General features: G+C 70.8%; 22 protein-coding genes (1 of these 22 running past the window's edge). 10 read left to right on the top strand and 12 right to left on the bottom strand.

The window, feature by feature from the left end; all coding sequences use genetic code 11:
* The 7 genes from J2Z30_RS52105 to J2Z30_RS08015 form a co-directional block, all read left to right on the top strand.
* Positions 1-8,014: type I polyketide synthase (locus J2Z30_RS52105; RefSeq protein WP_209468603.1), on the top strand; the 8,014-nt coding region annotated here is incomplete at its 5' end.
* The gene (locus tag J2Z30_RS08040) at positions 8,011-26,475 is read left to right on the top strand and encodes a type I polyketide synthase (RefSeq protein ID WP_044580005.1); all 18,465 of its coding nucleotides are present in this window, start codon (positions 8,011-8,013) and stop codon (positions 26,473-26,475) included. The genes J2Z30_RS52105 and J2Z30_RS08040, both read left to right, overlap by 4 nt.
* Before the next feature lie 87 nt (positions 26,476-26,562).
* Entirely contained in the window at positions 26,563-27,816 is a 1,254-nt protein-coding gene (locus J2Z30_RS08035) for a cytochrome P450 family protein (protein ID WP_044580004.1), read from the top strand.
* A 38-nt stretch (positions 27,817-27,854) separates the two neighbouring features.
* Positions 27,855-28,214, top strand: a complete 360-nt coding sequence (locus tag J2Z30_RS08030) for a nuclear transport factor 2 family protein (RefSeq protein WP_078957140.1) — start codon at positions 27,855-27,857, stop codon at positions 28,212-28,214.
* 28 nt (positions 28,215-28,242) lie between these two features.
* Complete coding sequence (locus J2Z30_RS08025; protein ID WP_078957139.1) at positions 28,243-28,665, top strand: allene oxide cyclase barrel-like domain-containing protein; 423 nt, start codon at positions 28,243-28,245, stop codon at positions 28,663-28,665.
* A 149-nt stretch (positions 28,666-28,814) separates the two neighbouring features.
* Positions 28,815-29,648 carry a mycofactocin-coupled SDR family oxidoreductase gene (locus J2Z30_RS08020; RefSeq protein ID WP_078957138.1) on the top strand — a complete coding sequence of 278 codons (834 nt, stop codon included), beginning with the start codon at positions 28,815-28,817 and terminating at the stop codon, positions 29,646-29,648.
* 102 nt (positions 29,649-29,750) lie between these two features.
* Positions 29,751-30,239, top strand: coding sequence for a nuclear transport factor 2 family protein (locus tag J2Z30_RS08015; RefSeq protein ID WP_245387704.1), 489 nt, complete (start codon positions 29,751-29,753; stop codon positions 30,237-30,239).
* A 296-nt stretch (positions 30,240-30,535) separates the two neighbouring features.
* Here the strand turns inward: J2Z30_RS08015 and J2Z30_RS50810 are convergent, their stop codons facing one another.
* From J2Z30_RS50810 to J2Z30_RS07995, 4 genes are all read right to left on the bottom strand, one after another.
* Positions 30,536-33,220 carry a discoidin domain-containing protein gene (locus tag J2Z30_RS50810; RefSeq protein WP_044580002.1) on the bottom strand — a complete coding sequence of 895 codons (2,685 nt, stop codon included), beginning with the start codon at positions 33,218-33,220 and terminating at the stop codon, positions 30,536-30,538.
* Positions 33,221-33,351: 131 nt separating this feature from the next.
* Positions 33,352-34,713 carry an NAD(P)/FAD-dependent oxidoreductase gene (locus J2Z30_RS08005; protein WP_044580001.1) on the bottom strand — a complete coding sequence of 454 codons (1,362 nt, stop codon included), beginning with the start codon at positions 34,711-34,713 and terminating at the stop codon, positions 33,352-33,354.
* Between the two features lie 71 nt (positions 34,714-34,784).
* Positions 34,785-36,734 (bottom strand): glycoside hydrolase family 84 protein, encoded by a 1,950-nt coding sequence (locus tag J2Z30_RS08000; RefSeq protein WP_044580000.1) that lies wholly within the window; start codon positions 36,732-36,734, stop codon positions 34,785-34,787.
* 608 nt (positions 36,735-37,342) lie between these two features.
* Positions 37,343-37,777, bottom strand: coding sequence for a hypothetical protein (locus tag J2Z30_RS07995; RefSeq protein ID WP_044579999.1), 435 nt, complete (start codon positions 37,775-37,777; stop codon positions 37,343-37,345).
* A gap of 223 nt (positions 37,778-38,000) precedes the next feature.
* Between J2Z30_RS07995 and J2Z30_RS07990 the strand changes: the two genes are divergently transcribed.
* Positions 38,001-39,518: a glycoside hydrolase family 28 protein gene (locus tag J2Z30_RS07990; RefSeq protein ID WP_107073431.1), complete on the top strand. Its 1,518-nt coding sequence runs from the start codon at positions 38,001-38,003 to the stop codon at positions 39,516-39,518.
* A gap of 28 nt (positions 39,519-39,546) precedes the next feature.
* Here the strand turns inward: J2Z30_RS07990 and J2Z30_RS07985 are convergent, their stop codons facing one another.
* Positions 39,547-41,859 carry a HelD family protein gene (locus J2Z30_RS07985; protein WP_078957136.1) on the bottom strand — a complete coding sequence of 771 codons (2,313 nt, stop codon included), beginning with the start codon at positions 41,857-41,859 and terminating at the stop codon, positions 39,547-39,549.
* 136 nt (positions 41,860-41,995) lie between these two features.
* Positions 41,996-42,955, bottom strand: coding sequence for an NAD(P)-dependent alcohol dehydrogenase (locus J2Z30_RS07980; RefSeq protein ID WP_044579998.1), 960 nt, complete (start codon positions 42,953-42,955; stop codon positions 41,996-41,998).
* Between the two features lie 90 nt (positions 42,956-43,045).
* Here J2Z30_RS07980 and J2Z30_RS07975 point away from each other — a divergent pair, with 90 nt between their 5' ends.
* Positions 43,046-43,729, top strand: a complete 684-nt coding sequence (locus tag J2Z30_RS07975; RefSeq protein ID WP_044579997.1) for a TetR/AcrR family transcriptional regulator — start codon at positions 43,046-43,048, stop codon at positions 43,727-43,729.
* Position 43,730: 1 nt separating this feature from the next.
* Here J2Z30_RS07975 and J2Z30_RS07970 read toward each other — a convergent pair whose 3' ends face one another.
* The 3 genes from J2Z30_RS07970 to J2Z30_RS07960 all read right to left on the bottom strand — a co-directional run bounded on the left by J2Z30_RS07970 (position 43,731) and on the right by J2Z30_RS07960 (position 46,955).
* Positions 43,731-44,252 (bottom strand): CAP domain-containing protein, encoded by a 522-nt coding sequence (locus J2Z30_RS07970; protein WP_044579996.1) that lies wholly within the window; start codon positions 44,250-44,252, stop codon positions 43,731-43,733.
* Positions 44,253-44,601: 349 nt separating this feature from the next.
* Positions 44,602-46,164 (bottom strand): phospholipid carrier-dependent glycosyltransferase, encoded by a 1,563-nt coding sequence (locus tag J2Z30_RS07965; RefSeq protein WP_245387760.1) that lies wholly within the window; start codon positions 46,162-46,164, stop codon positions 44,602-44,604.
* A gap of 221 nt (positions 46,165-46,385) precedes the next feature.
* A complete protein-coding gene (locus J2Z30_RS07960) occupies positions 46,386-46,955 on the bottom strand; it encodes a TetR/AcrR family transcriptional regulator (RefSeq protein ID WP_044579994.1) in 570 nt (189 codons plus the stop codon).
* A 167-nt stretch (positions 46,956-47,122) separates the two neighbouring features.
* Between J2Z30_RS07960 and J2Z30_RS07955 the strand changes: the two genes are divergently transcribed.
* Positions 47,123-48,706, top strand: coding sequence for an MDR family MFS transporter (locus tag J2Z30_RS07955; protein ID WP_044579993.1), 1,584 nt, complete (start codon positions 47,123-47,125; stop codon positions 48,704-48,706).
* 147 nt (positions 48,707-48,853) lie between these two features.
* Here J2Z30_RS07955 and J2Z30_RS07950 read toward each other — a convergent pair whose 3' ends face one another.
* The 3 genes in view from J2Z30_RS07950 to J2Z30_RS07940 are tightly spaced (at most 1 nt apart) and all read right to left on the bottom strand, a layout consistent with a single transcriptional unit that may run on beyond the window.
* Entirely contained in the window at positions 48,854-51,724 is a 2,871-nt protein-coding gene (locus J2Z30_RS07950; protein WP_044579992.1) for an NHLP bacteriocin export ABC transporter permease/ATPase subunit, read from the bottom strand.
* 1 nt (position 51,725) lies between these two features.
* Entirely contained in the window at positions 51,726-54,008 is a 2,283-nt protein-coding gene (locus J2Z30_RS07945; RefSeq protein ID WP_078957135.1) for an NHLP family bacteriocin export ABC transporter peptidase/permease/ATPase subunit, read from the bottom strand.
* Positions 54,005-54,233, bottom strand: partial view of an HlyD family efflux transporter periplasmic adaptor subunit gene (locus tag J2Z30_RS07940; RefSeq protein WP_044579991.1) — the 3' end only. The gene runs 578 nt beyond the window's last position; only the last 229 of its 807 coding nucleotides appear in the window; its start codon lies beyond the right edge, outside the window; it ends in the stop codon at positions 54,005-54,007. The genes J2Z30_RS07945 and J2Z30_RS07940 overlap by 4 nt, the downstream gene beginning before the upstream one ends.

Raw genomic sequence — 54,233 nt, 5'->3', positions numbered from 1 at the left:
CAGCCCGACCTCGGTCGTGGTGTCCGGGGCCGAGTCCGCGGTTGAGCGGGTCGTGCGACGGCTGACTGAGCTCGGTTGTCGGACGAAGCGGCTCGTGGTGAGTCACGCGTTTCATTCACCGTTGATGGAGCCGATGCTGGACGACTTCCGGGCGGTGGTGGCCGGGTTGACGTTCCAGCCTCCGCGTATTGCGACCGTGAACGAGGCGATAGCAGATCCGCAGTATTGGGTGCGGCACGTGCGCGACACGGTTCGATTCGCCGACACGATTGCCCAGATACATGATCGCGGTGCGACCTGGTTTGTCGAGTTGGGTCCGGACGCGGCCCTGACCGGATCGGTGCGGGAATGCCTGGACGGCCGCGACATCACGGCGGTGCCCAGCCTGCGGCATGACCACGACGAGGTCGAGTCGGTGTTGACGGGGCTCGGCGCGCTGTTCGCCGCCGGAGTGGCCGTCAACTGGCCGGAGCTGTCTGCCGGAACCGGCGCCCGACGCACCGAACTTCCTACCTACGCCTTCCAACGCCGGCACTACTGGCTGGACACGTCCTCCCTCCCGGAGACCGATCTCGCCGCCGTCGGCCTGACGCCGGTCGATCACCCCTTCCTGCGCGCTGAGATGCCGGTGGACGATGCCGGCGCGCTCGTACTGACTGGCCGACTGTCCGTGGACCAGCAACCATGGCTGGCCGACCACGTGGTGTTGGGCACTGCGATCCTGCCCGGAACCGGATTTCTGGCCTTGGCCTTGCACGCCGCGCGGCGAACCGGCGCCGACCTGGTGGAAGAGCTCGTCGTGCACGCCCCTCTGGTCGTGCCGGAGCACAGCGACACCCAGCTCCGGCTGGTGATCGATGCGCCGGACGACACCGGTCGCCGTGCGCTGCGCGTGCTGTCCCGAGTGGGAAACACCGCCGGGGATGGCACCTGGATCCGGCACGCTGAAGGCGCCGTTGCCCCATCTGTCGGGCTCTCGCCGGTCGGATCGGCGTCAGAAACCGGCTGGAACGGCGAGGCCGGTCCCGACGCGCGGCCGATCGCGATCACCACCGCATACGCGGAGCTCACCCGCCGGGGGTATGACTACGGACCGGCGTTCCGAGGACTGCGAGCTATCCGACACGGCGACGGCGAGGTGTTCGCCGATATCGTGCTGGGCGTGGCGCCAGGTACGGCGGCGGGACACGGCCGCCCAGCGTTCGACCTGCATCCCATCCTCCTGGACGCTGCCATCCAGGCCGCGCTGGTGGGCCTGTTCGAGACCGCGGACGAGACATTGGTGCCGTTCGCGTGGAGTGGTGTCACGGTGCACACCGTGGCACCGCCGGCCTTGCGGGCCCGCGTCTCGAGAACCGGTGCCGATTCGGTGGCCATGATGCTCACCGACCGCGAAGGCAACCTGGTCGCGTCGATCGACTCGCTGGTGTTGAGGCCTGCGTCCGACGCTCCACACACTCCGTCGACAGATCACAGCGAGGCGGCGCTGTTCCAGTTGTCGTGGCTGCCGAAGGAGGTCGGCGCCCACCCCGGCACCGGTCACTGGGCCATGTTGGGGGAAGACCCGCACAACCTCGGTGCTGAGGTGGTCGGCGAAGGCTCACCGCTCGACCGGTACGCGGATCTCTCCGCGCTGCGGGTCGCGGTGGCGGCGGGGGCCCCGACGCCGTCCGCGGTGATCACCGTGCTCCCCCCGACCGGCGTTACGGACTCCGGCGGCGTGCACCGCGTGCTGCGACTGGTACAGGACTGGCTGACCGATGAGACGGTGGCCGACGCTCTACTGGTCGTCGTCACCACCGGTGTCGTCGACACAGGGGGCAACGGGCGCGTTGATCTCGACAACGCGCCGGTCTGGGGTCTACTGCGTGCCGCGCAGTCCGAGCACCCCGGCCGCATCGTGCTCGTTGACATAGCGCCGGGCGGTGAGGGGGCCCGACGGCTCGCCGCCGCGGTAGCCACGAAGGAGCCGCAGCTTGCTCTGTCCGTCGAGGGCGTTCGTGTCCCGCGCCTCACTCGCCTGCACGTGGATTCCGGCTCACACCACGCCGCCGAGAAGTCGATACCTGAGCGCGGAACCGTGCTGCTGACCGGGGCGTTCGGCCGACTCGGTCGGATACTCGCGCGGCACCTGGCCACCGAGCATGGAGTGACGAGCATGCTGCTGGTGAGCAGGAGCGGCCCCGTCACGCCCGAGGCGCGCGCCTTGGTGGCCGAGCTGACCGCGCTCGGTCTGGAAGTGCGAGCCGAAGCTTGCGATGTCGCTGACCGCGCCGAGCTCGCCGCGTTGCTTCGCGGGCTGCCTGCCGATCGGCCCCTCACGGCTGTGGTCCACACGGCCGGCGTGCTCGACGATGGCGTGTTCACTGAGCTGAGTCCGCAACGCCTTGACGCGGTCATGGGACCCAAGGCGGTGGCTGCCAAGAACCTCCACGAGCTCACCGTCGACATGCCGCTGTCGGCGTTCGTACTGTATTCCTCCGTTTCGGGCCTGATCGGCGCAGCGGGCCAGGCCAACTACGCTGCCGCCAACACCTACCTCGACGCGCTCGCCCACCATCGCGCCCAGCACGGACTCCCGGCGACGTCGCTGGCCTGGGGACTGTGGGATCAGCGGGGCGGCATGGCGGCGGGGCTGCGCGCGGGCGACCTCAGCCGGATGGCCGGCTCCGGGGTGGCGCCGTTGTCCGAAGCCGAGGGGCTCTCACTCTTCGACGCCGCCATTCGGCGGAGCGAGCCACTGCTCGTGCCGCTGCGGCTGGACATGGCCTCCGCCGCGGAGCGCGGGTACGTGCACCCGCTGCTCCGCGAACTCATCGCGCCGCGGCGAGCCGGCCTGGCGGCCGTACCGGGTCGCCCGGACGGGCCGCGCCTCACTGGCGAGGACGTGACGGCCCAGCCCGCGCGACTGCTGGATTTGGTGCGCGCGGAGGCGGGGCGAGTACTCGGCTACCACGGGCAGGCCTCGGTCGGTATCGACCGCACCTTCAAGGAACTCGGACTCGACTCGCTCACCGCCGTCGAGCTGCGCAACCGGCTCAACGCCATCACTGGATTGCGTTTGGCCACCACGGCCGTGTTCGATTACCCGACCCCACAGGCCCTCGCCGACCACTTGTCCGGCGAACTCACCACAACCGGTGAGGCGCCGGACACGACCAGCGCGCCGGCGAGCGATGCCGATGATCCTGTGGTGATTGTGGGGATGGCATGCCGTTATCCGGGTGGGGTGGGTTCTCCGGAGGATCTGTGGGCGTTGGTTGTCGAGGGTGGGGAGGGGATCACTGGCTTTCCGGAGTCGCGTGGTTGGGATGTGGCGGGTTTGTATCACGCGGATCCGGACCATCCGGGGACGACGTATGCCCGTGGTGGCGGGTTCTTGCATGACGCGGGTGAGTTCGACGCCGGGTTCTTCGGGATCTCGCCCCGTGAGGCGACGGCGATGGATCCGCAGCAGCGGTTGTTGTTGGAGGTTGCCTGGGAGGCTTTCGAGCGCGCGGGCATCGATGCGGACTCACTGCGCGGCACCCGGACCGGGGTGTTCTCCGGTGTCATGTACCACGACTACGCGCCGGCGCTGGACCTGATTCCGGACCAGCTCAGCGGGGCGGTTCTGACCGGTAGCGCGGGCAGCGTGCTCTCGGGGCGGGTGGCGTACCAGTTCGGCCTGGAGGGGCCTGCCGTCTCGGTCGACACCGCATGCTCGTCGTCACTGGTGGCACTCCACCTGGCCGCACAAGCTCTGCGGGCGGGCGAGTGTTCGCTGGCTCTGGCCGGCGGAGTGACGGTGATGTCCACCCCGATGACGTTCGTCGACCTGGGTCACCAGCGAGCCTTGTCCCCGGATGGCCGGTGCCGCGCGTTCGGCGCGGGCGCGGACGGCACCGGCTGGGCCGAGGGTGTCGGCCTCGTGGTGCTCGAGCGACTGTCGGACGCGCGCCGAGGCGGCCACGAGGTACTCGCGGTACTCAAGGGCTCCTCGGTGAACTCCGACGGCGCGTCGAACGGGCTGACCGCGCCGAACGGGCCTTCCCAACAGCGAGTGATTCGCCAGGCGCTGGTGAACGCCGCGCTGACGGCGGCTGACGTCGATGCGGTGGAGGGGCACGGCACCGGTACCCGGCTGGGGGACCCGATCGAGGCGCAAGCGTTGTTGGCCACCTACGGGCGAGCGCACACGGCCGAATCGCCGCTGTGGCTGGGGTCGTTGAAGTCGAACGTCGGGCACACCCAGGCCGCCGCCGGGGTCGGTGGCGTCATCAAGATGGTCATGGCGCTGCGTCACGGCGTCCTGCCCAAGACGTTGCACGCCGAGCAGCCCTCGCCATTGATCGACTGGTCGCAGGGAGCCGTCGTTCTGCTCGACCGCAACCAGGACTGGCCGAGTACCGGTCGGCCCCGCCGGGCCGGTGTTTCGTCCTTCGGTATCAGTGGCACGAACGCGCACGTCATCCTCGAGCAGGCGCCGGAGCAGCCGGCGGCCCGGCAGTCGGACGCCGTGACGCGGCTCGGAGTCTCCGCCTTCCCGGTGTCAGGCCGGGGATCGGCGGCATTGGCCGGCCAGGCAACCCGGCTGCGGGCCGCGCTGGCCGACTCACCGGACACCGACGTGGCCAGGTTCGGCGCGGCACTGGCCAACGGCGCGGCCCCGCATTCGCACCGAGCGGTGATCATCGCCGAGAATCGCGATGAGCTACTGGCCGGCCTCGACGCGATCGCGGCCGGCCAACCGGAGAACTCGGCCCTGGTGGTGGCGGGAGCCGGTGAAGCCGACCACGACGGCCCGGTCTTCGTATTCCCCGGGCAGGGCGGTCAGTGGCTCGGCATGGGCATCGAGCTGTGGAAGATCAGTCCAACGTTCGCGGAGCTGATGGAGACCTGCGACGAGGCGTTGGCGCCATACGTCGACTGGGATGGTTTCTCGCTGCGGGACGTGCTCGCCGGGGCGCCGGGTGCGCCGAGCCTCGACCGGGACGACGTCGTCCAGCCGGCGCTGTTCGCGGTCGGGGTCTCGCTGTCACGGCTGTGGACATCACTCGGCGTTCGGCCCTCGGCTGTCGTCGGGCATTCCCAGGGTGAGTTCGCCGCCGCCGTGGCGGCGGAGGCGTTGTCGCTGGCGGAGGGCGCGCGCGTCGTGTCCCTGCGGTCCCGGGTGCTGCGGCGTCTGGCCACTCACGGCGGCATGGGCTGGGTGAACCGATCGGCCGACGAGGTGCGCGAACGCCTGGCCGGTCATCCTCAGCTCGGCGTCGCCGCGGTGAACGGACCGATGTCCACGGTTGTCTCCGGGGCCACCGCCGAGCTGGACCGATTCCTTGCGGTCTGGGAGTCCGAAGGAGCCCGGGTCCGGCGGGTGGCGATCGACTACGCGTCGCATTCGGCGACTGTAGAGAGCATTCGGGCCGAGCTGGCCGACACGCTGGGTGTGGTCGAGTGCTCCGACGGTGCCGTTCCGTTCTACTCGACGGTGACCGGCTCGTTGCTGCGCGGCCGGGAGTTGGACGCCGACTACTGGTACCGGAATTTGCGCGAGATGGTGCGTTTCGAGGACGTGGTCGATCAGCTGCTCAGCAGCGGGCACCGATCGTTCCATGAAGTGGGCGCGCACCCGGTACTCGTCAATTCGATACAGGAGCTCGCCGAGGCCAAGGGGACGTCGGTCACGACGGTCGGCTCGCTGCGTCGCGGCCACGGTGGCGCGCGGGAATTCCTGCGCAACACGGCTGAGGCATTCGTGGGTGGCGTCGACGTGCGGTGGTCCGGCCTGTTCCCCTCGGGTCAGCGGCCCGTGCGGCTGCCCACCTACGCCTTCCAGCACACCCACTACTGGATCGAGACGCTGCCCCACCGCTCGACCCGGGGCACCGACGTCGACACCCGGTTCTGGAACCTGGTCGACGAGGGCGACCTCGAAGGATTGACCACGGCGCTGGACATCTCCGACGACGCCGGCCGTTCCTCGCTGGGCACCGTGCTTCCGGCCCTGTCCTCGTGGCGGGAGCGCAGCCGGCAGCAGGAGACGCTGGCCGGCTGGCAATACCGCGTCACCTGGCGCCGCACCGAGGGATCGGAGCGACCGCTCACCGGCCGATGGTTGGTCGTGGTGCCGGCCGACATCGCCGAGCCGACGTGGCTCGAGCAGGCCATCGCGGCGCTGACGGCCCGAGGGGCCCAGGTCAGCCGGGTCACGGTCCCCGTAGACGCGGATGTCGAGGCGCTCTGCCACGAGCTGGTCACGGCGTTGGACGGCCAACGGGCCGGAAGCGTGGTGTCGTTGCTGCCCTTGGACACAGCGGGGGACACCGACGCCGTATCCGTGTCGGTCGGCCTGCGCGGCACGCTCGCGTTGGTGCGGGCGGTGAGCACGCTGGGCCTGTCGACCCCGATCTGGTGCGTGACCCAGGATGCGGTCGCTGTCCGGCCGGGAGACTCCGTCACCCAGCCACGGCAGGCCGCGCTGTGGGGGTTCGCCCGGCACGCGGGGTTGGAGCAACCCGTGCCGTGGGGTGGCGTCGTCGACCTACCACGCGAGGTCGGCCAAGCGGACCTCGCGGCGCTGGCCGGGGCGCTCGGAGATGGCGAGAGTGAGCTGGCGGTGCGGGGCGGCACGGTGTTCTGCCGCCGGCTGACCCGGGTCACCGCACCCGCGCATCGGACGCCTCAGCCGCTCGAGCGCAGCGCTCTGGTCACCGGCGGCACCGGCGCACTCGGGGCGGAGGTGGCGCGCTGGCTCGTGGCGCGCGGCGCGCGGCACCTGGTGTTGGCCAGCCGTCGTGGCCCGGCCGCACCTGGCGCGGCCGAGCTGGCCGCCGAGCTGGCCGAACAGGGTGTCTCGGTGTCGGTAGTCGCCTGCGACGTGGCCGAGCGGGCGCAGCTCGCCGAGCTGCTGGACACCTGGCCGGCGGAGCATCCGCTGACCACGGTCGTGCACACCGCGGGTGTGCTCGATGACGGCATCATCGACCGGCTCACCCCGGAACGCTTCGAGCGAGTGTTCCGCCCGAAGGTGGCCGCTGCCTGGCACCTGCACGAGCTGACGAGAGACCACGACCTCGTCGACTTCGTCCTGTTCTCGTCGTTCGTCGGCACGGTCGGCCCGGCCGGCCAGGCCAACTACGCCGCCGCGAACAGCTCGTTGGACGCACTGGCCGCGCACCGCAGGGCTCTCGGTCTGACCGGGACGTCCATCGCCTGGGGACTCTGGCAAGGCCCGGGGCTCGCCGACCGCGACGGAGTGGAGCGACAGCTGGCGGCCCGCGGCCTGCGCGCGATGGACCCCCGCGGCGCCATTCAGGCCATGGACCAGGTGATCGACCGCGATGAGACGGCCGTGGTCGTGGCGGATGTCGAGTGGTCCTCGTTCGCCACCGAGCTCGTCGGCACCCGCTCGGTGTCGCTGCTTGCAGAGCTGCTCCCGGCGAGTGGAGCCGAGCCCGGAGGGCCCGCGGAAGGAGCGGACGCCACCGGTGTGCGTGAGCGGCTCGCCGGGCTGCCCGCCACCGAGCGGGCGTATACGATCACCGAGCTTGTTCGGACCACGGTGGCGGCCGTGCTCGGACACACCGACATCAGCTCGGTCGAGTCAGGGCGCAGTTTCCAGGAGATCGGTTTCGACTCGCTCACCGCATTGCGACTTCGAAACCGGCTCGGCGCGGCGACCGGCCTGCAGCTACCCGCCACGCTGGTCTTCGATTACCCGACGCCCGCCTCGGTAGCCGAGCTGGTGGGCTCCGAGCTGTTCGGCGAGGACACCGGGACCCACGAGGGCGAGACCGGTGAGGGCGTCGACGACGCCGGATTGAAGCAGATCATCGACCGCATTCCGCTCGCCTCGTTGAGGCAGGCCGGGCTCGTGGGCGCTCTGCTCCGGTTGGCTGAGACCGCTCCCGGGGTCGAGCCGGTCGACAGTGTCGAGTCCACGACCGCGATCGACTCGATGGACATGGCTGATCTCATTCGCGCCGCGTACGGCCGAACCGATGCGAGCGACCAGTCGGAGGGACCGACCTCATGACCACCACGTCCATGAACGAGCTCGTCGACGCACTGCGCAACGCACTCAAGGAGAACGAGCGAATCCGACACCGGCTCGGCGAGGTCGAGGCGCGGAACCGGGAGCCGATCGCCATCGTCGGCATGGCCTGCCGCTACCCGGGCGACGCCGACAGTCCCGAAGCCCTGTGGCAGCTCGTGGCCGACGGTACCGACGCGGTGTCCGGCCTCCCGGCCGACCGCGACTGGAACCTGGGCGAGCTCTACGACCCCGACCCCGCAAAGGTGGGCCGGACATACTCCCGGGGCGGCGGTTTCCTGCGGTCGCCGTACCTGTTCGACCATGATTTCTTCGCCATTCCCCCGCGCGAAGCGACCGTGATGGACCCGCATCAACGGCTGCTCCTGGAGACCTCGTGGGAGGCTCTGGAACGAGCGGGGATCAGCGCCGACGCGGTACGGGGAAGCCAGACCGGCGTGTACGTCGGCGTCAGCTACCAGGACTACATCTCGCTGCGCACCGTGCCGTCGGCCTACGAGGGCTACGTGCTCACCGGCAACATCGCCAGCGTCGTCTCCGGACGGCTGTCCTATGCGTTCGGTCTGCAAGGGCCCGCGGTCACCGTGGACACGGCGTGCTCCTCCTCGCTGGTCGCGTTGCACCTGGCTACCCAGGCGCTGCGCTCGCGGGAGTGCTCGCTCGCCCTGGTCGGCGGGGCGACGATCATGTCGGGTCCGGCTTCGCTGATCGAGTTCGCCCGGCAGCGCGGGATTGCCCCGGACGGCCGGTGCAAGGCCTTCGGCGACGAGGCCGACGGCATGGGCTGGGGGGAAGGCGTCGGCGTGCTCGTGGTCGAGCGGCTGTCCGACGCCCAGCGCCACGGCCACCAGGTGCTGGCCCTCGTGACCGGATCCGCCCTCAACCAGGACGGCGCCTCCAACGGCCTCACCGCGCCGAACGGCGCGGCCCAGCGCCAGGTGATCCAGGCCGCGCTGGCCAACGCCGGTGTGTCCTCGACCGACATCGACGCGGTCGAGGCGCACGGCACCGGCACCAGGTTGGGCGACCCGATCGAGGCCCGAGCCCTGCTGGCCACCTATGGCCGGGAGCGGACGGCGGACACGCCGTTGTGGATCGGATCGCTGAAGTCGAACATCGGACACCCGCAGGCGGCGGCCGGCGTCGGCGGCGTGATCAAGATGGTTATGGCCATGCGCCACGGGGAGTTGCCCAGGACGCTGCACGCCCAGCGGCCGACATCCCACGTGGATTGGTCGGCGGGGACGGTCCGGCTCCTCACCGACCCGCGGCGGTGGCCCGACCGGGGCCGTCCCCGGCGCGCCGCGGTGTCGTCGTTCGGGATCAGCGGCACCAACGCCCACGTCGTCCTGGAGCAGGCCCCCGATGACCCGGTCGCGGCCACCTCCGTGCCGATGCGGCGGGCCAGCACCGGTCCGTGGCCGTTCGTGGTGACAGGTCGGGGCGCCGCCGGGCTGCGCGGCCAGGGCGAGGAGCTGCGCTCCTTCGTCGAGCGTCACCCGGAGCTGGAGCCGGCCGACATCGGACGAAGCCTGGTCACTTCCCGCGCCGTGCTGGCCGACCGTGCGGTGGTGGTCGCCGAGGACAGGGCGGCCCTGCTGGCCGGTCTGTCCGCACTGGCCGCCGGCACGGACAGTGCCGCGGTGCACGTCGGTCGGGCGGTGGAAGGCCGCCTGGCGATCGTCTTCACCGGTCAGGGCGGTCAGCGCGCCGGAATGGGGCGAGAGCTGGCGGCGCGGTACCCGGTGTTCGACGCGGCGCTGGACGAGGTCTGCGGAGTGATCGACGAGCTGCTGGGCCGGTCGCTGCGTGAGCTGATGTGGGAGGGTGGCCCGCCGCTGGATCGCACCGAATTCGCCCAGCCGGCGCTGTTCGCCTTCGAGGTTGCCCTGTTCCGGCTCGTCCAGTCGTGGGGCATCCGGCCCGACTTCGTCGCCGGTCACTCGATCGGCGAGATCAGCGCCGCGCACGTGGCCGGCGTGCTGTCCCTCGCCGACGCCGGTCGCATGGTCGTGGCGCGCGGCCGGTTGATGCAGGCGCTACCGGAGGGCGGCGCCATGGTCGCGGTCAACGCCGCCCCGGATGTGGCGGCCCCGCTGGTCGCGGCCACGGATGGGGTGTCCGTGGCCGCAGTGAACAGCCCCCACTCGGTCGTGGTGTCCGGGGCGGAGGAACCGGTGGCCGAGGTCGTGGCCCGGCTGGCCGCCGCCGGCTACCGGACCCGTCGGCTCACGACCAGCCACGCGTTCCACTCGGAACTGATGGACCCGATGCTCGAGGACTTCCGGGCCGTCGTCGCCGGACTCCCCTTCGGCGCGCCCGACATCCCGGTGGTGTCCACCCTGACCGGTGCCCTGGCCGATGCGGCCACGCTCGGCGAGCCCGAGTACTGGGTTCGGCAGGCACGCGAGCAGGTGCGCTTCGCCGACGGTGTGGCCACCCTGCACGAGCGAGGGGTCACCCAGTTCCTGGAGCTGGGACCGGACGCGGTGCTCTCGGCCATGATCCCGGAATGCCTGCCCGCTGATCGGCGGGTGACGGCGGTGGCAGCCTCCCGCCGTGACCGACCCGAGGTGGTCGCCCTGCTCGCCGCGGCCGGTCGCATCTTCACCGGCGGCGGCGAGGTGAGCTGGGCGGCGCTGTTCCCCGACGGGAGCCGGCGGGTCGACCTGCCGACCTACGCCTTCCAACGGCATCGGCACTGGCTGCCGCGCGACGGCTCCGTCGCCCCGGCTCCCTCGGACCCGCCGCCAGCCGCCGCGCCCGAGCCGAACACCGGCGCTCGGGCCACCGACGTGTTGGCCGTCGTGGACCAGCGTCGGGTCATGAGTGATCTGGTGCGGACCTCGATCGCCTTGGTGTTGGGCCACGACTCGCCGGCCACGGTCGACGTCGAGCGCACTTTCCAGGACCTGGGCTTCAGCTCGCTCGCGGCGGTGGAGCTGCGGGACCGGCTGAACGCGGCGCTCGATCTCCGGCTGCCCGGCACCCTGGCCTTCGACTACCCCACGCCCGCCGCCCTGGCGTCGTACCTGGTCGGACTGGTGACCAACACGGCCGATGAGGAACCCGGCGCGACCGTCCCCCTCGCCACGTCCGCCGCCGACCCGATCGTCGTGGTCGGCATGGCCTGCCGCTACCCCGGTGGCGTCGGCTCGCCGGAGCAGCTCTGGGAGCTGGTGGACGGCGGGCGCGACGCGGTGTCGGGGCTGCCGACCGACCGAGGCTGGGACCTCGACACCCTGCTGCACCCGGATTCGACGCGGCAGGGCGCCACCCACGTGCGTGGCGGTGGTTACCTCGACGATGTGGCGTGGTTCGACGCAGGGTTCTTCGGTATCTCGCCGCGTGAGGCGGCCTCGATGGACCCGCAGCAGCGGCTGTTGCTGGAACTGACCTGGGAGGCGCTGGAGCGGGCCGGGATCGACCCGAAGTCGTTGCGGGGCAGCCAGACCGGTGTGTTCGCCGGCACCAGTGACCAGGACTATGCGGACTTGCTCCTCGGCAGCGCCGAGCTGGCCGACGGCTACCTGCTCACCGGGACCTCCGCCTCGGTGCTCGCCGGGCGGGTCTCCTACCAGTTCGGCCTGGAGGGGCCCGCGCTGACGGTCGACACGGCTTGCTCGTCATCGCTGGTGGCGATGCACCTGGCCGCGCAGGCGCTGCGGTCCGGAGAGTGCGCGCTGGCACTGGCCGGCGGGGCCACCGTCATGGCCACCCCGATCGACCTGCAGGAGTTCGACAAGCAAGGGCTGTCCGCCGACGGCCGTTGCAAGGCGTTCGGCGCGGGCGCCGACGGGACCGGTTTCGCCGAGGGCGCCGGCCTGTTGGTGCTGGAGCGGCTCTCCGATGCCCGCCGACACGGCCACTCCGTGCTGGCCGTGCTCCGTGGCACGGCGATCAACCAGGACGGCGCCTCCAACGGCCTTACCGCGCCCAACGGCCCTTCCCAACAGCGGGTCGTGCGACAGGCACTGGCCAACGCCGGCGTGCGCCCCGACGAGGTGGACGCCGTGGACGGGCACGGCACCGGCACGGTGCTCGGCGACCCGATCGAGATCAAGGCGCTGCAGGCCGTGTACGGCCGGGACCGACGGGAGAGCGACCCGCTCTGGTTGGGCTCGCTCAAGTCCAACATCGGCCATACCCAGGCAGCGGCCGGGGTCGGCAGCGTCATCAAGATGATTATGGCGATCCGGCACGGTCTGCTGCCCAAGACCCTGCATGTGGACCGACCCTCGGAGCACGTCGACTGGGAGAGCGGAACGGTCCGGCTGCTCGGCGACGCCCGGCCGTGGCCGACGACCGGGCGTCCCCGGCGGGCGGCGGTGTCGTCGTTCGGGGCGAGCGGGACCAACGCGCACGTCATCGTGGAGCAGGCTCCGGCCCCGGAACCCGCGGATGAACCGGCGGACCGGTCCCACGCGCCGCGGATGCTGCCGCTGCCGCTCAGCGGCCGCGGCGAAGCCGCGCTGCGCGGTCAGGCGGAGCGGTTGCGCGAGCACCTCCTGGCGCTCGGGGCCACCGGCCCGGCGGAGCTGGCCGACGTGGCGTTCTCCCTGGCCAGCACCCGCTCCTCGCTGGATCACCGGGCCGTGGTGCTCGGCGCCGACGTCGCCGAACTACTGTCCGGGCTGGATGACCTGATGGCCGGCACCACCCCGGTAACCGCACCCATGAGCTCCGGCGGCGCCGATCCGGTGTTCGTGTTCCCGGGGCAGGGCGGGCAGTACGTGGGGATGGCCCTGCGGCTGTGGGACTCCTCGCCGGTCTTCGCCGCATCCATGGCGGAGTGCGAGGCGGCGCTGGCGCCGTACGTGGATTGGCACGGCCACACCCTGCGCGATCTTCTGGCCGGCGCGGACGGCGTGGCCGTCCCGGATCACGCCGAGCAGGTCCAGTCGATGCTGTTCGCGGTCATGGTCTCGCTCGCCCGGTTGTGGATCTCCCGTGGGGTGGTGCCCGCCGCGGTGATCGCGCACTCGGTGGGGGAGGTCGCGGCCGCGCACATCGCCGGCATCCTCACCCTCGCCGACGCGGCCCGGGTCCTGGCCGCGCGGGCGCGCGTGTCCGGCCGGGTGAGCGGGTACGCCACGCTCTGGCTCGGGTTGCCGGTCGAGCAGGTCCGCGACCAGGTCGGACGGCTGACCGACGTACACATCAGCGCGATCAACGGGCCGCGATCGGTCGTGCTGACCGGCCCGGCCGACCGAGTGGCCGCGTTGCGGGCCGAGTACGAGGCCGCCGGTGTCCGCGCGCGTCCCATCCCGATGGACTACCCGACGCACTCCCCGCACATGGCGGTGGTCGAGGACGAGCTCCTCGCGCTGCTGACCGACATCCGCCCGGCCACCGCCTCGGTGCCGTACTACTCCACGACGCTCGCCCGCCGGGTGGAGGGCACCGAGCTCGACGGCCGGTACTGGTTGACCAACCTCGTACAGCCGGTGCGGTTCCACGACACCGCCGCCGTGCTGCTGGCTGACGAGTATCGCGTGCTGCTGGAGGTGGCCCCGCACCCGCTGCTGGCTCCCTCGATCCAGGAGACCGCCGAGGAGCGCGGCGTCGAGGTGACCGTATTGGCGACCCTCCGCCGCGGCGAGAGCGACCCGGACATGTTCCTGCGATCGGTGGCTGCCGCGTGGCAGGCCGGGCTCACCGTGGACTGGTACGAGGCCTTCGCCGGCACCGGGGCGCGGCAGGTCGAACTGCCGACCTACGCCTTCCAACGGCAGCGCTACTGGCCAACGGCGGCGGCGTCCGCGCCGGGCGACCTGGCCGCTAGCGGCCTCGAACGGGTCGATCACCCCCTGCTCGGTGCCAAGGTGGCTCTGGCGGGGGACGCCGGCTTCCTGTTCACCAGCCGGATCACGCTGCACGCTCACCCGTGGCTTGTCGACCACGCGCTCTTCGATCGGCCGCTGCTGCCCGGTACGGCGTTCCTCGAGCTGGCGATCCGCGCGGCCGACGAGGCGGGCCTCGGCCGGCTGGAGGAGCTGACCATCGAGGCGCCGCTGATGCTGTCGAGCCGGCACAGCGTGCAAATCCAGGTGGTCGTCGGCGCTCCCGACGGCGACGGCCGCCGCACTCTGGAGATCTACTCCCGGTCGGCGGACCCCGGAGAGGCTGTGGAGGCCGCGTGGACGCGGCACGCACGGGCGAGCGCGGTGCCCGTCGACGATCTGGAGCCGGCGCCGTGGCCGACGGACCTGACCTGGCCGCCGACCGGGGCGACTGAACTGGACGTCGCCGGATCGTACGAGCGGCTCGGCGCGCTCGGTTACGCCTACGGCCCCGCCTTCACCGGGCTGCGCCGGGCTTGGCGGATGGGTGATCAGGTCGTCGCCGAGGCGGAGCTGCCCGAGGGGCTCGCGGCCGACGCGGTGCGTTTCGGCCTGCACCCGGCCCTGCTGGACACCGGCCAGCACAGCCTCGCCGTGGACCAGCTCGACTCGCGGCGGGACGACCCGGCCGACCCCGGCGTGCGGGCGCCCTTCCTGTGGTCCGGGGTGCGGCTGTTCGCCTCGGGTGCCGCGGCACTGCGGCTCGTGTTCTCCCCGACCGGGCCGTCCTCGTGGTCGGTGGACGGGTTCGACACCACCGGTCGGCCGGTGCTGAGGGTGGACTCACTGGTCGCCCGCGAGGTGTCCGCCGAGCGGCTGCGCGACGTCGACACCGCGCACGGCGACGCGCTGTTCGAGCTGGGCTGGGTGGAGTGCGGACCGGCCGAGGCCGGTTCGGGGGCGAGCGCCGAAGGACCGATCGGCTGGGTGACGCCGTCCGACCACGCGCGGACCGCGCGGACTGTGCAGCCGGAGGAGACTGTGCAGTCGGAGGAGACTGTGCACACGGCCGACGCGCGGTCGGGCCCCGACCTGGCCGCGCTCGGCCGCACGGTGGACGGTGGCGCGCCGCTGCCCGAGGTGGTGGTGCTGCCCGTTCCCGACCGCCCGACCAGCGAGTCGATGGTGGAATCGGTGCACACCGCGGTGAACAGCACGTTGCGGACGCTGCAGGACTGGCTCGCCGATGCCCGGTGGGAGCGGTCGCGGCTGGTCGTGGTGACCGGCGGCGGGCTCGTGGGTGCGGCGGTGGGTGGTCTGGTGCGCTCCGCGCAGTCGGAGAACCCGGATCGGGTGGTTCTCGTCGACCAGGCGTTCGCCGATTCGGAGTCGGTCGGGGCGCCGTCCGTGGAGGCGCTCGTCCGGGCCGCGATCGAGTCGGGTGAGCCGGAGGTGTCGGTTCGGGACGGACGGCTGTGGTCACCCCGGCTGACCAAAGCCGCCGCCGAGGAGCTCCCGGATCCCGCCGGGCCCGCGCGCAACGAGCAGTCGTCGGTGTGGGGCACGGGAACCGTGCTGCTGACGGGGGCGTCCGGAGTGTTGGCCGGGTTGGTGGCCGAGCACCTCGTGGCCGAGTGCGGGGTGCGACGGCTGCTGCTGGTGTCGCGGCGGGGTTCTGCCGCTCCCGGTGCCGGTGAGCTGGTCGAGCGGCTGACCGGGGCGGGTGCCTCGGTGCGGATGGTCGCGTGTGACCTGGCCGTTCGCGACGAGGTGATGGACCTCGTCGGCTCGGTGCCGCCGGAGTTCCCGCTGAGCGCCGTGGTGCACTGCGCGGGGGTGCTCGACGACGCGACCGTGGGTTCACTGACCCCCGACCGGGTGGATGCGGTGCTGCGGCCCAAGGTGGACGGTGCCTGGCATCTGCACGAGGCCACCCAGGACGCCGAGCTGTCGGCGTTCGTGCTGTTCTCCTCGGCCGCCTCGGCGTTCGGCGCCGCCGGCCAGGCGAACTACGCGGCGGCCAACGCGTTCTCCGACGAGCTGGCCGATCATCGGCGGGGGCTGGGCCTGCCGGCGGTGTCGATCGCCTGGGGGTGGTGGGCCGAGGCCAGTGGGATGGGCAGCCACCTCGGAACCCAGGACCGGGCCCGGATGGCCCGCACCGGTATCCGCCCGTTGGACAACGACTTCGGTCTCACCCTGTTCGACGCGGCCGTCCGCCGACAGGGCCGCATCATCGCCGCCCCGTTCGACCTCGCCGGTCTGTCCGCCGGGGCCACGGTCCCGGGACTGCTGCGCGGGCTGGTGCGCCGTCCGGCGCGGCGGGTCGTCGAACCCCACCTGGCCGGTGGGGCCGGATCCCGCGAGGGCCTGGCCGCACTGCGGCCGGCCGAGCGCGACCAGGTCGTCGCCGAGCTGGTGCACACCCATGTCGCGGCCGTGCTCGGGCACTCCCCGGGCACCGCCATCGACGACCGGCAGCCCTTCACCGCACTGGGTTTCGACTCACTGACCGCGGTGGAGCTGCGCAACCGGCTCGCCGCGGTGACCGGGCTGCGGTTGCCGGCCACGCTGATCTTCGATTACCCCTCCCCGGACGCCCTGATCGAGTTCGTGCGGAGTGAGCTCGGCGGCGAGGCGGCCGCCCCGGCCCGGCCGGCCATCAGCCCGACCGCGGCCCGGACCGCAGAAGACCCGATCGCGATCGTGGGCATGGGCTGCCGCTTCCCGGGTGGGGTGAGTTCGCCCGACGAGCTCTGGGACGTGGTTGCACGGGGGCGGGATGTGATCGGCGCCTTCCCCACCGACCGAGGCTGGAACCTGGCCGAGCTCTACCACCCGGACCCCGAGCACTTCGGGACCACCTACACCCGCGAGGGTGGCTTCCTGCACGACGCCGACCAGTTCGACCCCGAGTTCTTCGGCATCTCGCCGCGCGAGGCGATCACGATCGACCCGCAGCAGCGGCTGTTGCTGGAAACGGCCTGGGAGTCCCTGGAGAACGCGGGCATCGATCCCACCTCGCTGCGGGGCGGCCCGACCGGCGTGTTCGTCGGGCTGATGTACCACGACTACAACTCGCGGCTGCACACCAAGCCCGAGGAATTCGAGGGCTACCTGGGCAACGGCAGCGCCGGCAGCATCGCGTCGGGGCGGGTGGCCTACGAGTTCGGCTTCGAGGGCCCCGCGGTGACGGTGGACACGGCGTGCTCGTCATCGCTGGTCTGCCTGCATCTCGCGGCGCAGGCGCTGCGGTCGGGCGAGTGCTCGCTCGCGCTGGCCGGCGGTGTGGCGGTGATGGCGTCGCCCGAGCTGTACGTCGAGTACAGCCGGCTGCGCGCGAACGCCCCGGATGGTCGGTGCCGGGCGTACGGCGCGGACGCGGACGGCACCGGCTGGTCGGAAGGCGCGGGCCTGGTGGTGCTGGAGCGGCTGTCCGACGCGCGGCGCAACGGACACCAGGTGCTGGCGCTGGTGGCCGGCTCGGCGCTGAACCAGGACGGCGCGTCGAACGGGCTGACCGCCCCCAACGGTCCATCCCAGCAGCGCGTGATCCGCCAGGCCCTGGCCAACGCCGGGTTGTCCGCCTCCGACGTGGACGTAGTCGAGGGACACGGCACGGGGACCCGACTGGGCGATCCGATCGAGGCCCAGGCGTTGTTGGCCACCTACGGCAGCGAGCACACCCAGGACGCGCCGCTGTGGTTGGGGTCGATCAAATCGAACATCGGCCACACCCAGGCGGCGGCAGGCATCGCCGGCACGATCAAGATGGTCCTGGCGATGCGGCACGGGATCATGCCCGAGACCCTGTACGTGGAGACCCCGTCGCCGCGGGTGGACTGGTCGTCGGGCGCGGTCGCGCTGCTCGACCGGGCTCGGGAATGGCCGGATCGTGGCCGGCCCCGCCGGGTGGGGGTGTCCTCCTTCGGCGTCAGCGGGACCAACGCGCACATCATCCTGGAACAGCCCCCGGCCGAGCCCACCGCCCCGACCTCCGACAACGCCCCGCCCCCCGCGGCGACCCTGCCGGCATGGCCGCTCGTGCTGTCGGCCCGCGGGCCGGCGGCCCTGCGGGGTCAGGCCGATCGGCTGGGCTCCCACCTGCGCGACCGGCCCGATGTGGCGCTGGCGGATGTGGCCCACTCCCTGGTGGCCGACCGGGCCGGCCACGATCACCGGGTGGTCCTCCTCGCCCGCGACCGTGAGCAGGCCCTGGAGCGGTTGGCGGCGTTCGCGCACGGGGGCGAGGGAGCCGGGGCCGTCGCCGGTGTGGCCCGGCGGGGCTCACTGGCGATGGTGTTCACCGGTCAGGGCGCGCAACACCCCGGCATGGGCTCGCAGCTGCACCGGCAGTTCGCGGTCTTCGCGGCCGCGTTCGACCAGGCGTGCGAGCAGCTGGATCCCGCCGTCCGGGAGGCCGTCCTCGGCGACGGGGAGAACCGACTCGACGCCACGGAGATCGCCCAGCCCGCGCTGTTCGCGGTCGAGGTCGCGCTGTTCCGGCTGTTCGAGTCCTGGGGTGTCCGGCCGGACTTCCTCACCGGTCATTCGGTGGGCGAGATCGCGGCCGCGCACGTCGCCGGCGTGCTGTCACTGCCGGATGCGTGCCGACTGGTGTCCGAGCGGGGCCGGCTGATGGCGCGGCTCGAGCCGGGCGGTGTGATGGTCTCGGTGACCGCCGGCGAGCAGGTGGTCGCCCCGCTGGTCGCCGAGTACGCCGAATCGGTGTCGATCGCGGCGGTCAACACCCCCGGTTCGGTGGTGCTCTCCGGGCTTGAGTCGGCCGTCACCCAGATCGTGCGGCGCCTGACCGAGGACGGGCACCGTACGAAACAGCTCGTCGTCAGCCATGCGTTCCATTCACCGCTGATGGACCCGATGCTCGACGAATTCCGCGCCCTGGTCCGTGGCCTGGCGTTCCAGCCGCCCCGCATTCCGATGGTGGGCGGCGACGAGGTGACGGACCCGGAGTACTGGGTGCGGCACGTGCGGGACACGGTGCGGTTCGCCGACAGGGTGTCCGAACTGCGCGGCGCCGGCGTCACCCGGTTCCTCGAGATCGGTCCCGACGCGCCCTTGACCGGCGCGATCCGCCAGTGTCTCGACGAGCCGGACATCATCGCCGTCCCCAGCCTGCGTCGGGACCGCGACGAAGCCGACACGGCGCTCACCGGACTCGGCACGCTGTTCGCCGCCGGAGTGGAGGTCGACTGGCCGGCCCTGTTCGACGGCACCGGAGCTCGACACACCTCACTTCCCACGTACGCGTTCCAGCACCAGCGGTACTGGCTCGACGCCCCCGAGCCGCCGGCCGATCTCACCGCGGTCGGCCTCGATCCGCTCGACCATCCACTGCTGTTGGCCGGTGTGGAGGTGGCCGGCGGGGAAGCCATGCTGCTGACCGGCCGGCTGGCGCCGCGGACCCAGCCGTGGCTGCGGGAGCACGTGCTGTTCGAGCAGGCCCTGCTGCCCGGCACCGCCTTCGTGGACATGGCGCTGCGGGCCGCCGAGCAGGTCGGCTGCGGCCTGCTGGACGAGCTGACGATCGAGTCTCCCCTGCTGATCGCCGCGGCGGGCGCGGTCGCGCTGCAAATCCTGGTGGAAGCCCCCGACGAGGGGGGCCGCCGGAAGATGACGATCTCCGCCCGCCCGGACGGCGACGCCGACGACACCCCCTGGACACGGCACGCCACCGGAACGGTGTCCGCCGCGGAGAGCGTGCCGAACTCCGATCCGCTCACCGAATGGCCGCCACGGGGAGCCGAGGTCGTCGACGTCGCCGACGCGTACGACCTGTTCGCCGGGGCGGGCCACGACTACGGGCCGACGTTCCAGGGGCTGGTGGCCTGCTGGCGGCGCGATGCGGAGCTCTACACCGAGGTGGAGTTGCCGAGCGGCGGGACCGACGTCGAGCGCTTCGGCGTGCACCCGGCGTTGCTGGACGCCGGTCTGCACGGCGGCGTGCTGCGGGCCCTCACCTCCGAAACTCCCCAGGGTCTGGTGCCGTTCTCCTGGGCGGGAGCGCGGCTGTTCGCCTCGGGCGCGACCGCGCTGCGCGTCCGGGTCCGACCGGTGGCCACCGACACGGTCGCCCTGGACGCCTTCGACGACACTGGCGCCCCGGTCTTCAGCGTGGCGGCGCTGTCCTCACGCTCGGTCTCCGCTGACCGGCTCCGCGCCGCCGCCGCTTCCCGCGACGACTCGCTGTTCGAGATCAGTTGGGTCGAGTGTGGCCGGGTCGACGACACCGCGCCCTGCTCCGAGGCCCCGCCCCGCTCCGAGGCCACCGTGCTGGACGGCCCGCTGACCCTCGCCGAGCTGGTCTCCGGGCGGGACGAGGGAGCCGAGGTTCCGCCCCTCGTGGCGGTGTCGGTACCTGGGGAGGGGCTCGCCGTCCCCGCCGACGTCCACGCGGCGGTGAACGGCGTGCTGCGCTCGGTGCAGATGTGGCTGGCCGATCCCGGCTGGGAGTCCTCCCGGCTGGCGGTCATCACGACCGACAGCCTGACCGGCGCGGCGGTGCGGGGCCTGCTGCGCTCGGCACAGTCGGAGAACCCCGACCGCATCGTCCTCGTCGAGGGTGGCGCCGACACGATCACCACCGCAGCGCTGCACGCGGCCGTGGAGTCGGGTGAGCCGGAGGTCTCGGTGCGCGACGGCGTGCTCTGGGCCCCGCGGCTGGCCCGTCTGGGAACCACCGACACCGCGCACGCCACCTCGTGGTCGGCCGGAACCGTACTGATCACCGGTGCCTCGGGGGTGCTCGCCGGGCACGTGGCTCGATATCTCGTCACCGAGCACCACGCGCGACACCTGGTGCTGACCTCCCGGCAGGGCCTCGACTCGCCCCGGACCGTCCGGCTCGCCGCCGAACTGGCCGAACTCGGCGCCGCGGTACGCGTCCTCGCCTGCGATGTCGCTGACCGCGAGCAGGCCGCGGCCATGGTGCGTTCGGTGGAGCCCGAGTTCCCGCTCACTGCGGTGGTGCACTGCGCCGGAGTGCTGGACGACGGCGTGTTCGACGCCCTGACCAGCGACCGGGTCGACGCGGTACTGGCGCCCAAGGTCGACGGTGCGTGGCATCTGCACGAACTGACCCGGGAGCTGGACCTCTCCGCGTTCGTGCTGTTCTCCTCCTCCGCCGCGCCCTTCGGTGCACCGGGCCAGGCCAACTACGCCGCCGCCAACGCCTTCCTCGACGCGCTGGCCGTCGAGCGACACCGCCACGGCCTCCCCGCGGTCTCGATCAGCTGGGGCTGGTGGGGCGAGGACAGCGGTATGACCGAAAACCTCAGCGAGACCGACATGGCTCGCATGGGGCGGGGCGGGATGTTGCCGATGGCGACCGCCAAGGGCCTTGAACTGCTGGCCGCGGCGGCCGACCTGGCTCGCCCGAATGTGATGGCCGCTCGCCTCGATCTGGCCGCTGTGCGGTCGGCCGGCACGGTGCCCGCTCTGCTGCGCGGCCTGGTGCGGCGTCCGGCCCGGCGCGCGGCACGATCGTCGGTCGCGGGACTGGAGGCGGCGCGACTGGCCGGTTCCTCCGTCGCCGACCAGGTCAAGGCCATCGGCGAACTGGTGCGCGCGCAGGTCGCCGCCGTGCTCGGCTACCCGAGCGGCGCCTCGGTCGACATGACCCGCGCCTTCCACGAGGTCGGGTTCGACTCGCTCACCGCGGTCGAACTGCGCAACCGGCTCAACACGGCCACCGGGCTGCGGCTGCCGGCCACGCTGGTGTTCGACTACCCCACCCCTGAGACGCTGGCCGCGTCTCTCCGGTCCGCGCTGGTGGGCGACGAGGTCGACACCGTCGAGGCCACTCCGGCTGGGCGCGTCACCGCGATCGGCGACGACCCGATCGTGATCGTCGGCATGGCCTGTCGGTACCCGGGCGGGGTGGATTCGCCGGACGAACTGTGGCGGCTGGTGGTCGAGGGCCGCGACGCGATCACCGGCTTCCCGGTCGACCGCGGCTGGGATGTGGCCCACCTCTACGACCCGGATCCCGAACACCTCGGCACGACGTACGCCCAGGGCGGCGGGTTCCTTGACCACCTGGCCGAGTTCGACTCCGATTTCTTCGGCATCTCGCCGCGCGAGGCCATCGCCATCGACCCACAACAGCGGTTGCTGCTGGAGACGGCCTGGGAATCGTTCGAGAACGCCGGCATCGTCCCCTCCGCCCTGCGCGGCGGCCCGATCGGGGTGTTCGTGGGTGCGAACGGGAGCGACTACCCAGCCCTGCTGGCCCAGGACTCCCATGACTTCGGCGGCCGGGTGCTGACCGGCAACGCGGCCAGCATCATCTCCGGGCGGCTGTCCTACGAGTTCGGATTCGAGGGGCCGTCCGTCTCCATCGACACGGCGTGTTCGTCCTCGCTCGTGGCCATGCACCTAGCGGCCCAGGCGCTGCGCTCGGGCGAGTGCTCGCTGGCGCTGGCCGGCGGTGTCGCCACGATGGCCACCCCCAGCATGTTCGTGGAGATGGCGCGGCAGCGGGGCTTGTCCCCGGACGGTCGGTGCCGGGCCTTCGGCGCCGGAGCGGACGGCACCGGTTGGGCTGAGGGCGTGGGCCTGCTCGTGCTGGAGCGACTCTCCGACGCCCGCCGCAACCACCATCACGTGCTGGCTGTCCTGGCCGGCTCGGCGGTCAACCAGGACGGCGCCTCGAACGGCCTCACCGCGCCCAGCGGCCCGTCGCAGCAACGGGTCATCCGCGGCGCGCTGGCCAATGCCGGCCTGTCGGCGAGCGAGGTCGACGTGGTGGAGGGACACGGCACCGGAACCCGACTCGGCGATCCGATCGAGGCGCAGGCCCTGTTGGCCACCTACGGACGCGAACGCGAGTCCGACACCCCCCTGTGGCTGGGTTCGATCAAATCGAACATCGGGCACTCGCAGGCCGCCGCCGGTGCCGCCGGCACCATCAAAATGATCATGGCGATGCAGCACGGTCTGTTGCCCCGGACCCTCCACGCCGAGACCCCGTCACCTGAGGTCGATTGGTCCTCCGGTGGGGTGGCATTGCTGGACCGGGCCCGCGACTGGCCCGAACAGGGCCATCCGCGCCGGGCGGGCGTTTCCGCGTTCAGCCTCAGCGGAACCAACGCACACATAATCCTGGAACAACCGCCCATCGACCTCCCCACGCCGCCGACGGCGCCGGCCCCGGACGAGGGCTCCGTGACCAGGCCGGTGCAGCCATGGGTGCTGACGGCCCGAGGGCCGGCAGCTCTGCGCGCCCAGGCGGCGCGCCTGCACGCCCACTTGACCGAACGGCCCGAACTGGCGTTGGCCGATGTCGCGCGATCGATGGTGACCGACCGCGCCATTCATGATCACAGGGCGGTGGTGCTCGCCGCCGACCGCGAGCAACTACGCGAGCGGCTTGCCGCGTTCGCCGACGACGCCCCCGCACCTGGCGCGGACGCCACCGGCGTGGCCGCCAGCGGTGGCCTGGCCGTCGTATTCACCGGTCAGGGGTCACAACGAGCTGGGATGGGCCGCGAACTCCACCGCCACTTCCCAGTCTTTGCCGCCGCGTTCGACGACGTGTGCGCGGCACTGGACCCTTCGCTCCGGGACATCATCTTCGATGAGGACGATGCCCGGCTGAACACCACGGAGTTCGCCCAACCCGCACTGTTCGCGATCGAAGTGGCCCTCTTCCGACTGTTCGAGTCCTGGGGCATCCGGCCCGACTTCGTCACCGGCCATTCCGTCGGCGAGATCACCGCCGCCCACGTGTCGGGCGTGCTGTCGCTGGCCGACGCCTGCGTGTTGGTGACCACGCGGGCCCGGCTCATGCAGGGGCTCGCACCGGGCGGGGCCATGATGTCCGTGAACGCTGGTGAGGACGTTGTGGCTGCACTGCTCGCGAAGGGCGCGGGGTCCGTCTCGATCGCCGCGGTCAATACCCCGGAGTCGGTGGTCATCTCCGGCACCGAGCTCGCCGTCAGCGATGTCGGACAACGCCTCGCCGACGCCGGATACCGCACGAAGCGGCTGGCCGTCAGCCACGCGTTCCACTCCCCACTCATGGACCCCATGCTCGGGGAGTTCCGGGACGCGCTCGACGGTCTGGAATTCTGGCCACCGCGGATACCGATGACCAGCAGCGACGTGGCCACCCCCGAGTACTGGGTCCAGCACGTCCGAGGCGCAGTGCGGTTCGCCGACACGGTCTCCGAACTCCGGGCCGGCGGGGTAACCCGCTTCCTGGAGCTGGGGCCGGACGCGACCCTGACCGGCCTGGTCCGCGAATGCGTGACCGGTGAGGGCGTCGTCGCCGTGCCCAGCCTCCGGCGAGGCCGTTCCGAGACCGAATCCGTGCTCGCCGGACTGAGCACCCTGTTCGCCGTCGGGGTCGAGGTCGACTGGCCGGCCCTGTTCCCCGCGGCCGGCGCGGGGCAGACCCCGCTGCCGACCTACGCGTTCCAACACAGGCGCTACTGGCCGGACACGCCGGAAACACCGGCCACGACAACAGTCGACCCGGACGCTGTGGACAGCCGGTTCTGGGGGTTGGTGGAACAGGGCGACGTCGACGCGCTGAGCGTCGAGCTGTCCACCGAGGAACGGGACGGCCTCGGCGCCGTGCTGCCCGCACTGGCTCGGTGGCGCCTCGACCGGCGTGAGAAGACGATGGTGGACAGCTGGCGGTACCGATTGAGCTGGCGGCCCGTGCCGACCCGCCCCGAGTCCACGCTCACCGGCACCTGGTTGCTGGTGGTGCCCGCCGGCCACCGCGACGATGTCTGGGTCGCGCCGATCGAAGCGGCGATGACCGCCGCCGGGGCCGAGGTCCGTGGCCTGGAGGTCGGCGAGCAACAGCTGGATCGGGCCGCGCTGGCGACCCGACTCGATGTGCCGCCGCTCGCCGGGGTGGTCTCGTTGCTGGCGGTGGAGCAGTCCCGCGTCCCGGGACACCCAGGCGTGCCGGTCGGTCTGGCCGCCACGGTGAGCCTGGTCCAGGCGTTGGAGGACCGCGAGATCGACGCGCCCCTGTGGTGTCTCACCCAGGGCGCGGTGAACGTCGTCCCCGGCGACGGCCTCGACCATCCCGACCAAGCCCTGCTATGGGGTCTCGGACGGACTCTCGCACTGGAACGCCCCGACCGCTGGGGTGGTCTGGTCGACCTGCCGGTCACCCCCGACGACGCCTCGGCGGCCGGGCTGATCCGCCTGCTGGGTGACGGCGGCACCGGGGAGCAAGCAGCGCTGCGGGACGGCGCCGTTCTGGGCGGCCGGCTGGTCCGCGCCGACCCGGATGAGCCGCCGCGTCGGAACTGGCGACCGTCGGGCAGCGTGTTGGTCACCGGCGGCCTCACCGGCCTGGGCGCCCGCACCGCGCGCTGGCTGGCCGAGCAGGGCGCGCCTCACCTCGTGCTCACTTCCCGCCGGGGCCGTGAAGCGCCGGGCGCCATCGAGCTCGAAGCCGATCTCACCGCCCTGGGGTCCGCGGTGACCATCGCCGCATGCGACGTCGCCGATCGGGGCGAGGTGAGGGCCTTGCTCGCCGATCTTCCCCACGACCTGCCGTTGACGGCCGTGTTCCACAGCGCGGGGGTGGCCAACGACGGCGTCATCACCGAGCTGACCCTCGACAGGCTGAACAACGTGCTACGGCCCAAGGTGGACGGAGCGTGGAACCTCCATGAGCTGACTCAGGACCTGGACCTCTCGGCCTTCGTGTTGTTCTCCTCGGCCGCCGGCCTCATCGGCTCGCCCGGCCAGTCGCACTACGCGGCGGGGAACGCCTTCCTCAACGCCCTGGCCTACCACCGGCGGGCGCGCGGTCTGCCGGCCACGACGATCGGCTGGGGCCTACTGGCCGGCGGAGGCATGGCCGACGACACCGGCGCGACCGACCGGGCGAGCCGTCGGGGCCTGCACCCGATGGATCCCGGTCAGTCGCTGGCCGGACTGCGGCGAGCACTGGACCACGACGAGACCTACATCGCCATGACGCACGTCGACTGGACCCGATTCATCAGGGCGACCGCAGGCACCGTCAAGTGCGCGGTGATCAGTGACCTGCCCGAGTATCGGGCGGCGTTCCCGGTGGCCGCCGCGGTGGATCGGCTCGCCGAGCCGAACGGCGGGTCCGGGTCCTGGGCGCGGCTGGGCGCTCTGGACGGGGACGAACGTGACGCCGTGCTGCTGGAGTTGGTGCGGGCGCAGGTGGCCGAGGCGCTCGGTCACAGCTCAACCGAGGCCCTGTCGCCGACCAAGGCGTTCGTTGAACTGGGTTTCGACTCCCTCGCTGCGGTCGAGCTGCGCAACCGGCTCGTCGCGGCGACTGGGCTGACGCTGCCGGCGACGCTCACCTATGACCACCCGACCTTGCCGGCGCTGCGTGACTACCTGCGGACGGCGATGTTCGGCGCGGACGCCGACCAGGCCGAGTCCGCGCTGGCCGAGCTCGACCGGCTGGAGGAGACGCTCTCGGCGGTGACGGCGGACAACCGCATCGACGAAGCGGCCAAGAACCAGGTGCTGCGGCGAGTCCAGAAGATGGCCGCCGCGCTCGCCGATCAAGGCGGCCATTCCGAGCAGAGCCGGCTCATCACGAACGCCGACGACAATGAACTGTTCGACTTCATCAATCGAGAATTCGACTTCACCAATCGAGAATTGGGCGGTCCCAGCCAGTGAACCGAGACCAGTGCGCTGAGGCTCAACATGACTTGCCAGATCAGTTGATTCCTTCGCTTCGACACCTGAGGACAAAGGACACCCCCCATGACTGACTCCACAGGGGCCGACACGTCCGGCACCGGTACATCCGCCGAGGCCGACCTATTGAGCTGGGATTTCATCCAGGACCCGTACCTGACCTACCGTGAGATGCGGGCCGGGACGGGCCCTCGGCGGCTCGTCATCAAGACGTTGAGCACAGGCCTGCATGCGTGGCTGGTCACCGAGTACAGCGATGTGCGTCGGCTACTGGCCGATCCCAGACTCTCGAAAGCAGCCGGGGGTGCCGCACCGATCATTGCCAAACACAGTACGGAGGACGTCTCGGGCGAGTCGATCACATCAGAGAGCATGCTGTTCAGCGATCCGCCGCAGCATTCGCGGTTACGCCGGATGTTCAGCAGGGCGTTCACGATGCGCCGGACACAGAATCTGCGCACGCGGATCGAGGAACTTACCGATCAGCTGCTTGGTTCGATCCCCACTGGAACCGAGATCGACCTGGTGGAGTCGGTGGCGATGGCCATTCCCATTGCGGTGATCGGCGAACTACTCGGCGTACCTCGCGCCGCCCACCACGATCTTCGTCGGTGGAATCGCACGCTGACCAGTGTCGATTCGGAGCCGTCGGAAAAATATCGGGCATACATGGCGTCGCTCGAGTACTTCCGGAACTTGATTACCGAGAAGATGAGAAGTCATGACACCGCGGACGACCTGATCAACGCAATGATCAATCCGGACAACGAGGAGCGATTCGACGAGTCCGAGCTACTTTCCACTATCTTCCTGATGATGAACGCGGGGTACGAGACCACCGCGAACTTGATCAGCAGCTCGGTGTACGCTCTGCTGACCCATCCTGAACAGCTAGAGCTGTTGCGCGGGGATGCCACCCTGATACCGAACGCGGTGGAAGAGTTTCTGCGTTACGAAAGTCCGTTGAACCTTTCCACATTGCGCTACACCACCGAACCCGTGGAGATCGGCGATACTGTTGTCCCCGCCGGCGAGGTGGTATTTCTGGCGCTGTGCTCGGCGAATCGGGATCCGGATCGGTTCGCGGAACCGGACCGGCTGGACATACGCCGTAATGCTGCTACCCACCTGGCCTTTGGTCATGGTATCCATCATTGTGTCGGCGCGCCGTTGGCACGACTGGAGGGTGAGATCGTGCTGGCTCGGCTATTGGATAAGTTTCCGCATTGGGAAGCGGCCGAGCCGCTGGATCGACTAAGCTGGCGTTACACCTTGCAATTCCGTGGCTTGGAGCGGCTACCGGTGAAGTTGCACGCATGACCCATGAACACCTTCCACGACGAGAATGGAGCGGATCTATGTCAGCAGAAGTGATCGACCGATTCTTCGAGAGTTCGGGGGCCGGCGACATCGAGACTGCCGTCGAATGTTTCGCCGATGACGGACAGTGGATCACGCCCGACGGAGACGGACTCGGGACGGTCCACACCAAGGATCAGATCGGCGATCTGATCAACAGTATGAACGCGATGCGTAAAGAAATGATCGCCTCTGGGGTCGACGGGAAGTTCGAATCGCCGATCATGCTCGGCGAGAACCTGGGGCTGGTTCGGTGGACCGTGGAGACCAAGGACGGAAAGGTGGTTAATCGTGGGGTTGACCTCTTCATCCTGAGCGACGGCAAAATCGTGCTCAAAGACGTCTATCGCAAGATCTGAAACACTCAATCAAGAAAGGGCCAAAGTTATGCTCAACAGCTACGAGGATCTGGTCGAGACAACAATCAGCGCCACCACTGACATCGAGGACCTTCAAAATATCCAAGTTGGCCAGAGTGGCAGCTACCAGCACGCCCTGTTCACCAAGTCCGGTGAAAAAGTGGCCACCACCTCAGGTGGATACAAGGTTCTCTATCAGCGAGAATCCGACAACCAGTTCATGGCTTATCTGACCAACGAAGTCGTCTTCGAGGACGGGTCCGGAACGATCCGGGTTGCCGGTTGGATCGATCTGGGATCCCTTCTGTCAGGAGGCTGGGCTTATTATCCGAGTGTAGGTGTTAGTGGCCGTTACCTCGGCCAAACAGGTTTCATGGCTTGGCGTCCTTACGATCTCGGTAAGCAAGAAGGAGCCGAAGTCAAACTGATCATGTTTGCAACTGCTGAGTGAATGATACGCGGTGCGAGCCCGACAACAGGCGCCAATGTAGTGCGGGTGAGGTCACGACATCATGAGGGGTACTCGAGCTCATGATGTCGTGCATTCCGCCGCGAATCGAGGTTTCCTTTTTCTGACGTGGAGGTCTGGAATTGAGTCGGATGGCCGGAAAAGTCGCACTGATCACTGGAGCCGCGCGCGGAATGGGACGTTCGCATGCGGTGCGACTCGCCGAAGAAGGGGCAGATATCGTAGCCGTCGACCTGTGCGCAGACCTTGAAACTGCGCCGCATCCGGGAGCGGACAGTCAAGATCTTGCTTCAACGAAGCAACTCGTTGAACAGCTGGGCCAACGGGTCATTGCACGCCAGGCGGATACGCGCAACCTCAAGGAGTTGCAGAGCGTAGTCGATGAGGCGATAGCTGAGTTCGGCCACATAGACGTCGTATGCGCAAATGCTGGAATATCCGGCTTTGGGTTCGCATGGGAGCTCGCTGAAGAGGCCTGGCAAGAAATGATCGACGTCAATCTAACGGGATCGTGGAAAACCGTTAAAGCAGTGATTCCCCACATGATCGAACGGAATGAAGGTGGATCAATAGTCTTCATCAGCTCCGTATCAGGGTTGATCGGCGTGCCGACCATGGCGCACTACACCGCATCCAAGCATGGCGTGGTCGGGTTGATGCGTGCCCTGGCAGTAGAGCTGGCACAATACAACATACGCGTGAATTCGGTAAATCCGGGAAATGTCGACACGCCGATGGTCAACAATGCCACGATGCGGAAAATCTACCTACCCGAAGTCTCCGATCCGACGCCCGAGGCCGCAAACAATGTAATGAAAGAAATGAGCGCGTTGCCCACTGGCTGGATAGACCCGCGAGAAATCAGCGACGCAGTGCTGTATCTGGCATCGGATGAGGCACGGAACATTACCGGGATCACCCTTCCCGTGGACGCCGGAATGATGATTCCCAACAAATTGCAATAGGATTTGGTGATGGTCCACGGATAGAACCCCGAAGCATCCCAAAGAATCACAGATCTGTCATGCATTTCAGTGCACGAACAAGTCATCGGAGGCTGTTTCATCATGACGGAGAGCACACTCTCGTCGATAGTCAATCGACTCGAAATTATTGAGCTGACGGCCAAATATGCTCATCGGCTCGATACTCGCCAACTCGATCTTCTGATGGAGCTGTGGAGCGACACGAGTCCGGTTTTTGATGAAGAAGACTTCGGGCTGGGAAAAGCCACTGGGAAAGACGAAATTCGGCAGCACTTCGAGACTGAGATTTACGGACAGATGGAGAATCTTTGCCATCTGACGACCAATCACGTCATCAACGAGATTTTTGAATCCAGGGCTTCCGGTACCTGCACTGTCTTCGCCCAGGGCGATGTGCGGGCCGGCGGGTCCTCTCGGGCTACCGCATATTACCAGGATCAATACGTTCACGAGAATGGGATGTGGAAGTTCTCCAGTCGCAAAGTGATCCCGTTGACCAAGCCGGAAGTTGGCAACTTCCAATTTCCGACAGACAACGCTGAATCAGAAGTTCGGACAGCTACGCCATGACGCCGACGTTCGGATCGATCGCGTTGGTAACGGACATATCAGGCGCGGGTCCTGTTCTTGAGATAGCTGCCGCCCAATCCAATCTTTGGCCTCCCCCTGGGCGGGCAATCGGGTAGCCGTGGTCCTGCCCCGGTCGGTCGACTTGATGGCGGCTCTCTTGGCGGCCGCCCAACCCGACATCGCACCCGCCCCAGGCGCCGAGGTCCAGGCCCACCGCGCCGCAGCGCTCAGCCGGTGAGGGCCAAGTCGGAGGAGGTGCAGGTCGAAAGGAGGGCCGGGCCGTAAGAGGTCAGGCGCTACTCGCGGAACTCCCCGCGGGGCGTGGTGACGACGCGACGGGCCCGCGCCGGGGTGACCACCTCACGGAAGGCCGGATCGGTGAGCAGCACGACCGGGGCGATGCGGTGCGGGGAGTCACAGTGCCAGTGCGGCAGGGCGGCCTCGATCACGGCCCAGGACTGATCGGTGGCGCCGCGGTCGGCCAGCGCCCTGGCCAGGTCCAGGGCCTGCTGGAAGGTGCGGGACTCGGGCAGGGCGGGCGGGGCGAAGGCGGCGACCCTGGCCATCCAGGCGGCGGTGTCGTGGCCCTCGGTGGCGGCGCCGCTCGCGGCCACACCGCCCGCGCCCACGACACCGTCCACGCCGTCGGGGAGCCGTGGCAGGATGTCGCCGAGGGCCGAGAGATAGCCACCGGGGGCGCCGGTCCACTCCTCGGCCGCGCAGCGCAGATAGAGCGGGGCGGCCTCGGCCCGTAACTGCTCCATGCCGATCGCCTCGAGGACGCGCGGGTCCCCGAGGATGCCGGTGCGTATCCAGTGGTGGGCGGCGCTGATGTCGAGGAACGCGCCCAGGATGATGCCCAGATACGCACCGGCGCCCGAGCCCTTGACCGCGGCCTGCTCGAAGGTGGCCATCGCCTTGCGCACCTCGCCCCGCAGTGCCTGCGCCCTGCCCTCGGCCAGCAGATCCTCGGCGGTCCCGGGACGCCCCATGCGCGCCTCATGGGCCGCCTGGTCCTCGAAACCGGTGCGCTCCTCGGCGACCAGCTCGGCGAACGAGGCGTGCCGGTCCCCCAGCGCCGGATACCAGCTCGCCCAGATGTACGCGGCCCACTCTCCGTCCTCGGACACATCGGCGGGGTCCAGCAGCCAGTGCTGGGCGTCGCCCTCCTCGGAGACCAGCAGCGCCCGGTCCATGAACGCGGTGTCGTCCCAGTCCTCGCCCTCGCCGCCCCGGATGACGCTCCAGGTCTCGGGGTCGGCCTCGCGCAGCCAGCCGACGGTCTTGGCCGGGCGCATCCGCCACATGAACGGGCTGATGTTCAGCCAGCCGTCGGAGGCACCCAGGAAGGCGCGGTAGCTCGGCGGGAGCCGGGTGCCGAGCCGCTCCTCCAGGGCGAGGACGCTCTCCTCGTCCGCGCCCTCGAACCCGAGCCATCCGGCGGCCCGTCGCTCGTCGTCGACCTCGCTCAGCTCCTCCTCGTCGGCCACCCGCAGGATGGTCGCGCTGTACTCGGCCAGATAGGACCGCCACTGTTCGACGGTCCGCGGCGGCGCCGTCATGGCCCCGGGCTCCGGGACGGCCGACACCGATGTGCCGCGGTATCCGGTGGGCGCCTCGCCCACCCGCTGGTAGTGGCCGATGAAACCCTTCGGCTGGGGGGCGGAGGTGAAGAGGCGGACCTGGGAGAGCTGGATCTGGTCCGCTCCCGCGTTCCGGGTGATCTCCAGGCGGAAGTGGCGGTAGGCCGTGGCGGCGGCGAAGGTGAACCCCCGGGGCTGATGGCGGTGCGCGAAGCTCTCCTCGATCCGGGAGTCCAGATCCACCCAGTGCTCCCCGTCGTTCGAACCCTTGAGGGTCCAGTCCTTCGGGTCGCGGCCCGGGACGTCGTTGGCCGAGGTCAGGACGTAGTGGCCGACGGCCACCGGCCGCCGCAGGGTGAACTCCAGCCAGGCGCGGTCGCCATGGCCCAGCCACTTGTGCCATGAGTCGTGCAGCAGGTTCTCCGCGACCTCGCCCACCTCGGCGAACTCGCTGTGCGCCCGGACCTTGGTCACCAGGTCGGTCACCTCGGCCTCCGGACCGGGCTCGGCGGCCAGCAGCGACACCGTGCCCGAGTGGCCCGACGGATCGCCCCAGATGACCCGCTCGACGGGCGGCCCCCCGTCCTCGATCAGCAGGCGCAGCTCCTGACGGAGGCCCGGCCCCCCGGACCCACAGCCCTCCACCGTACGGAAGCGGTGCATCACCTCTTCCAGCGCGCTGTCCCGCAGCGGCGAGCGACCCTCCAGCACCCCCCGGTACTCGGTGAGCGTGCCGTCGGCGGCCCTGCGGTGTCCGTAGAACTCCGTCATCGCCGGCTGGAATCCGATCGACGCCTCCGCGCCGTCCTGCCCGCGCCAGGCGAGCCGGACCGGCAGCGAGCCCTCGCCCCGGTCGAGATGGACCAGCAGCCGTGGGGCGGGCCGCCATTCGGCGGAGCCCGGGGCACGCCACTCGGTGCGGTAGGCGCACACCGCCGCCTCGGCGGGCCGCTCCTCCGCCATGAGGTGCATCCGGGCGCAGATGCGGGACGGCTCGACGCTGATCCGGTACAGCCAGAGCAGGCCGCGCGCCTCGGCGCAGCCCCGGACGCACAGCGTGTTCAGGCCCGCCACCAGCGCCTCACCGGGGACCGCGAAGGCCGCCTCCCGGGGGCGGGCACCACCGGGCACGGTGAACCGTGAGATCACCGCATGCCCGTTGACGGTGATGTCGATGGGCGCCCATCCCAGGGACTCCCCCAGCGGTGAGACCCGAGCGACCAGGGTCAGCGTCAGCTGCTCCGGCAGTTCGCCGCCGTCCAGCGCGAAGTCGAGCTCGACATGTCCGCCCGCGCCGATCGCGAGACGGTCCCGGTCGGGATGGCACCGTATGTACCGGGCCGTGCCATTGCCGAATCGAGGCGGATCGATGGTGAAATCCGCAAAAGTCGCTCGCACGCTGTGCTCCTGGTAGGGCCGTCTGGTCCATTGACATGTCGTCGGGGCATGGGTGCGGGTGGCCTCACAACACCCGGATGCTGCCGATGCTAGGGCGGCCGACCGGTACCGTCCGTGATCCGCGACGATCACTAGGGGGATGCGGGTCGGCCGCTCCCTCCCCCGCGCAGCACGGCCCCGAGGACGGCGGGGCGCATCAGCGCGGTGGGCGCGGCGACCATCGACATCACCTCGTGCAGGGCCTTGCAGACCCCCGGGTCGACGGTGGCACGCCGGATGACCCGGTCCAGATAGCGGTGCTGGGCGCGCACCCCCACTCCGGCGGGGCCGCCCGTGGTGGTGGGGAAGCGCACGTCCTCACTGGAGGACAGCATCCACGCGGTGTCCGCGGCGGCCGCGATGCCCTTACGGGCGGTGTGCGCCGTACGGTGGCCGATGCCGCCGTGGTGCTCGGCGGCGGCCCGCAGGGCTCGGGCGCCGAGCGCGGACACGGTGATGCCCTGGCCGTAGACCGGGTTGAAGGTGCATACGGCGTCGCCGATGACGACCAGCCCCCGCGGCGCCCGGCGCTCGTAGTGCCGCCGCACGCCGGGGCCGGGCCAGAAGCCGCGGACCGCACCGGCGGGCTCGGTGCCGGCCAGCAGCTCGTACAGGCTCGGATCCCGCAGCAGACGCAACTGCCGGTCGAAACCGGACGCACCCGGCTCGGCCTGCGCTCCCCGCATACTGCCGACGCTGGCGATCCACCGGCCGTCCTCCACGGGCAGCACCACGCCGAGCCTGGGCGCGTCGGGAGCCTTGGTCTGCAGATAGAGCACGTCGAAGCCCGGATCCGCCCCGGCGGGGCGGTGGTACATCCGGCTGGCGTACGACACCCCCGCGTCGACGCGCTCCTCGGGCGTGGGCCGACAGCCCAGCCGGGCCAGCCAGGACGGGACCGAGGAGGTGCGCCCGGAGGCGTCGACCACCATCTCCGCGCGCAGTTCGCGCACCCGGGCGCGGGCGTCGCCCCGCGCCCGGATCTGGACGCCCGTCAGCTCGCCCGGGGTGCCGAGGAGTCCGACGACGTCGGTGTTCTCCAGCCATCGCACCGAGGGCTCGGCGCGCACCCGGCGCAGCACCGTATGGTCGAGCAGCGGTCTGCTGCAGGAGAGGAACGCGACCTCGCTCTCGTACTTCGCGAGCCACCCGGCCGCGCTGAGCCAGCGCACGCCCGACATCGGCACCCGCACCGCGCCGGCGGCCAGCAACTCCTCGCGCGCACCGGGCATCAGCTCGTCCAGCGCCCGATGCCCGGCCTCGAGCAGCAGATGTGCGTGGCGCGCCTGCGGAACGCCCGAGCGGAACGCGGGCCCCTCGGGATAGCGGTCACGCTCGACTATCACAATGCGCTCGGCATATCCCCGCAGCGCCCATGCGGCCAGCAGCCCGGCGAGACCTCCGCCGATCACCACCGCGGTCCCTCGCTCCGTACCTTCCCCCGGCACCCCCATGCTACGGAGCGTAGTGCATAATCACCCGAGCGTCACCACCCCCAAGGGTGGCAATACAACCGCTTCGAGACTCAGGCGCCTTCGGCGGCCTCGGTGATGAAGGTGTCGAGGACTCCGTCGGCGATGCGCACCGGGCCCTCGGGGCGGGTCTCACCCGGGATGGTGCGGATCTCCCCGGCCCGCCGCGCGTCGGCCGCCGCCTCGGCGAACCACTGTGCCGCCTGGGCGTCATGGCCGTCGAGACGGGCGCCCAGCGCGTCCAGGGTGCGCTCGAAGGCGCGCCCCCACAGCGACAGCGCGTCCAGCCAGGGCGCGCAGTCCGCCACGAATCCCCGGTCCGCGACACCGGTCCTGACGCGCTCGGGCGCGGCGGCCAGCAGCCGGGCGTACGGGCGCAGCTCCCGCAGGGCCGCTCGCTCGTGCCCCGCCTCCCAGGCGGTGTGGAACCGGTCGAGCCGGGCGGCGAGTTCGGGCGCCTGCGGCTGCCAGGGCTCGGCGCCGAAGGTGGGTGCGAGGTGCTGGGTGTCGAAGAAGGCCAGCAGCGAGCGAACGGTCCCGTCCGTACGGCCCGGGTGCGCGCCGGGGCCGTCCCCGGCGAGGTAGCGGGCGGCCGCCTCCCAGGTGCGGGTGGCGTCGTAGCCGGTGTCGTTCCAGGCGAAGTCCGCTCCGCCGAAGAGGGCGACCTTGCTGGCGGCGGCCTGGTTCATCGGGTTGAGGACCAGACCGGAGAGCTGCCGGTGCAGTCCGGACTCACGGGCGTCGTAGGGCGCGAGCAGCAGCCGTCCCTCGGCCTGGCCGTAGTCGTTGACCGGGTAGTTGTCCCAGACGAAGACCTTGCGCCCCCACACGGTGGCGGCCCGCTCCGCGTCGGCCACGGTGATCCGCGGCGGCACCACATCGGTTCCGGTCCACATCACCTCGACCCGCGAGTCCAGCCGCTCGCGCAGGACGCGCTTGTACGGGGTCTCGGTGACGTCCCCGTACTCGGTCGGCACCATCTGGAGCGGCCTGGTGTCCGCCCGCTCGTCCAGGAAGGTCTTCTGCACCGTGTTGAGCAGGTCGGACTGGGCCTTGGCGGCGGCCTCCGACGAGGGGTCTCCGTAGCCGGCGCGATCGGATTCGCAGTTCCAGCGGGTGTAGCTGATGTCGTCCAACGGCATGGAGAAGCTGCGCACCCCGAGGTCGTAGACCGCGTCCAGCTTGGCCTCCAGCGCGGCGAGGTCGGCGGGGTCGCTGTAGCAGATGGAGTTGCCCGGGGAGACGGCGAAGGTGAACCGCACATGGTGGTCGGTCGCCTGCCGGACGAGCTCGCCCAACTCGGCGAGCTTGGCGGCCGGATACGGCTCGCGCCACTTCTCGCGGTGGTACGGGTCGTCCTTCGGCGCGTAGATGTAGGTGTTCATCCTGACGTCCCCGTAGAACGCCAGCTGGTCCATGCGCTCGACGTGGGTCCAGGGGCTTCCGTAGAACCCCTCGATCACCCCGCGCAGCGGCATCAGCGGATGGTCGGTGACCGAGACGGACGCGATCGTGCGGTGGACGGACACGAGCTGACGCAGCGTCTGCGCCGCGTAGTACGTCCCGTCCGAGTCGGCGCCCGCGAGCGCCACCGAGCCGCGTCCCGCGGCGAGTGCGTAGCCCTCGGCGGGCAGCGTGCCGGGCACCCGGCCCCCGGCGGCCCGAAGCGCCCTCGCGACCCGGGGATCGGCGATCCGGCCGACGGTCACGGTCAGCTTCGGCCCGGGGCCGTCCTGGATCCGCGAAGCTCCCGCACGGCGCAGCACGGAGGTGACGAGATCGCGGGTCGGACGGTCCACACCGTCCGATATGACGAGGCGGACGCGGGAGGGGACGTGGACGTCCGCTCCGATGCGGGACATCTCCTGCGGGCGCGGGGTGACGACCGGCAGTGTCCCGGGGGCGGTGGCGGCCGCGGTGGCGGCCGCGCCGGTGGGCAGCAGCAGGGCGAGGAGGGTGAACAACACCGTGACGGGTGCCAGGGTTCTGGAACGACTGCGCATAGGACATCTCCTCCGTGGCGTGCGAGGGCCGGGCCTTCGGGGGCGGTGCGGTGCCGTGCGGTGAGCCGGGGTGGTGTTCGGTACGCGGAGCGAGCCCGCGGCGGGCCCGGCGTATCCCTACCCAGCGACGAGCCCCGATGATCGGCCCCGCCATCGGTCGTCAAACGCCGTACCCGTCGGGCCACTTACGGCGTGTCCGGCGGACCACGCGGCGGAACCGCACACCGATGCTTTCCCCCTCCCCGCCCCTTCCCGCAGCGTCAATTTGCGGCTCCGCCGCGCGGCTGGGGCTTCGCCCCTGGACTCCGGGGCCCAGGGGCGAGGCCCCGCCATGCGGCGGAGCCGCACACCGATGCCGTGCGAAGGGGCGAAGCCCGGTTTCGGGGTCTGGGGCGAAGCCCCGGCATCGGGGTCTGGGACGAAGCCCCGCCACGCGGCGGAACCGCACACCGATGCCGTGCGAAGGGGCGAAGCCCGGTCTCGGGGTCTGGGGCGAAGCCCCGGCATCGGGGTCTGGGGCGAAGCCCCGGCATCGGGAAGGGGCGGGGAGGGGAACAGCCCGCCGCAGGCGTCACGAACCGTCCGACACCGGCGAAACCGAGGCGCCGTCACCCCTTCAGCAACGCGTCGACCACCCGGCCGAAGAGCAGGCGGCCGGACCAGACCGTCGGCGGGTCGAACAGGCGGGGCAGTCCCCGGATCCGGGCCTCCTCGCGCCATACCACCTCGGATCCGCCGTCCCGGGGGCGCACCTCGATCTCGGCCCATCCGAGGACCACCGAGCCGCGCTTCTCCAGCCTGCAGCTGCCGGGAGCGTCCCCGGTGGGCGGGCCCCAGCGCACGACCTCCATGGGGTCGTCGAATCCGGCGCGGCCGACACCCGTGCGCACCACGACCACGGTGCCCACCCGGGTCGGCCCCGCCGGGCGGACGGTGACACCGCTCAGCGGCACATGGGCGCCGTGGCGCGGCCAGTCGGTGAGCCGTCGCCAGGTCTCGTCGACGGGCAGTGGGGAGCGCCGCTCGATACGGAAGGGGGCCACAGCGGGATCGTAGGCGATCGACGGCCGGGGAGGCGGTCGTGGCGGCTGAGGCCATTGACAGCCCGGATCCGCCTGTTACCTTCCACAGAAGGCGAGAGATCCTACCTTTCTGATCCGGCGCAGACGGAATTCGCCCCGCCAGAGAGGTCCTCGCAGTTCAAGCAGGTTCAGACCTTCCAACACGTCGGATCTCCACGGCTCCACTGGAGAAGGAGAACGAGAGATGAAGAGACTCGCCGCAGGCGCGGCGCTCGCCCTCGCCGCCGTCTTCGGGTTATCGCAAGTGCCCCAGGCGACCGCCGCCCCCGCTCAGGACACGGCCACCACCGCGGCACCGGTGTTCAGCGTGATGGACTACGGCGCGAAGGCCGACGGTTCGTCCAATGACTCCGCCGCCATCGAGAAGGCCATCACGGCGGCCAACAGCGCCGGGGGCGGGATCGTCCGCTTCCCGTCCGGACAGTACAAGTCCAAGAACACCGTCCACCTCAAGAGCGAGGTGACCCTCCAGCTGGATTCCGGGGCCACGATCCTCGGTTCGAGCGCGGACACCTATGACAAGCCCGAGTCCAATCCGAACGACGACTACCAGGACTACGGCCACAGCCACTTCCACAACGCGATGTTCTACGGCGACAGGCTCACCGACATCGGGTTCACCGGTTCGGGAACCATCGACGGCGCGGGCAACCTCATCACCGGCACCCCCGACTCCGGCGAGGCGGACAAGATCATTTCGCTGACCCGCTGTGACGGGCTGACCCTCGACGGGATCACCCTGCGGCGCGGCGGCCACTTCGCGGCCCTCATCAACGGCTGCGAGAACGTGACCTCGGACCACCTCACCATCGACACGGCGAGCGACCGCGACGGCTGGAACATCATCAGCACCACCAATGTGACCATCACCCATGCCGACATCGCCGCCAACGACGACGCGCTCGCCTTCAAGAGCGACTACGCCCTGGGCGCCAAGCTGTCCAACGGCCATGTGAAGGTGACCGATTCACATCTCTCCGCGAAGTGCTGCAACGCCCTGATGTTCGGCTCCGAGACCTGTGGTGACTTCTCCGACTACGACTTCCAGCGCATCACCATCACCGGTGCGGACAAGTCCGGGCTCGGCATGGTCTCGATGGACGGTGCCAACATCTCCGATGTGCACTACCGCGACATCACCATGACCAATGTGCACTCCCCCATCATGCAGAAGATCGGAACGAGAAAACGGTGTGGTGGCAGTCCGGGAGTCGGCCACATCAGCGACATCACCTACGACAACATCACCGGGACCGGGAACAGCCCCTCCTTCAGCCCGACGCTGTGGGGCGAGTCCGGTGGCAATCACATCAGCGGCGTGACCTTCAACCAGGTGAATCTCACCGTGCCCGGCGGCAACGGCACGATGTCCACCGGTGTTCCCGGCAATGACGCCGACGACTACAACCCGAAGAGCATCGGCACCCGCCCCGCCTTCGGCTGGTATCTGCACAACACGGATCACATCACCTTCAACGACAGCTCGGTGCGGTTCGCCGAGGACGACGGCCGTCCGGCGGTCATCGCCAACTCCGGGAGCGCGCTGCGCTTCAACCACTTCACCGCACAGCGCGGCGGCGACAGCCCGGCGGACGCCATCGTCCAGAACGTGTCCGGCTACTGCCTCGCCGACAGCGCCAACACCTCCGGCGGAGCGCTGCGGGTGAGCGCCAGCGGATCCAGCGAGAACTGCTCCTCTTGACCGGCAGCGGCTGACCGCACCTCCCGGGTCACCCCCGCTGCCGGCGGCGCGGCATCTGCTCGGCGGAACCGGCCGCGGCGGGCAGGCCGGCGGGGTCGGCCGGATCCGCCACGTCGGCCAGGTCGCGCAGGCCCGCCGGGAGCGGCCCGGTGTGCACCACGCCCAGCCGCTGGGTGGCCCGGGTGAGCGCCACATAGAGGTCGCTGGTGCCGAACTCCGCGGGCTCGGCCACGATCACGGTGTCGAACTCGAGACCCTTGGCCTGCCGGGGGTCGAGCAGCACCACCGCGCTGGTCAGGTCCGGGGACCGACCGGTGGACGCCTGCGGGAGGACGGCCGACAGCGCGTCATGGCGGTCCCTCGGGGCGATCACCGCGAGACGGCCCTCGGCGCGGGTCTCCCGCGCCACGGCCGCGGCCACCGCGCCGGGCAGATCGCCGGTGTGCTCCGCCCAGGGCCGTACCCCGGTGGCGCGGACCGAGCGCGGCGGCTGGAAGGCGGGGTCGACGGTACGGGCCACCCGCGCCGCGACGTCCATGATCTCGGTCGGGGTGCGGTAGTTGACGCCGAGCCGGGTGTGCTCCCAGCGGTCGCCGACGTACGGCTCCAGGATCGAGGACCAGGAGCCGCAGCCGCCCGGCTCCGCGGTCTGCGCGGGGTCGCCGACCAGGGTCATCGAACGGGTCGGGCTGCGCCGCATCAGCAGCCGCCACGCCATCGCGGACAGCTCCTGGGCCTCGTCCACGATGATGTGGCCGAAGGCCCAGGTGCGGTCGGCGGCGGCGCGTTCGGCGGCGCTGCGGTGGTCGCGCTCCTCGGCGCGGTCGGCCAGCCGTTCGGCGTCGATGAGGTCGTGGGCGGCCAGCACCTCCGACTCCTCGTCCTCGCGGTCCTCGAACTCCAGGGTGCGGGAGCCGTAGGAGAGGTCGAGCACACCCTGTGCGTACTCGATGCGCTCCTGGCGCTCGGCCTCCGCGGCGGCGCGGGCCGCCGCGTCGTCGTGGCCGAGCAGTTCGGCCGCCTCGTCCAGCAACGGGACGTCGGCGGGGGTCCATTCGCCGTCGGTGCGGCGGATCGCGGCGGCGTCGGCGTCGGAGAGGTGGACGGGGTCGCCGAGGAAGTCGGCCACGAGCTGCCGCGGGGTGAGGGCCGGCCACAGCTCCGCGATGGCCGCGTGCACCTCGGGGTTGACCGCGATCGCCTTGCCGAGCTGGGCGACGTCGTCCGCGCCGAGGAGGTTGGGCCCGCCGAAGGGGTCCGCGCCGATCCGGTCCACGAGCTGGTCGGTGAGGGCGTCGATGACACGGAAGGCGAAGTGCGGACGGGCGAGGTTGTGCGGCAGCCCGGTCTCCCGTGCCTTGTGGCCCGCCTCGGACGCGATGTCCTTGTCCAGTACCAGATCGCCGTCGTCGTGCTCGATGACGATCGCGGGGTCGGGCAGCGTCTGCCGGTCCCGTACGGAACGGGCCAGCGCATCCGCCATCTCCGCACGGCCCTTGACCTCGGCGGCCTCGGGGGTGTCGGTGCCGGTGGCCGTCACACCGGGGAAGAGCTCGCCGAGCGTGGCCAGGAGCACACCGGTCTCGCCGAGCGAGGGCAGCACCTCACCGATGTAGCCGAGGAACGCCGGGTTCGGCCCGACGATCAGCACCGCGCGGCGCGCCAGCGACTCCCGGTGCGCGTAGAGCAGATACGCGGCGCGGTGCAGCGCGACGACGGTCTTGCCGGTGCCGGGGCCGCCCTCCACGACGTGGACGCCGTGGTGCGGGGCGCGGATGATCTGATCCTGTTCGGCCTGGATGGTCTGCACGATGTCATGCATCCGGCCGGTGCGCGCGGCGTCGAGCGCGGCGAGCAGCACGGCGTCCGCGTCGGATCCCTCATGCCCGGTCCGTATGGTGTCCGAGAGGTCCAGGATCTCGTCGTGCAGCCCGGTGACCTTGGGGCCCTCGGTGGTGATGTGGCGCCTGCGGCGCAGCCCCATGGGGGTGTGCCCGGTGGCGAGGTAGAACGGACGGGCCACATCGGCCCGCCAGTCGATGACCAGCGGGGTGCGGTCCGCGTCATCTCGCCGGATGCCGATGCGGCCGATGTGGTAGTCCCGGTCGTCGCGGAACAGCAGCCGGCCGAAACACAGCCCCCGCTCCCCCGCCTCGAACGCGGCGAGCAGCCCGGACCGCTCGGCCACCAGCACATCGCGCTCCAGCCGCGCCTGGAAGGTGGAGCCCCCCAGGGACAGGGCCTCGGTCACCGACTCCTCGGCTCGTGCCCTGAGCTCGGCGAGGCGCCCGTTGAGCAGATCAAGGAATTCTTGCTCACGGTCCCATTCCTCGTTTGACAATTCGACTCCCGCCGGGATACGATGACTTCATCAGGTTTCCCCATGCCATAAATGCAGTGGCAAAGGAAATCCCCAATATACGCCGAGAAACGCCCCGGCCGTCAAGGCAGCCGGGGCGTTTCTCTGTTTTATGGCCTCATTTCACCTGGATGACGTGTTTGCCGCGGACACCACCGGCTTCCATGGCGCGATGGGCCTTTGCGATACCGGAGAGCGGATGGACGGTGTCGACGACCGGCCGGATCGCCCCGTTCTCCACATACGCGGCGAGGTCCGCGAAGAGCTGGTGCAGAGGGTTTCCCGTGAAGAACCGCATCCGCCGGGCGCCGTGCACGGTGGAGAGGAGCATGGAGCCCAGCGAGGACAGCGGACGGTCGGTGTCGAAGGCGATGGCCACCATCCGCCCGCCGGGCGCCAGCAGCCCGCGATAGGCGCCGAGCTCGGTGCCCACCGTGTCCAGCACGGCGTCGAACGGCCCGATGGCGGCCGGACCGGTGGTCCGGTAGTCATGCGCCTCATCGGCGCCGAGCTCCCGGACGAGGTCGAGCGCCTTCGCCCCGGCGAGCGCGGTGACATGGGCGCCGAGCGCGTGCCCGAGCTGGACGCCGACGCTGCCGACACCGCCGGCCGCGCCACGCACCAGCAGCCGCTCGCCGCCCATCAGGCCGATCTTGTCACGCAGCGCCGTGATGGCCGTGGTGCCGACCCCGGGCAGGGCTGCGGCCCGGACCAGATCGATGCTCTCCGGGGCGTAGGAGAGCTGACGGGGCCGGACGGCCACATACTCGGCGGCCGCCCCGAACCTCAGATGCGGCATCGCACCCCACACCCGGTCGCCCACCGCGAGATGGCGCACGGAGGAGCCCACCTCGGCGATCTCCCCTACGATGTCGACGCCGGTGCCCTTCGGGAACCTCCTCCCGGTCACCAGCTTCAGCTTGCCCGCCCGGCCCGAGAGCTCGCCGCCGTTCACACTCGTGGCATGCACTCGCACGAGCACCTCGTCCGGACCGGCCACCGGCTTCGGCAGAGTGCCCTCGTACAGCACCTCGGGAGGTCCGTACCGGTCGTACCGCGCCGCGCGCATCTCGCTCATCGCCCTCATCGTCCCTTTCGCACATCGGGGTTGCCGCCACGCTAATGCGCGCAAATGGGGAAACCGCCCGCTCGGCGTAAGGTGAGAAACATGCCTGCTCACGTCTCTCAGATAGCGTCCGCCACCGGCTTTCGGGACACCGGAAGTCCGGGATTGCGGTCCGACGCGGCGTCCAACCGCCGACGTGTCCTCGAGGCGGCCCGGACGCTGTTCGTCTCGCGTGGGCTCGATGTGCCGATGGCCACCATCGCCCGTCGTGCCGGGGTCGGGGTGGCCACGCTCTACCGGCGCTTCCCCACCCGGGAGGCGCTGGTCACGGAGGTGTTCTCGGACGAGTTCGCCGCCTGTGCGACGATCGTCGACGACGCCCTGGCCGACGACGACGCGTGGCGGGCCTTCCGCCGGACCCTCGAGACGGTGTGTGCTTCGCAGACGCGGGACCGGGAGTTCAACGACGCCTTGCTGTCGTCGCTCCCCGGCACGGTCGGCTTCGAGCGGGAGCGGCTGCGCATCGAAGAGGGCTTCGCCGAGGTGGTCCGGCGCGCCAAGGCCGCGGGGCGGCTGCGCGAGGACTTCGACGTGTCCGATCTGAGCCTCGTCTTCCTGGCCAACAGAGGTGTCATCGGCGACGTGGCAACGGCACCGGCCGCGTCCCGGCGGCTGGTCGCCCACCTCCTGCGGTCCTTCGAGGCGGGGCGGGCCGAACCGGCCCGCCCCCTCCCGCCACCCGCCCCGCTGGGGCTGGGCCGGTTGCCCCGGACGTCCGGGGGATGAGCTATCGGGCGGTGCCGAAGTCCTGCGTCCAGTAGTTGCCAGGCTGTGCCAGGCCGACGCCGATCTCCTTGAAGTCGCAGTTCAGGATGTTGGCCTTGTGGCCGGAGCTGTTCATCCAGCCCTCCATGACGCTCTTGGGCGAGTCATAGCCGTAGGCCACGTTCTCGCCGTAGCCGCTCCAGGAGTAGCCCGCGCGCTCGATCCGGTCGCCCGGGGAGGAGCCGTCGGAGCCGGTGTGCGACATGTTGCCGTGGGCCGCCATGTCCTCGCTGTGGTCCTGGGCGGCCTTGGTCAGCTTCTCGTTCACGGTCAGCGGCTCACAACCGGCCTTGTCGCGCTCGCTGTTGACGAGATCCACCACTTCCTGCTGGTCGGTGGCGGCCGCGGAGGTGGCGGAGGGGGAGCCGGCGGGTGCGGCGGACTGCGACGCCATCGCGGCCGAGGGAACGCCCACGGCGGCCACGGCGAGCGTGGCGATGGCTATCTTGCGGCGGTGCGTCGTGCTGCTGCGGTGCTTGCTCATTCGGGACCTCACACTCGGTTGAGGTCCGTCATTCTTGGAGCCGTCCGCCACACGGGCAACACACGTGTTCGTACGACACGAGTTCGTAGCGAGGCGGGAACTTGCGCTCAGTGGCGAGTCATGCTGAACGGGCTCCGGGGATGGCCACGGCGACCCGACGCGCCCTCAGAAATCCCGGCAACCAGGCGAGTGGGGGGCGGGCCGGAAGTGCCGGGGCCGGGGCGACGCGGAATCCTCCATGTCCGACAGGGCAGACAAAAGCCACTATGCCGCCTAGTCGATATGCACCGCTACACCCGCTTTACTCCGGCACTCGGTGTGAGAGATGTCATGACATGGCGGTGGGCGGTCAGCGGCGGTAGATGGTGATCGAGTGGCCGACCTCGTCGATCGGCCGGCTGCCGTCGATCAGCGCCGCCAGCCGTCCGGTGGCCTGGGCGATCGAGGAGTCCGAGACCACCAGCAGCCCGCGCACCCGGTCCGGGGCGACCCGGCGTGGATCGGAGGCGCGGATGCCGTAGGCGGACGGCACACCGCTGCCCTTGTAGACGAGCCAGATCCGCTCGCCCCGGTAGCGGTCCCGGAGGCGGTCGGCCAGCCGCCCCAGATCCTGCCCCCAGTCCACGTTCGAGTCGTGCAGCCGCAGATGGGTTCGGGACGGGCCGCCGAACGCCTCGTTGGAGTACGGCAGGTAGTACGGATACGTCCGCAGCGAGCTGACCGCGACGAACAGGACCAGCGCCAGCGTGGCCCCGTACGCCCATCGCCGCCGTACGGCCATCAGCCCGGCCGCCGCCACCGCCAGGAACATCGGCAGGAAGATGGCGTACCGCACCCCGAGGTTGCGGGCCCCGTCCAGGGCGGCGAACAGCAGCACGGCCGCGGGGACGAGCACATACGGCGCGGCGGGCCGCAGCCGGGGCACCGCCGCCATCGTGACCGCCCCGGCCGACCAGAGCGCGAGCATGCCCAACGGCGTCTTCACCAGCAGCGCGACGGGCAGGTAGTACCAGAGCGACCCGACGTAGCGGCGGCCGAGCAGAAAGCCGCGCCAGGTGTCCTGCTCGAAGCCGAACTGGATGCGCATCCCGTCGCGGTACGCCTCCGGGAGCGGCAGCCAGTGGACGGCGAGCCCGCGCAGCCCGTGGACGGCGGGCACCGGCCCGGTGGGCGTCCAGCGCAGCCGGGGGTCGACCAGGAGGTAGGTGGCCCACACCACGGCCACCGCGATCAGCGCCATGGCCACCGCGGCCGCCACTCCGATGCCGAGCGACCGCGCATGGTCGCGCGGTGTGCGGTGGCGCGTACGGCGGGCGTACCGGACCGAGAGCACGGCCAGGAGCAGCAGCACCGGGACCGCGGCCAGCATGCTCATCTTCGTGGCCAGGGCGGCGCCGAGCGCCACCCCCGCGAGTGGCAGGTGCCATCGTGGCCGCCGCCGCGCCCGCCACAGCAGCCAGACCGATGTCAGCAGGAACCCGGCCGCCGGTACGTCGAGCGTGGCGAGCGAGCCGTGTGCGATGACGTCCGGCGAGAAGGTGTACAGGGCGAGGGCCACCGCCCCTCCCACCGGGCCGGTCAGGTCGCGGGCGAACGCGAACACCACCAGTCCGAACAGCAGCGTCAGCGCGATCATCGGCAGCCGCGCGCACAGCATCAGCCGCCAGGGGTCGTTGCCCGCCTCGTACAGCACATGCCGCCCGAGCGCCGTCTGGTCACCGGCGAATCCGGCATCGAGGTGCGGCCGGGCGAACGCCACCCCCGTCGCGATGATGAGCTTGCCCAGCGGCGGGTGCTCGGGGTTGTAGCGCACCCGGTGATGGTGCAGGGAGTCCGCCGCCGCGCCGACGTACACGGGCTCGTCGATGGTCGGCGTCTGCTCCACCGCCGTGGTGACCATCGCGACGGCCATCTGGACGAGGAGCGCCGCGACGGCGGCCACCACCAGCCACCGCCGATGCCGCGCCGACGCCGCCGACCACCGCCCCTTCGGTCCGCCGACGGTCCTGGTCACGCTGTCGATCACACCGGCCCACCGCATAGCGACAGACGCTAACGCCCTCGTGCCCCCGCATCCGGCATCCACCCGAAACTTGCGCCAAGTCCGCAAACGGGCCCGGTCGTTGCGGCGGGCTATCGCTGACCGGCCGCGGGCCAGCCGTGTTCGAGGAGGGCGAAGGCGGCCTCGATGGCCTGCCGGGCGTCGCCCCGGCCCCGGGCGAAGCTGACGGTCTCCAGCGCGAAGTGGGCGAGCGCCGCACACCCGGGGTCGTCCTCGGGGGCGCCGGTGGCCTCGGCGACGGCGGCGGCGAGAGCGGCCTCGTGGCGCATCCACATGCGGCGGCCGTACTCCCGCAGCGCCGGGGTGCTCTCCGTCAGCTCGACGAACCGCGCCATCTCGGGGTCCCCTGCGCCGTCGGGGTGCATCCGCAGCGTGTGCTCGCGCAGAGCCGTGGGGATGGACATTCCCTCGGGCCGGTCGCGCACGACGGCTATGAGGGCTGCTTCCCGGTCGGAGTCCAGGTCGAAGAGCAGGGCCTCCTTGCTGGGGAAGTGCTTGAAGACCGTGGTGGTGGAGACGTCGGCGGCCTCCGCGACGTCCCGCACGCTCACCTGGTCGAAGCCACGGTCGAGGAACAGCCTCAGGGCCGCGTCCGCCAGCGCCTGGCGGGTGGCGGCCTTCTTGCGCTCACGGCGCCCCATCGTCTCGCTCACGGGGACCACCCTACCCGTAAGTGGACCGAATAGAAAAGTTGAGTCGTTGCACTTTTTTAGTCGGTGTGCTCTTCTGTTCGGGGCGGGGCCCCGCCCTTTCGGCTCCCGACTTTCGGAACCCCGCGCCGAGCGCGTTGAAAAGGAAGTGATCCGCCATGTCCGTATCCGACGCACCGCCGTCCGGCAGTCCCGCCCCGCCGGAGACCACCCCGAAAAGCGTCCGTCCGGCCCTGCTCGGTGTGCTGCTCGCGATGCTGCTGTCGATGCTCGACTCCACGATCGTCGGCACCGCGATGCCGACGATCGTCGGAGATCTCGGCGGCCTGGAGCACATCTCCTGGGTGGTGACCGCCTACACCCTGGCCACCGCCGCCTCCACGCCCGTCTGGGGGAAGTTCGGCGATCTGTACGGCCGCAAGCACATGTATCTGATCGCCGTCGTCGTCTTCACGCTTGGCTCGGCGCTGTCCGGCGCGGCCCATACGATGACCCAGCTGATCGTCTTCCGGGCGTTGCAGGGCCTGGGGGCGGGCGGGATCGGCGCCGGTGCCTTCGCCCTGATCGCCTCGCTGGCGCCGCCCCGGGAGCGGGGCCGCTACCAGGGCATGACCGCCTCCATCATGGCCATCGGCACCATCGGCGGCCCGCTGCTCGGCGGCTTCGTCACCGGTCATCTCGGCTGGCGCTGGGCCTTCTTCATCAATCTGCCGCTCGGCGTCCTCACCCTGGTCTGGTGTCAGCTGATGCTGCGGCTGCCCGCCACCCGCGCCAAGGCCCGTATCGACTGGCCGGGCATCACCGTGATGACGACGACCGTATGCGCCCTCACCCTGGCCGCCACCTGGGCCGGCTCCACCTACGCGTGGACCTCATGGCAGATCCTGGGCCTGTTCGCCCTGGCCGCGGTGGGCGTGGCCGCCTTCGTGGCCCGGCAGCGGCGCGCGGCCGAACCCCTCATGCCGCTGCGCATCTTCACCGGGCACCGCAACTTCTCCCTGGCGTCCTCGCTGATCCTGGTGGGCGGGGTGGTGATGTTCGGCTGCTCGCTGTATCTGCCGCTGTACCAGCAGACCGTCCAGGGCGTCTCCGCCTCCCGCTCCGGTCTGCTGCTGCTCCCCCTGATGATCCCCGTGGTGATCATGTCCCAGGTCGGCGGCAAGGTCATGTCCGCCACCGGCCGGTACAAGGTCTTCCCCATCGTGGGCACGGTCTGCATGGCCGTCGGACTGTTCCTGCTGGCCACCATGGACACCACGACCTCCCGCGCGGCCACCGGATGCTTCATGGCCCTGGTGGGCACGGGCATGGGCTGCCAGATGCAGATGGTCACCACGATCGCGCAGAACAGCGTGGAGATGCGCGACATGGGGGCAGCCTCCGCGTCGGTCACCCTCTTCCGCACCATCGGTGGCTCCCTGGGCGTGGCGGTCTTCGGTTCGCTCTTCACCGGCGCCGTGCGGGGCCACGCGCCCGCCGGGGCGGAGACGGGCGAGGCCCGGCCCGATCCGGCGGCGCTGGCCCGGCTGCCGGAGTCCGTCAGGGACGGCTATCTCCACGCGGTGGCCACCGGGACCCAGCGGATCTTCCTGACCGCGGCCGTCGTGTGCACCGTGGCCTTCGTCGCCGCCCTGTGCGTGCAGGAGGTCCCGCTGCGGGGCAGGCCGGGCCCGGTGGCCCAGCCGCAGAAGGCCGAGGAGGCCGCGGAAACCGAGGAGACCGCCTCCCCGGCCGCCCCGTAGAACTCGCCGGGACGCACGGCGCCAAGCAGGTCAGAGGAAGTCCCTACGGTTCGGGCAGCGCCCCGAAGGGGCGCGGGGAACTGCGCGACCAGCCACGACGGCGCCGCAGTCGGCCGACAACGCATCACGGCACTTCCAGCGGAGCGCTCAGAGCGTCTGACGCCGCACCAGCTCATGCAGCTTGCCGCCCGCGATGGCCATCAGCTCGGCCGGGGCACCCTGCTCCACGATCCGGCCGTCCTCCATGACCAGTACGCGGTCGGCGTCCATGACGGTCGACAGCCGGTGTGCGATCACCAGCCGGCTGGCGTTGAGCCGACGGGTGCTGTCGATGACGATGCGCTGGGTCTCGTTGTCCAGGGCGCTGGTGGCCTCGTCGAAGAAGAGGACGCGCGGACGGCGGATGAGGGCCTGGGCGATCATCAGCCGCTGCCGCTGACCGCCGGAGATGGCGCCGCTGCCGGAGATCATGGTCTGGAGTCCCATGGGCATCTGCCGGATGTCCTCGGCCAGACCCGCCAGTTCGGCGGCCTCCATGGCCTCCTCGGGGGTGTACGGCTCGGCTCCGCGGATGCAGTCGAGGATCGTACCGCCCAGGGGCTGGGCGTTCTGGAGGACCACCCCGCACTGGCGGCGCACGGCCGCCTGGTCGAGGGCGGCGAGGTCCTGTCCGTCGTAGAGCACGCTGCCGGACACCGGCCGTTCGAAGCCGATGAGCAGCCGCAGCAGGGTCGACTTGCCACAGCCGCTCGGGCCGACGACGGCCACGAACTCGCCCGGCCGGATCTCCAGCGAGACATCGTCGAGCACCAGCGGACCGTCGTCGCCGTAGCGGAAGGTGAGGTTTCGGGCCCGGAGGTCACCGGAGAGCCGCCCCGGCTGGGCGCTGCCGCCGCGCACCTCGGGCGGCTCGTCCAGGATCGGCTTGACCTGCTCGAACATGGGCAGGACCGCGACCACCGAGACCAGGGAGTTGGTGAGCTGGGTGAGGGAGGTGAGCAGCATGGTCACGGAGGTGTTGAAGGTCAGGAAGGCGCCCGCCGACATGCTCCCCCGCGCCGGACCGGCCAGCAGCATGAACACGGCGAGGGAGACCAGCGGGAGATAGACGGAGTCCAGCACCTGGGTGAGGTTCTTGATACGCCCGGTGCGCTGGTGCAGATCGCGGGAGTGGGCGAAGCCACGGGCCCAGGCCGCGTAGGCGAAGTTCTCGGCCGCGGCCACCCGCAGCTTGGGCAGCCCGCGCAGAGTCTGGAACGCCTGGTTGTTGAGCTTGTTCTCGCTCTCCACCAGCCGTCGCTGCCAGCGCACCTGCCACAGCCCCATCCCGAGGAAGACCCCGGAGACCACCAGCAGTACGGCGATCACCACGAGCGCCAGGGAGGCGCTGTAGTACATCAGCAGGGCGAGGTTCATCACGCCCACGGTCCCGGCCTGGAGGACCGTCGGGGCGATCCCGGACATCACCCGGCGCATGGTGCTGATGCCGAGTGCCGCGCTGGCCAGCTCTCCGGTGGAGCGCTGGGCGAAGAAGGTGGTGGGCAGCCGCAGCAACCGGTCCCACACCGCGGGCTGGAGGGTGGACTCCAGCCGCCCCTCAAGACGCAGCAGGGTCAGGTTCTGCAGCAGCATGAAGGCGGCCGCCACGACGCCGGCGACGATCAGGGCCAGGGAGATCTGGACGATGGGGCTCTTCTCGGCGCGGGGCACGAAGCCGCCCAGCACCTGGCCGGTGGCGAGCGGCACCAGCGCGCCGAGCGCCACCGTCACCAGCCCGCTGATCAGGAGGTTGCGGACGTCCCCCGCGGCGCCGCGCACACTGAAGCGCATCAGCCGCCACACCGTCATCGGCCGGTCGGGCAGCGGACGGTAGAACATCACGCCCCGCGGCTCGAACTCCTCCGCGTTGCCACCGCCCACCCGGATCCGCAGACCGGAGGCCGGGTTGACCGCCTCGTACCGGCCACGCCGCCACAGCAGCGCCACCGGGGCCCCGGACTTGGCGCGGTAGCCCACCAGCGGTCCGGCGTCCTCCCGCCACCACTGGCCCTCGAGACGGACGGCCCGGGTGCGGATCCGGGCGTGGGCGGCGATGCGCTCCACCGGGTCCGTACGGTCGTCGGTGGCGTGGCCCCGCGGCGGATCGGGCAGGGTGATCCCGGCGGCCTCCGCCACGGCGCGGCACACCGCGTGCACGGCGTCGTCGGTGCTCTCCTCCGACGGCCGCCGGTCCCGCCGGGGCCCTCCGATGGAGGCGATCAGCGCCTGGTCGGCGCGGGTGCGCACGGCCTCGCCGGCCCGGATACCGGCCGCCGTACGGTCCGCGTGGGCCCGCTCCATGGTCTCGATCCAGCGGTCCACGGCGGTGCCGAGCCGGTACTGCTGGTTGACCATCCGCTGCCACAGCGCGCCGTCGATCAGCAGGTCACCGGCGGCCTGGGCGCTGTACTCGGCGCCGTAGCGCACACTGCCGGGCGGCACCGGGAGCCAGAGCAGGTCCTCGTCGGCCGCCTCCGCGTCGGGCGCGGCCCCGCCGTCCAGCGGGGCCTGGAAGAGGACGCCGAGGCTGCGGCTCACCCCGAGCGCCACGGCATGTTCCAGCGGGGTGGGCGGGGTGTCCTGGAATCCGCCGTCGTACGTGGCGTACGGATCGCCGGACTGGCCGGTGCCGTACGCGTCGTAGGCCTCCGGGCGGTACAGCTCGCGCAGCGGGATGCGGCGCACCAGGCAGTCCTGCGAGGGCCTCCCCAGCAGGGTGTGGCGCGGCCCCTCGACCGGGCCGGGGAGCGCAGCGCCCGTCTCCAGGCGGCCGAGGAAGTGCCACTGCCCCTCCTCGGCGGCGTCCACCGCGAACAGGTCCAGGGCGCCGCCGACGACCAGCCAGAGCACCTGCGGGCCCTCCAGCGGGAGGCTGCGCAGCCCGGCGCAGTCGACGGGCGTGCCGAGCGCGCCCAGCGCCTGGACCACCGCGTCGCCGCCGTCCGCGGCCACCGCCGCGGCCGGGTGAACGGACGCCATGTCAGTGCTCCTTCATCAGCTCGGCGTACGGGCCTCCGGCGGCGGCGAGGTCCTCGTGCCGGCCGCGTTCGACGACCGTGCCACGGTTCAGGACGAGGATCTCGTCGCTGTCCCGTACGGTGCTGAGCCGGTGGGCGATCACCACACACGCACAGCCGCGGCGGCGCAGGTTGTCCATGACGAGCTGCTCGGTCCGCGCGTCCAGGGCGCTGGTGACCTCGTCGAGCACCAGCACGCTGGGGCGGCGCACCAGGGCGCGGGCGATCTCCAGCCGCTGCCGCTGGCCGCCGGAGAAGTTGCGGCCGTCCTGCTCCACCCGGCAGTGGATCCCCTCCGGGCGCCGTGCGATCACATCGTCGTAGAGCGCGGCGTCCCGCAGGGCCTCCACCACCGCCTCGTCCGGGATCGACGGGTCCCACAGCGCCACGTTGTCCCGCACCGTCCCCTCGAAGAGGAAGATCTCCTGGTCGACGAAGGAGACGGAGGCGGCCAGGGCGCCGCGGGGGATGTCCTCCAGGCGCTGTCCGTCGATGCGGATGACCCCCTCCCAGGGGGTGTAGAGGCCGGAGACGAGCCGGGAGACGGTGGACTTGCCACTGCCGGAGGCGCCGACCAGCGCCACCTGACGGCCGGGCCCGACGAACAGCGAGAAGTCGCGCAGCAGCGGCTGGTCCAGCGGGTTGTAGCCGAAGGTGATGTTCTCCAGGGTCACCTGCCCGGTCAGCCGGCGGGTGTCCTCGCGCGGCTCGTCGCGGGTGTAGAGGGAGTCCACCGGGAAGTTCTCCACGTCCTTGAGCCGGGCCACGTCGGCGGAGAAGTCCTGGATGCGCCCGGCCACTCCGTTGAGCCGGGTGATGGGCGCGGTGAAGCGGGTCACCAGCGCCTGGAAGGCCACCAGCAGACCGATGGAGATATGGCCCTCGACGGCCCGCAGCCCGCCGATCCAGAGGATGAGGGCGCTGTTGAGCGTGGCGAGGGTGGGGGCGACCACGGCCAGTACGGAGCTCGGCACGCCGAGGCGCTGCTGCTCCTCCAGGGTGATGGCGTGCTGACCGGCCCAGCGGCGGAAGTAGCCCGCCTCGCCGCCGGTGGCCTTCACCGTCTCGATGAGCTGGAGACCGGTGTACGAGGTGGTGGTCAGCCGCGCGGTGTCGGCCCGCAGCTTCTGGGTCCTGGTGGCCCGCAGCCGCACCACCACCCGTATCGCCACCACGTTGAGCAGCGCCAACCCGACCCCGACGCCGGTGAGTTGGGGGTCGTAGGTCCACAGCAGCACGGCGTAGAGCACCACGACGACCCCGTCGACGGCCGCGGCGGCCAGATCGCGGGCGAGCGTCTCGGCCACCGTGTCGTTGGAGCGCAGCCGCTGGACCAGGTCGGCCGGGCTGCGCTGGGCGAAGAAGGTGACGGGCAGCCGCAGCAGATGGCGCAGGAATCGCGCGCTGCTGAGGGTGGAGGAGATGATGCGCCCGCGCAGCAGGTTCGCCTGCTGGACACCGGTGAGCACGGCGGTGAGGACCACCGCCACCGCCATGGACGCGAACAGCGGCTGAAGCGTCGAGTCCTGGCCGGCGATCAGGAAGGTGTCGATGAAGGTGCGGCTGAGCGCCGGGACCGCGGCCCCCACCGCCACCAGCAGCAGGCTGGCCAGCAGCGACGCGAGCAAGGTGCCGGTGGTGCCGCGCATGCGCGCGGGCAGGGCGCCCAGCACCCCGGGGCGGCGTCCGCCGCGGCGGAAGGAATCCTCGGGTTCGAGAACCAGGACCACACCGGTGAAGCTGGTGTCGAACTCCTCGATGGGAACGAAGCGGCGCCCCTTGTCGGGGTCGTTGATGTGGACGCCGCGCTTGCCGAACCGCCGCCCCATGCCGTCGTAGACGACGTAGTGGTTGAACTCCCAGAACAGGATGGCCGGGGCCTGGACCTCCACGAGGGCATCGGGCTCCATCTGCATGCCCTTGGCGCGCAGACCGTAGCTCCGGGCGGCCTTGAGCAGATTGCTGGCGCGCGAGCCGTCCCGGGAGACTCCGCAGGCGATCCGCAGCTCCTCCAGCGGCACATGGCGCCCGTAGTGTCCGAGCACCATGGCGAGCGACGCCGCACCGCACTCCAGGGCCTCCATCTGGAGCACGGTGGGGGTGCGCACGGTACGGCGCCGGGGCTTCCTCGGCCCGGCTCCGCCACGCGGGGCGCGCCGCCGTCCGCGGGCCGGCTGGGGGCTGCGCGCCCCGCTGCTTCCGGCGGGTGCGGGCCGGGGCGGTCCGGCCTCGTTCGTCGCGGTCACGGGAGCAGCCAATCGATGGGGTGCTGGGCGTCCAGGTGGACGGTGCCGTCCGTCAGGGTCATGGAGCCGAGGGCGAACGGCGGGCCCTCGGGGGACGACCAGCGGTAGCCGGAGCGGGTGCCGCGCTCGCGGTCGAGGCGCACCTGGACGGCGACCGGCGGGCCGTGCTTGGAGAACTCCTCGCCCAGTTGCTCACTCCCGAGGTAGGAGCCGATCTGCTGGCTG

The organism is Streptomyces iranensis (assembly GCF_017874715.1).
GTDB lineage: Bacteria > Actinomycetota > Actinomycetes > Streptomycetales > Streptomycetaceae > Streptomyces > Streptomyces iranensis.
Note: the sequence above shows the minus strand (reverse complement) of the source record. Positions and strands in the feature narration are given on the sequence as shown.

Excerpts from the sequence above, each read along its gene's own strand:
- J2Z30_RS08040 (WP_044580005.1), top strand. The coding sequence starts at position 8,011 with ATGACCACCACGTCCATGAACGAGCTCGTCGACGCACTGCGCAACGCA.
- J2Z30_RS08035 (WP_044580004.1), top strand. The coding sequence starts at position 26,563 with ATGACTGACTCCACAGGGGCCGACACGTCCGGCACCGGTACATCCGCC.
- J2Z30_RS08030 (WP_078957140.1), top strand. The coding sequence starts at position 27,855 with ATGTCAGCAGAAGTGATCGACCGATTCTTCGAGAGTTCGGGGGCCGGC.
- J2Z30_RS08025 (WP_078957139.1), top strand. The coding sequence starts at position 28,243 with ATGCTCAACAGCTACGAGGATCTGGTCGAGACAACAATCAGCGCCACC.
- J2Z30_RS08020 (WP_078957138.1), top strand. The coding sequence starts at position 28,815 with ATGGCCGGAAAAGTCGCACTGATCACTGGAGCCGCGCGCGGAATGGGA.
- J2Z30_RS08015 (WP_245387704.1), top strand. The coding sequence starts at position 29,751 with ATGACGGAGAGCACACTCTCGTCGATAGTCAATCGACTCGAAATTATT.
- J2Z30_RS08005 (WP_044580001.1), bottom strand. The coding sequence starts at position 34,713 with ATGGGGGTGCCGGGGGAAGGTACGGAGCGAGGGACCGCGGTGGTGATC.
- J2Z30_RS08000 (WP_044580000.1), bottom strand. The coding sequence starts at position 36,734 with ATGCGCAGTCGTTCCAGAACCCTGGCACCCGTCACGGTGTTGTTCACC.
- J2Z30_RS07990 (WP_107073431.1), top strand. The coding sequence starts at position 38,001 with ATGAAGAGACTCGCCGCAGGCGCGGCGCTCGCCCTCGCCGCCGTCTTC.
- J2Z30_RS07980 (WP_044579998.1), bottom strand. The coding sequence starts at position 42,955 with ATGAGCGAGATGCGCGCGGCGCGGTACGACCGGTACGGACCTCCCGAG.
- J2Z30_RS07975 (WP_044579997.1), top strand. The coding sequence starts at position 43,046 with ATGCCTGCTCACGTCTCTCAGATAGCGTCCGCCACCGGCTTTCGGGAC.
- J2Z30_RS07970 (WP_044579996.1), bottom strand. The coding sequence starts at position 44,252 with ATGAGCAAGCACCGCAGCAGCACGACGCACCGCCGCAAGATAGCCATC.
- J2Z30_RS07965 (WP_245387760.1), bottom strand. The coding sequence starts at position 46,164 with ATGGCCGTCGCGATGGTCACCACGGCGGTGGAGCAGACGCCGACCATC.
- J2Z30_RS07960 (WP_044579994.1), bottom strand. The coding sequence starts at position 46,955 with ATGGGGCGCCGTGAGCGCAAGAAGGCCGCCACCCGCCAGGCGCTGGCG.
- J2Z30_RS07955 (WP_044579993.1), top strand. The coding sequence starts at position 47,123 with ATGTCCGTATCCGACGCACCGCCGTCCGGCAGTCCCGCCCCGCCGGAG.
- J2Z30_RS07950 (WP_044579992.1), bottom strand. The coding sequence starts at position 51,724 with ATGGCGTCCGTTCACCCGGCCGCGGCGGTGGCCGCGGACGGCGGCGAC.